Raw genomic sequence first — 57671 nt, 5'->3', positions numbered from 1 at the left:
GGTGCTTGCCGCTGCTCCCGCCGTCGCTGGTACATCCGCAGTCGACGGCGGGTGCCGGCCTTAAAGCTGCACCGGCCATTGCGGGGGAGGTCAGATCTCCCGCTCAAGTGACTCTACAACCAAATCTGAAGTCGCTCAATTAAGGCTAAGTGCGGGTGGCCATCATCCTTTCAGGGGCCTTACCGGGCGCTTGCCGGAACCATCTCAACGACGTCCAAGCGCTTATCGACCGGCTCGGCCCGGATCGCGGCTCCATGCATTGGGATCTGGTCTCTTCGGCTGCTCGGATTGTAAGGCTGCAAGGAGCGACCGCCGGCCGGTGTTCTTCACTGTGGTTCCTGATTGCCGGGGTATCCAGGCGCAGCGCAACCGCGACTGGAAACCGACGTTCTCATATCGCCAAGCGAACGGCGCTAGATGTCCCGCTACGGATCAATTGTGCTTGGCACCGAAATTGCTCTGTTGATTAAAACAGCGAGATATCTCTCTAGATGATCGAAAGCGCCCCTAGGATTGTCTGCAATTCGTGCAGAGTGCCCCTCAGCAGCGTCAGTGAGCCTCAAGGGTCCGACCTCTTATCTTGCCCCAATTGCCGGATTTCCGACACATACGACAACGTCATGCTTGAACTTGGCCAACGCACGGCGGACGCACTTTTGCGCGCGATCTACCGACCTGTTCCCTCGAGGATCTATCGTTTCGCCCTTCTCTTTTCAGAAGGGGGACACCACCCCAAGCCGACAAGGTCGCCCCTGATGAGCACGACTAGTGACGAGGACCGCCGTATGCGAATGCGGGTCAGGCGGAGGAAGGATGGTCCGTCCCGTGCCTAAAGAGGCCAACGGAAACGCGCGCTGTGCTTCATATAAGACCAGAAAGATGGAGTAGGTGGGCAACTCGCATGCCGAGGCCCACTGTGAATTCGCCATCGTTGGCAGCAAAGTCCCAACCGAAGAATGCCGCCCAGCCAAAAAGCAGAATGGAGAAGCGCATTAAACGACGCTAAATTAGACATGTTGAATAAAGGTTAAGGGCTTCATATGCGACGGTTAGCCCTGAGCCTTTCCCCCCGACCGGGCACTACCATGTTGACCCAGAAATGCCAGTGAAGCCGGTCGCTTTTCCGCCAGGCAATCCATCCCGGCGCCCTTTTGACACTCAACAAACCAGCGGGGCGCCGAGCCATTACCCAGCGGCGCTTTGAGGGGAACGGCGCCTAATATTCATCATAGCGCGCTCGCTGGAGTTTGAATACAGCCTTTTGGACAATGCCCCGCGGTTGAAAAAATGCCGGCCGGATGCCCGTCACCAAAAAATCCGGGCTTTCTTAAATCCGAACTCTATTCGCTACGGCTGGCCTGCCTCTTAGGTCTGACCCTGGCAAGCGATTGTCGCCTACGAGACGGTCTTCGGACGATAGTTTGGGCGGTATGAAAGGACCCGTGGCGCCGATCTCGCCTAGCCAATCCTCGTAGCCAGTGTTCATTTTGGACACCAGTTCATCGGGATCATGTATCCCGGACTGGAACAGGCTCTTGAGGCGCCGGCCGAAGTGTTCCCATGCCGGATGGCCTTCTGGAATTCCTGCCTCTGTGCAATAGTCGTTGAGAACCTTTGTCAGCATTGCAGGTTGCTCAGAATCGAGATGATCGTCGGATGACATCGCTTTATCCCTCGTAGGGGCGAAAGCGTGATCGACTCTTCCAAGCGCCAGGCGCCCGTTCAAATTGGCCAGCGACGTTCCTTCAGTACGCTTTAGTCAGCGATTAGCGAGTCAAATCGGGCGTGGAGCAAAGCTTGGGAAATATCTTTCAGCCGACGGAACGTTTGTGCTCGCCCGGTGTTATCACCCTGATCCCCGCATAGGGATCATAAAGGGCCTTGCCCCTCCTGGCCCTAGTTTGAGTCCGCTGTCTCCCCGGCAGCGGACCCGACGCATTTCAGTGATCGTCGGCATCCTGTTCCATAGCCTTACGAGTCAGTAAGTCGTCGGTCCGCGCAAAGCCAGATAACCATCACCGTCGGCAGCGAACGGCACTTTGCTGCCCGGCGGGCCTCCACCTGCCGAAAATCAAAGGCCCGCTGCCCGCTCTCAGTCGCTGGCGGCGGGCTTTTCGCCCAAGGGGGCATTGGTGGTGACTAAGCAGCAGAGCATCGTCCAGCCGCTTCTCTCGCCTAGCAGCGAGCATTACCGAGCGCTGCAGCGCACCCACGAAGCGCTGTTGAAGACGGTGAAGGACGTCACCGGCAAAGGATGCGCCGTTCATTCAATGGTTCGGGACAGGGCCTGTGCGGCCTCCCAAGGGTGGTAGCGCCATCCCATGACCATGAAATATCCGTTCGTCGAGGACACGCTCGGCAAGAAGCTGCAGATCGGGTCGGGGCTTTCCGTCGACTGCACGACGTGCCGCCGGCATGCCGACCTCGATATCCAAGCGCTGGTGACCGTCTCGGCGAAGATTACGGCTGCCTACGATGGGATTTGATCCGGGTCCTATTCTGCCAGCCCTGCCGTGACGCTGGGCGCCCTGACCGAAACATCTCGTTCACCAGCCACCCGAAGACACCAGGGCAGCGACGCTCAGATTAAGCGGCCCGGCATCTCCGCACGGCGGGGGGCCAGCAGACTGTCGGGCCTGACCGGCGCGGGTTGGGGAGCGTGCCGGCTGGTGAAAATATACGCTTTCGCTAATATGTTCGGGACCTATCCGTAAGAACGATGGAAGCAGCAAAAGGTGGAGCACAAACCGGTAAAGATCTAAACGGAAGGCCAAAGCGATGGCGAAGGGGTTCGACGACAAAGGGAGGGAGCACAAATGGCCGCCTATCTTATCGCGGATGTAGACATAAAAGACGCTGCCGCGTTCGAGGAATACCGGCGGGATGTTCCGGCCACCGAGGCGCGCTACGGCGGGCGATACTTAGGTCGTGGCGGTGCGACCAAGGTTCTGGAAGGTGACTGGGAGCCACACCGTTTGGTTATTATCGAATTCCCCGATATGGCGTCATTGATGGGCTGGTACAATTCGCCGGAGTACGCCCGCCTGATCGAGATTCGAAAACGTTGCGCCAACACCAGGATCATTGCGCTGGAAGGGATCACAACACCCATTGTCTGACGGTGCCGCGAAGCGGGCCTTTAGGGCCAGTAAACGAGGGACTTCAGTCTTAATTGCGCGATATCTAATATACGATAAACTTATAAGCGCGGGGGGCTTTTCCCGCCAAGGTGGCCGGTGCGGCTTCGCTTCCCCAGCATCCCCTGCGCCGGCCATTCGCGTCGATAATAGGGAATTGTCAGATTGGATGCTGCACGCGTTAGCTTCGAGGCCAGGCGACGGGCAGATACGGTTGCGCCGCCGCCAAGATTTGATCCTATCAGGGGAAGTGTGGCGGCGGCGGCGATAGCCGGCAGCGTCGTTGCGGTCTTCTATTGGCTTGCAGGCGGCAATCACATCGCGGGTCCGATCGGCCTAATCACGATTTTTGCGTTTGCGCTGCAGTATCTTCATCTCCGGAGAAAGGAGCTGAAGAACAGTGAGGCCTTTGATACCTATTACATCAGATTGTTGGAACTTGAGAGGGCAAGAGAGAAAAGCTTGGCTGCCGTCAAACCAAGCACCGCTCCCGGTAAGCCCTCATCGCGCCTGGCGCCGCTGCCCCTACATCCTGATCGAGACATACGACAACAGGTAAATGATCGCGATGGAAGCCGTAGCGAGTACGACCCATACTCCTAAGCTGCTCATGCTTCCTCGCTTCCCGCCGGCGCACTCGTTGGGCAGGGTGTTGGGGTGGTGGACGCCGTCCCAGACGGAAAAGGTCCTCAAGCACAAGCTAATATAATTGAGATGCAGACGCCTATGGTGTGATCGCGGAACCCATGGCCTAAGCGCTCCCGTCGGTCTCGCCTTCCTCGTCGATCATCCGGACCCGCAATGAAGGCTGATGCCTGATGCCAATGAATGTTTCGCAGAGGTGGATCTTCCCGCGCTTTATCGAAATCCCGATCGGGATTTTCCGAGTCTTTGGTTGAAGGGCAGCTTTGACAGTCCAGGCCACATCCGTTGCCGAGCCAAACGTCTGCCCACCCACTTCTCACACCCAAAAGCGGCCCGGCCGCTTCCGGCTCAAAATAGGACGCTTGTTGCCTAACGCCTTGATCGTGCTGCAGACTGCCTCCCCGTCAGGGCGCTACGGCATTGTCAGGTTCGCAAGGCGGCTGGCCTTTGAAGTCACGAGCAAGGCACCCATACTTGTCGAACGTCTGCCCGGTTTCCCTCGCAGCTTTGGCCATCCCGCAACCCGAAATAGCCAGGCAGGAGAGCAGAGCAGTCGCGGTTCTCTTAACGAGCATCGATTCATGTCTGTCTAGGGGTGAGTTTAGAGCAAGGATTCCCGTCCGGAAAAGCACGCGGCTGCAATATGACTTCTCTGACATCTGACATTCCCCATGGCGCACCTTCGCCCGCACAAGCAGGTGCCGACTTCAGTCGTCTATTGGGAGCTTTTGTATCCCGCGTCGCCATTTTCATCAAACCTCGGAGTTTCTCCAAGGGACGGGCTAGGTGTGAGCTTTCAGGCACCAAGGCCCGCGGCGATCTCGGCCTCAAGCACGTTTGTGCCGGTATTCACTGGCGCTCGGAGCGACCAACGCAGCCGCCGCAACGTGGCGGGTTTTTTTGCATTTTAGACGAAACTAATATTATGGCGTCACGTTTGTATACCGGCCAGCTTGTGCCCCTCTCCGGCCTCTCTAGAGAAGCCCGTCATCTGCCCGCAAGGTGGCGTGGCTGCGTTGGCCGAAGTTAATTTCCGGCCAAACGCTCCTCCCGAGGTGACAACTGGATTCTCGAGGTCAAGTTCGACGGCTACCGCTCGAAGATCTATCAGCGCGTGAAGGATTCCCATTTTCAGAAGTTGCTGGCACATGTTAGCGCCAGAGCCCTATACTGCGACTCCGAGCGACCGAGCCTTGGCTGTTTGGAAATTAGACGTCCGCGAATGATCGCCGCCTTTGTTAAAGGTCTAAACTAGTGTCTCCAGCAGAACGCAAACGGCGAGAGCGTGTTTATACTGGGGACAATGCGACTTGGTTTTGGAGGGTTTCTCGGCCGATAGTATTGCGAGGCTTGGCGCTGGTTCACGACGGCATAATGGGTGCTGCCGCGATGTTGCTTTCGCTCGTGTTGAGGCTTGATTTCGATATTGTCGTTCAAAACCTGACGTATTTCCTTGGTGCAGCGGCTCTATTCGGGGTCATTGTCAGCGGCGTCGGTTTCTTGTTTGGACTGAACCGTGGTATTTGGCGCTATGCGTCGCTGACGGATCTCCTAGCAATCACCTATGCTGCTAGCGCGTCCGTCGCTAGCTTCACAGTGGCCCAATTCCTGCTGGATCGACTGGGCTCGATTCCCCGTTCTTCGATCTTGATCGCCTGGGCCTTCCTGATCGTGCTGCTAGCCGGGCCGCGTGCCGCGTATCGGCTCTATCGCAATCGCCACGACACCGGTCGCTTGTTCGATCGCGGCACCTGCAAGTTCGTGCTGCTGGTTGGAGCCACCGACAACGCCGACGCCTTCCTGAGGACCACCAAGGAGAGAGATAATGCGTCATTCAATATCCTCGCGATAATCGACGAACGGGGGCGCAGGACCGGACGTTCTATTCGCGGGGTTCCAGTGTTGGGTCCGCTGGAAAGACTGCCGCAGATCCTCAATCGATTTGAGGCCCAGGGGCGCCGACCCGAAGCGCTCATCCTGACGCGTTCGCGCGAGGACTATCAACAGCACGCCAGCATCGAGGCGTTGGTTGAGATTGCGACACAGCAGAAAGTCGAAATCCTGAAGCTTCCGAACCTTCTCGACATGCAAAGCATCGATGCTGAAATTGAGCCGCGTCCGATCAAGTTAGAAGATCTCTTGCATCGGCCGCCCGTTAGACTTGATGCGCTCAAGATCGCCTCAATGATCGAGGGCAGGACCGTAATGATCACCGGCGCGGGCGGTTCGATTGGATCCGAGCTGGCACGGCAGGTCGCGGCCCTGAACCCACGTGGCCTCATTCTCGTGGACGCCAGCGAGCACCTTCTCTACTCTATCAAGACTGAACTCGCTGGCACCCGCCCGAGCCTCAAGTTGCATGCTGCCCTCTGCAACGTGCGCGAAAAGGACGCCGTCGACAGAATCGTTGCCGGCCATAGGCCCGACGTGCTCTTCCACGCAGCAGCACTCAAGCATGTGCCGATCGTTGAGGCTCAGCCGCTTGAAGGCCTTTTCACCAACGCGATCGGGACGCGTAATGTCGCTGAGGCCGCGCTTCGTGCCAACGTCTCCACGATGATTATGGTGTCGACCGACAAGGCTGTGAATCCCTCTAGCGTTATGGGCGCGACCAAGCGGATGGCGGAGATGTTCTGCCAGGCGATGGATCTGGACTCGGCGGTCAACGGCACACGTTTCGTCACCGTTCGGTTCGGCAACGTCCTGGGCTCGGCCGGATCCGTGGTCCCACTGTTCGAGAAGCAGATCAGGGCCGGCGGCCCTGTGACAGTTACCCATCCGGAAATGGAACGCTTTTTCATGACAATTTCGGAAGCCTGCCTCCTCGTCCTGCAGGCGGCGGCCCATAGCCGCGAGCGGCAGCAGGAGCGCGGCCGAATTTACGTTCTCGACATGGGCTCGCCGGTGAAGATCGTGGATCTTGCTCGAAATCTCATCCGTCTCTCGGGGCACCGCCCGGACACCGACATTCAGATAGTCTACACCGGGCTTCGGCCTGGGGAAAAGCTTTGCGAGGAACTCTTCGACAACAAGGAAACCTTGAGCGGGACCGGTGCGTCGGGGATCCTGGCCGCATCTCCACGGTCGATCGAGGGAGCGCTGATCGTGCGCATCTTCGACGAAATGAAGCGCAGGATCGACGCCCAAGATTTGCCCGGCGCCCTACGGCTTCTGAAATCGACCGTCGGGGAATTTAATCCGGGGAGCGAGATTCACCTGCTGATGAGCGGGGAGGACTCGGGCAAGCACTGATCCTCATCGCGGTGCCACCGCCACAAGCTAAAAGCGTATTGCCATCCTGACTTTGTGCAAAGCGTCCCTACCATGTTCGCGTCCATGTCGCCTGGACGCAGGCCTAATCCGTCCAAGCTGCCGGCCGGCCGCCAAGGCACCGGCGCCACAATATTGCCCGGTTCCGGCCATAATCGATTAATACCGTGATAAACAATTCCTGCGCACAAAGGATCGGGGTTCACGGTGTCATTGGTATTGTCGAGTGAGTGCTTTGCTCCTCTGGCGGTTAGATGGCGGCGTCTTTCATCGAGACTGTAGGGGACATCTGAAAAAATGCAGGCTGTGACGCACCCGCGTCTTCGTCGCGCTGCTACAGTCGCGTTGTTGGCGGTGTCGGCTGCCTTACTGGCGGCTTGTGCATCGCCTGAACCCAAAGCGATGGTCTACAAAAAGACTCGCTCCAAGGAATATTTCTCCGAATCCGAATACGGCGTGAAGGCAAGCCCGCGTGTGGCCTTCCGGGGCGGGCGGCTGCAGCGTGGCGGCGGCCGGGACCAGCTCGGCAAGCCCTATCAGGTCCGGGGCAGGTGGTATTACCCGAAGGAAGACAAGCACTACGCCAAGGTCGGTCTGGCCTCCTGGTATGGCGATGCCTTCCACGGCCGGCTTACCGCCAATGGCGAAGTCTACGACATGACACACCTGACGGCGGCGCATCCGACCATGCCGTTGCCTAGCTATGCCCGTGTCACCAATCTCAAGACCGGCAGCTCGGTCATCGTTCGCGTCAACGATCGCGGCCCCTATCATGAAGGCCGCATCATCGATGTGTCGGAGCGCGCCGCCCAAATGCTTGATTATGCCAATATCGGCACCGCTCAGGTGAAGGTCGAGTATGTCGGCCGCGCACCGCTCGACGGCGATGACGACCAGTATCTGATGGCCTCCTACCATCCCGGCAACAGGGCGCCGGATCCGTCGGATGGACTGCCGACCGGCGTCATGGTCGCCATGAACGGACCGTCGCCGAGTCTTCCCGTTGGTGCCGCCGCCGTACCGTTTCCTGGCCAGTTGACCGATTCGGGGCCGGCCCAGGCGGTCATGCCGGCGCAGTCGCCGGCCTATGGCGACCTGGCATTGCCGGATTTCGGCCCGATCGTGCCGGAGCGCCCGGAGATCAACCTGCCGCCGCAATCGCCGTTTGCCGTGGCCTCGCTCTCCTATGCGGACGAGCGCGTAGAGCGCGCCTCCAACGCCTTCGCAGCGCTGGGCGGCGAGGGCATGTCACCGGCCGACCTGCTTCAATCGTGGAAGCGTCAGTCGCCGTCGGCCGGTTCGCCCACCGACTATGTTGCGGCAGGTTCGTTCGAGGATGCGGCGGAGGCCAAGCGCGTTGCCGCCCAGCTTGCCGCATTCGGCAAGATCGAGATCCAGCGTTCAGAACTCGACGGCGAGGATTGGTATTCGGTCAATCTTTATCCCGACGGCCACCGCAATCTGGATGATTTGCTGCAGGCAGCCTGGTCGCATGGCGCGCCGGATGCGCTGGCTGTGCGCAACTGAGCGCAAGCAAGGTCGGATCTCCACTGCGCGGTTGATCCGCCACGGAAAAAGCCTGATACTTTTCGCGGGCTTGCCGGACGTGCCGGCCAACGGGTCGAATTTCATGCAATTTCGCTTGCTCCAGCCTTTCGCCGGGCTTCTGTTTTTTTGCCTGCTATTGCTTTCCCTGGCTCCAGCCAGTGCGCAGCTTTTCGAGACCAAGGCCGCGCAGGTCTTCATGATCGACGCCGAAACCGGGACGGTGCTGTTTTCGAAAGATGCCGACAAGCCGATACCGCCGGCTTCGATGGCCAAGCTGATGACCATGGAAGTGGTTTTCAACGCCATAAAGTCCGGACGCCTGAAGCTCGACGACACGTTCGTGGTCAGCGAAAACGCCTGGCGCAACGGTGGTGCGCCTTCGGGAACTTCGACGATGTTTGCCAAGCTCAAATCGTCGATCCGGCTCGAGGATCTCATTCAGGGCGTAACGGTTCAGGCGGCCAATGACGGCTGTATTGTCATTGCAGAAGGCATGGCCGGTTCGGAGGACAATTTTGCTGCGCAGATGACCGAGCGCGCGCGCCAGATCGGGCTCAAGACATCGACGTTCGTCAATTCGACCGGCCTGCCGGCGGACGGCCAACAGACGACGGTGCGGGAGTTGGCGCTGCTGGCCGTGCATCTGTGGCGCGATTATCCGGATTTCTATCGCTACTACGGCCAGAAGGATTTTACCTGGAACAAGATCTCGCAGCGGAACCGCAATCCGCTTCTGGCAATGGACATCGGCGCCGACGGCCTGGCGGTCGGCGCGAGCGAGACGTCAGGCTTCGGCATCGTCGGTTCGGTCAACCACAACGGCACGCGGGTGATCGCGGCGATGAGCGGACTGGCCAGCGACAAGGAGCGTGCCGAAGAGGCGCGAAAACTGCTCGACTGGGGTGTTCGCTCTTTCGAGAAGACTGAAATCTTCGCCAAGGACGAGGTGGTCGGCGAAGCCCAGGTTTTTGGCGGCGCGAAATCCGGGGTGACGCTGAAGGCCAAGGGTCCGATCGCCATCTTCCTGCCGATCACCAATCGCGACAAGCTGACGGCCAAGATCGTCTACACAGGCCCGGTTGCCGCTCCGGTGGAGGAAGGGCAGCCGGTGGGCGCGCTGCGCGTCTGGATCGGCGACACGCTCAGCCAGGAAACGCCGCTTTTTGCCGCCGAGTCGATTGGCGTCGGCACGTTGCCGCAGCGCGCGCTCGATGCCGTCAAGGAACTGGCGATCGGCTGGCTGCGCTAGAGCGATTCATCGTTTCACGGAAACGCAGAACCGCTCTATCTCTTGGCTTTGACGCAATTCCCTAGGGAAAGTGCTGCGCTTTTCCCGGGAAAACCGTTTCACACTTTTCCTGGAATTGCGCTAGCGCCGTCGGCATAGACGTTTGCCCCGACGCGGACTATCTAGAGCGCTATAACCACCCGCAAGCATGGCAAAGGCTTTTTCGATTGGCGCGCGGATTTTTCATCACCTTCGAAGGCGGCGAAGGAGCAGGCAAGTCGACGCAGATCGAGCGGCTGGCCAGGAAGATGCGCGCCAAGGGATATGATGTCCTCCCCACTCGTGAACCTGGCGGCTCGCCTGGCGCCGAAGCTGTCAGGCATGTGCTGCTTTCGGGCGCGGCCGAACCCTTCGGGCCGAAAATGGAGGCGCTGCTGTTCGCCGCCGCGCGCTCCGACCATGTCGAGCAGGTCATCCGTCCGGCGGTCGAGCGTGGCTCCATCGTGCTTTGCGACCGCTTCCTGGATTCCTCCCGGGTCTACCAGGGCGTGACCGGCGGTATCGACCCGGCGTTCATGGATGCGCTGGAGCAGGTCGCCATCAACGGCATGATGCCGGACATGACGCTGATCTTCGACATCGATCCGGCGGAGGGCCTCAGGCGCGCGACGTTGCGGCGCGGCACCGAAGCAATCGCCGACCGCTTCGAAAAGGAGAGGCTGGCGATCCATCAGGCCCGCCGCGAGGCGTTTCTGGCAATCGCGGCTGCCGAGCCGCAACGCTGCATCGTCGTTAACGCCGCCGCCGATCCCGATACGGTCGAGAATGTCGTCACCGCCACCGTGTTCGCGGCGCTGGAGGCAAGAACGCCTTCGCGCAACAGGCAGGCGACGCCGGCATGATCTTCGAGCGCATCGCACCCGAGCAGCACGACACGCTCGACGGGGTGCCCGAGCCATCCGAAACACCGCGTCTGGTTGGACACCGGCAGGCCGCCGGGATGCTCACCGCCGCCTATCGTGCGGGAAAGCTGCCGCATGCGCTGATCTTCTCCGGGCCGGTCGGCATCGGCAAGGCGACGCTTGCCTTCCATCTTGCGCATCATCTCTTGAAGCACCCGGACTTCGCGCAGGCGCCGGAAAGCCTTGCCGTTCCCGATCCGGCCTCGTCGCTGTTTCGCCAGATCGCCACCGGCGCGCATCCTTGCGTGCTGCATCTGACCCGTCCGCCCAACGACAAGACCAAGAGCTTCAAGACCGTCGTCACCGTCGACGAGATCCGAAAAGTCAGCCGCTTCCTGTCGCTGACCTCGCATGACGGCAGCTACCGGGTTGTGATCGTGGACCCGGCCGACGACATGAACACCAATGCCGCCAATGCTTTGCTGAAGAATCTGGAAGAACCGCCGGCGCGAACGCTGTTCATCCTGATCGTCCATGCGCCGGGCAGCCTGCTGCCGACGATCCGGTCGCGCTGCCAGGTGGTGCGATTGACGCCGCTCGATGCCGACGACCTGATGGCGGTGCTGGAAACGACCGAACCGCCACCGCCGGACGATCCTGCCGCGCGCGCGGCGCTGGCCGAGCGGGCAGGGGGCAGCGCGCGCAGTGCGATCCTGTTGACGCAGTATGGCGGGCTGGAGATCGCCTCAACGCTCGACGCCCTGGTGGCGGCAAGAAAGAACGATGTCGGCGGCGCGTTTCGCCTTGCCGAGGCTGTCGCCGGCCGCGACCAGGCAATCCAGTTCGACATCTTCAACCGCCGGGCGCTGGAGCTGTTGTCGGATGCGGCAAGCCAGGCAGCGCTGGCGGGTGACCTCACACGGGCCAAAACACTGTCGGACACTTGGCATGAGGCGCTCGACGCTATATCTGAGACGGACACCTACAATCTCGACAAGAAGCAGCACGCCTTGACCATGATCGACCGCCTGAATTCTGCAATGCGAATGTGACGGTTTTTCCATGTATGCCGTGCCCCAAATCCGGGGCCACTTTTGGGCGGCATGCATTGGCCCCGGGATGGCAATCGCCGCCCCGATGCGATATCCACCGCCACGCCTTTCCATTCAGACATTCATGACGGTTCATTCATGTCACGCGACAAGTTCTACATCACGACGGCGATTTCCTATCCGAACGGCAAACCGCATATCGGCCATGCCTACGAACTGATCGCAACCGATGCGCTTGCCCGCTTCCAGCGGCTCGACGGCAAGCAAGTCTTTTTCCTCACCGGAACCGACGAACACGGCATCAAGATGCTGCAGACCGCCAAGCGCGAAGGCATTTCGCCGCGCGAACTGGCCGATCGCAACTCGGCTGAGTTCAAGCGCATGGCGGAGGCGCTCAACGCCTCCAATGACGATTTCATCCGCACCACCGAAGAGCGGCATTACGCGTCGTCGCAGGCGATCTGGAAGGCAATGGCCGCCAATGGCGACATCTACAAGGGCGGCTATGCCGGGTGGTACTCGGTGCGCGACGAAGCCTACTACGGCGAGGAGGAGACGGAGGTCCGCCCAGACAATGTCCGGTACGGGCCACAGGGAACGCCCGTCGAATGGGTCGAAGAAGAGAGCTATTTCTTCCGCCTCTCGGCCTATCAGGACAAGCTCGTCGCGCTCTATGAAAACCAGCCCGACTTCATCGGCCCGGCTGAGCGCCGCAACGAGGTAATGAGCTTCGTCAAATCGGGACTGAAGGACCTGTCGATCTCGCGCACCACCTTCGACTGGGGCGTGCCGGTGCCGGGCGACGAGAAGAACGTGATGTATGTGTGGGTCGACGCCTTGACCAATTACATCACAGGTGTCGGCTATCCCAATGAAAATGCTGACGATTGGCATTTCTGGCCTGCGGATGCGCACATCATCGGCAAGGACATCGTCCGCTTTCATGCGGTGTATTGGCCGGCCTTCCTGATGTCTGCCGGCATCCCCCTGCCGAAACGTGTCTTCGGCCACGGCTTCCTGTTCAACCGCGGCGAGAAGATGTCGAAATCGGTCGGCAACGTCATAGACCCGTTCACCATGATCGAGCACTACGGTCTGGACCAGGTGCGCTACTTCTTCCTGCGCGAGGTGCCGTTCGGCCAGGACGGCAGCTACAGCCATGAAGCAATCGTCAACCGCACCAACGCCGATCTTGCCAATGGCCTTGGCAATCTGGCGCAGCGCTCGCTGTCGATGATCGCCAAGAACTGCGGCGGCGTGGTGCCGCAACGCGGCACCCTGGCGGATGAGGACAAGGCGATCCTCGATCAGGCAAGTGCCGTGCTCGCCGTGGCACGCAAGACCATGGCCGAGCAAGGCATCCATCTGGCGCTGGCGGCGATCTTCGGCGTGGTGGCGGAAGCCGATCGTTATTTCGCGGGCCAGGCGCCGTGGGCGCTGAAGAAGAGCGATCCGGCGCGCATGGAAACCGTGCTGTGGACGACTGCCGAACTCGTCCGGCGCGTGGCGCTGTTGTGCCAACCCTTCATTCCGGGATCGGCCAACAAACTCCTCGACCTGCTGGCGGTGCCGGCGGACAGCCGCGATTTCGTGCATGTCGCGGCAGACCACGCGCTTGTGTCGGGGGTTGCCTTGCCCGCGCCGGAAGGGGTGTTCCCGCGTTACGTTGAACAGCCGGATGCGAACGCCTGATGCTCGTCGACAGCCATTGCCATCTGGATTTTCCAGACTTCGCCGAGGAGCGGGCGGCTATTGTCGCCCGCGCCAAGGCGGCCGGTATCAGCCGCATGGTGACGATCTCGACGCGCGTGAAGCGGTTTCAGCAAATCCTTGAAATCGCTGAAACCTTCGAAGAAGTGTATTGTTCGGTCGGCACCCACCCGCACAACGCCGCGGAGGAACTTGACGTCACCGCCGCAGACCTTGTGCGCCTGTCAGCCCATCCGAAGGTAGTGGCGATTGGCGAGGCAGGGCTCGATTACTTCTACGACAAGGCGCCGCGCGATGCCCAGGCGCAGGGCTTTCGCGCTCACATCGCCGCCGCTCGGGAAACCGGGCTGCCGCTGGTCATCCATTCGCGCGATGCCGATGACGACATGGCAGCCATCCTTGAGGACGAAACGGGGAAGGGCACCTTCCCCTTCATCCTGCATTGTTTTTCGTCCGGACGCCTGCTGGCCGAAATTGGCGTCGCGCTCGGTGGCTATGTGTCGTTCTCGGGTATCCTGACCTTCAAGAATTCGACCGAGTTGCGCGCCATTGCCGCCGATGTGCCGCATGACCGGCTGCTGGTCGAAACCGACGCGCCCTATTTGGCGCCCGTGCCGTTTCGCGGCAAGCGCAACGAACCAGCCTATGTCGCGCACACGGCCAAGGTGCTGGCTGAAGTGATCGGCGTCAGCGAGGCTGACATCGCTGATCTGACGACGAACAATTTCTTCCGTCTGTTCGGCAAGATGCCGCGACCTCCCGAGCAACCTGCTTGGCCCGAGCAAAGCGCCTGAACGATGACCGACCGGCTGCGCCTTACCATTCTCGGCTGCGGCTCGTCGCCAGGTACGCCGCGCATCACCGGCGACTGGGGCAATTGCGACCCAGATAACCCGAAGAACGGGCGCACGCGCGCGGCCGCACTCGTCGAGCGGATTGCTGCGGATGGCGGCCGCACCAGCGTCGTCATCGACACTGGACCGGATTTCCGCCAGCAGATGCTTATGGCGTCCGTCAGGCGCATCGATGCGGTCGTCTACACGCACCCGCATGCCGACCACATCCACGGCATCGACGACCTGCGTGGTTTCGTCCTCGATCAGCGCCAGCTGATCGATATCCATGCCGACCAGCCGACGATGCTGCGCCTGCGGCAGGCCTTCGGCTATTGTTTCGAGACGCCGGCGGGCAGTTCCTATCCGCCGATCGTCGACGCTCATATCATCCATCACGCCAAGCCGGTCGTCATCGAAGGTGAGGGGGGTGCCCTCACCCTCGAGCCGCTGCCGCAGGTGCATGGCGACATCATATCGCTCGGTTTCCGCATTGGCACGCTCGCCTATTGCCCTGATATCAGTGACTTTCCGGAGGCCACTGTCGAACGGCTGCGCGACCTCGACGTGCTGATCATCGACGCGCTGCAGTACCGGACGCACCCCAGCCATCTGTCGCTTGGCGAAGCACTGGAATGGATCGAGCGGCTGGCGCCACGGCACTCCGTGCTGACGCATATGCATGTGCCGCTCGACTACGCCACGGTGATGGCCGACACGCCAGCCAACGTCGAGCCAGCCTATGACGGCATGGTGATAGATATCCCATATGATTGATAGCGATGAGGCCAATCCTTCATCGCTGGCCGCACTGGAATTTCGACAATGAATGACGCATGGTCAAATCGTCTGGTCAACGCGGATTTCAGCCGCCGTGCATGCCGGATCGACTTGCCGCGATAGACACGACGCAATCGAAGAGATCTTGAGGTCGCGGGTTGGCGTGACCGCCATAGCGTTGTGGGCATCATCTATTTGCTGCAGCCAGATGGGCGCCAAACGGCTGATAATGCGGAAAAATCTCCGCCTGCCGTCATACGCTTCAGTTCCATAATCTATCTTATGCGACTTTCTGATGTGCGGTAATGCCACCCGGCTAGAGCAATTGGCCGCAGCGCAAATGAGAACGCCACCGGCCAACTGACCAGTCACCGACTGGCGATGCACACCGCCTGCGCTATTCAAGCATGACCACGGCCTCCACCTCGAACAGCATGGGGTCAATTGCAAGCTTGGGAACGGGAACCAGAGTCTGCGCCGGCAGCGCCTCGCCGAACATTGCCTTGACGTTCTCGGTCAGCACCTCAAGCTTTGACATATCGTGATCGACCACGAAGACCGTCAGCTTGGCGACCTGATCCGGTTTCGCGCCGATCCCGTCCAACGTGGTACGCAAATTTGCGTAGGCCTGCTTAACCTGGACGGCGAAGTCGGGCGACAGCGCTCCCGCGCTGTCCTGGCCGCCCTGCCCGGAGATATAGGCGACCCTGCCTTCACGGGGTGTGATCACCGCTGTGCTGTAGCCATTCGGCGACGGGTCGTAGAGGTTTTGGGGATTGACGATGGTCAGCTTGCGATCGTTCTCATTGGCTGTAGCCGCCGTGGGAACTGCGATGGTCATGATGATTAGCCCTCCAGTAAGCAGACGCTTGATTGCGCGTGACATGATTTTCTCTCGGCTCCGCGGACTGCGAGCGACCTACCCTCGCGGCCGGCATGATTGAACTTTAGCCACATCGCCCATACGATGACTCGTGCGGTGTACGAGTCATCTTATGGTACGTCGTACGAGTCAATCGTTCAAGATCGACATTCGTCGCGTTGCCGGTCAAAATCGATGTCCTGAATAGTGAGGATAGATGGATGGCAGCCAAGCGTAGCGGCGCCCGGAGCAAACGGTCTCAACGGATCGATGTCTCGCTTCAGCCGGTGCAGGAGGCAAGCAGTGAACCGCCTCTCACGCGGGAACGTATCGTGGCGACCGCGGTAGAACTGCTGGACGCCCAAGGCGTCGACGGATTGACGATGCGTCGGCTGGCCGATCGCCTCGGCTCGGGCGTGATGAGCCTATATTGGCACGTCGACAACAAAGAGGATGTCTTTGATCTGGCGCTCGACTCGGTGCTCGAATATCGCGAACCGCCGCAAATGGCTGAGTCTCAAGACTGGCGCGGAGAAGTCGTCCATATGCTCGAAGACTGGCGCACCGGCATGCTGCGCCATCCCTGGTCGGCATCGTTGTTACCGCGCAGGGCGCTCGGCCCGGGCATCCTCAGCCGCCTGGAGCTGCTGAGCAAGACCTTGTCCAGCGCCGGCGTGGCGGACGCAAATCTGAACGTCGCGATATGGTCACTCTGGAACTATGTGATGGGCGCCACAATCACCCGGACGAGCTTTGACCTCTCGGACGACAACAGGGCCGCCGCGCAGCAGCGCCTTGCGCATCTCAGCGGACGCTACCCGACAATCGAACGCTCTCGTCTGCTGTTGGATGACGATTGGCTCGGCGCTTTCAGGAAAGGCCTCGACTTCCTGCTCGATGGCCTCGCTCCACGATAAAGTTCCGCCGGCCGACATTTATTCCTCGCCTTCCTTGGCCTTGGCTTCCGCAATCTGTTTGCGTACCACCGCATCCCTGGCGGCAGCCGCACTTGCCCCATGGTCCTCATTGCCGGCTGCGACCTGCACTGTGGGCGAGGCAAACTCGATCCCGTTTGCCGCGAACGCTTCGCGGATCATGACATAGGCCCGGCGACGGATCGTGAATTGGTGTCCCGGCTTGGTCGTCATCGCGAAACTGAGGTTGATGCCATAATCGCCGAAAGCCTCGACGCCCTTCATCTTCAAGGTCTCGATGATCTGCGGACCGAATTCCTCATCTGCCAGCAGCTCGGCGCCGACCCCCTTGACCAGTTTTTTGACCTTGGCAATGTCCGTGTCGTAGTTGACCGAAATGAAGAACTTATCGATCACCCAGTCCCGGCTCATGTTCTGGACGGCGCCCAACGAGCCGAATGGAACTGTGAAGATCGGGCCGCGGTGATGGCGCAGCTTGACCGAGCGAATGCTGAAGGACTCGACCGTGCCCTTGTAGGTGCCGCTCTGGATATACTCTCCGACGCGAAACGCATCGTCGGTCATGTAGAACACACCACTGATGACGTCCTTCACCAGCGACTGCGATCCGAAGCCGATGGCAACGCCGAAGATGCCCGCGCCCGCGATCAATGGACCAATCTCGACGCCAAGGCCGGAGAGAACCATCATGATCGCAATGGCGGCAATGAGTGCGGCGAGAAAATTCTTCAGGATCGGCAGCAGCGTTAAAAGCCGCCCGCTGCGGGCAAGCGCTGCCTCATCGCCGCCCTCGGTGCGGGCACGATCGATGCGACCGCCAATGAGACCCTTCACAAGTTGCCAGATGAGATCAGCGGCGAGCAGCACCACGATGCCACTCAATACCCCTCGGATGATGCGGTCTATACTCTCGTCACCCATCATTCCGCTGGCACGCAAACGCACGACGGTCGCGAGCCAGGCAACGGCGAGCCCGATAATGATCGCCCTCGCCCCACGCTCAACGAGCACTTCGAAGATGGCATTGTTCGACTTCGTCGTCTCGTCGGAGCTGGCGAAAAACGACTTGGTGATTGAACTGGCGGATCTCAGGATTGGTGGGAGGATCAAGCCATAGATGCCAATCCACAAAAGCGTGCTCATGCCCACGACCCACAAGAGCCAGAGCATGCAAAGGAAGAATGTCAGCAGCCATTCCTTGAGGCGATAGACCTTGGAAGCCCCGACCGCCGCCGGCCGACGCCATACGGATTCGATCGACACCGCGAGGAGACCGAGACCGAGTATGTAGACGATGAGATTCCTGACGTTCGGCGTGAAGTGGAGGATGTTCATCTCGCCTGCGAGCGCCCATCCAAGGAAGAATACGCCAGCAAACAACGCGACGCGGCGGCGCCAGAAAGCAGCGGTGACATCGTCCATCGGAATGAGCCGGACCTTCGGCTGGTCTCCAAGGTTCAAATTGCCGTCCGCCGTGCCGAGAATAACTGACGTGATCCGCATGATCACGCGCCAGGCGATGACAGCGATCAGCAAAGGCAGCACCAGCGCAGAAAGCAGTGGTGGCCAGGTAAACGCCAGGAAGGCGCCGACACTGGCCATTGCGAACACGACGAGCGGCGCGATGGCGACGAACAACGTTCGGGCGATCACATGATGTCGGGCGGGTACGCCCGATTCGGGGCTTTGAGCTGGGTTGCGGTGGTGAGCCCTGCCGACGATACGGCGGAAGATGAACTCGGCACCTAACCCAAGCGCCACAAAGGCCGCGAACAGGACGAGGATCGCTCCCGGCCCTCGCCCGTGAATCTCGGTCATTATCGTCGAGCTTGCGCCGGAAATCTCGTCAGGGACTTCAGGAACCGCATTGCCAATGCCCCGCAAATGCTCGCGAATGGCGTTGGACCAGACCATGAAGTCAGTGGCGGAAGCGCCCATTGGCATTGCCGAATCGGCCGCGGGTGCCGCGCCCTTCTCGGCGATCCACGCCTTGACTTCGGGATCGTTCAGCAATTTCAGCAACTGCTCGACTTTTTCAGGTGGAGGAGGTGGCGCCGAGGTCGCCTGCGCCCGGGCGATCGCAGTGAATGCGATCAGGGACGCCATCAGCATTGCAAACAACACGCCGGTTCTGCCAGCCCGGAAAACCATCACACTCATCTGCTGACCCCCGATGGACTCACTTTCACTATGCCCACAACATACTGCCTCACGAACAAAATAGTGTAGGCGATGCAATACGCCCGAACAGGGCCGGAATTGTCTGGCGAAGCGGAGTGCCAAGGGATTTCGGCCATCAATCGCCAGTCCCCGCTCAGGTAAGGCAATTTCGCGTTTCAGCTGGGGTGGCGCGTTTCGCTCCACAGAGCTTCGCCAAACTGATACATCCGCATTCGACAAAATTTCAGCCAGACCATCATCAAGACCAAATGACCGCATCTCCCTTTCTCGACTTTCCCGAACGCCTCGCCGATGGCCGCATCCCCAGTACGGTGATCTTCGGAGCCGGTCACGGCAGCACTTATCCCGGCAAGGACAGCAGCGGCTATGCCTTGGCCGCCGATGCCATCCGCGCCGCGAGCCAGGGCGATGCCGCGCTCGTCGAGCACTGGGATTTCGATCTCGGCGGCCCGCTGTTCGACGGCAAGCCGGGCTGCTGCATCGACGCCGGCGATATCCCGACCACCATGCATGACAATGCCGGCAACCGGACCCGGATCGAGTCGAAGACGCGCGAGGTCCTGGCATTGCCGGCCGTACCGATCCTGCTGGGCGGCGACTGTTCCGTGACCTTTCCCTTCCTCGCCGGCTTTGCGGATCACGGACCGGTCTGGATCCTGCAGATCGACGCCCATATCGATTGGCGCGACGAGGTGTCTGGCGAGCGACACGGCTATTCGAGTCCGATGCGTCGCGCGAGCGAGATGCCGCATGTCGCCGGCATGGTGCAGGTCGGCCTTCGCAGCGTCGGCAGCGCAGGCATAACCGAGATCGAAGCGGCGCGGCGCTATGGCAGCCGCTTCGTGACCGCCCGCGAGATTCACGCACAGGGCGTCGAAGCCGCGCTGCGGCATATTCCGGAAGGATCGCGGGTTGTTGTCACGCTCGACTGCGACGCCCTCGATCCCAGCATCATGCCGGGTGTGGCGGCGCGTACGCCCGGCGGCCTCACCTACACGCAGGCGTTCGACCTGATCGCGGGCCTCGGCAGGCGGGCCAGGATCGCAGGATTCGATCTTGTCGAATTCTATCCTCCGGGCGATATCGACAGCCTGTCGGCCCTGACCGCGGCGCGCCTTCTCGTCAATGTGATCGGCACCATCGTCCGGCAGGTTTGAAAGCCGGCTTCCTCTCGTAGCATGACGGCCCAGTAAGGTTGCCTCCGCTGCCGAGAGGATACCCAGACTTGGCCTCACCCTCGGACCGGCGGCAATTCAGGCGAATCCATTGGGCTTCCCAAAGGGAAGTCCTTCCTATCGACCACATCCGCCCGGTCTTCCCCAGAGTTGCTATAGGTTCCGGCCGCGTGCGGCTACATCCGCTGGGGCCTCATCCGCCAGATAGCCGAGATCCTTTTGTTCCGGCAGTGACAGGCCGGCAAGTGCCCTGCGCTGCCTGAAATCCTGATATCGGCGTCGAAACCTTGCGAAGACACGCGCGACATGCCCGGCGAGCAAAACGGAAAAACGGGAGGTCGGCTGGAAGGTCCTGAGGCTGCTGGAGGTCATTTCATTCTCCCTCGTTCGAATTCGTGAGGGCAGTGTCCTACCGGCGCGCTTTGTCGATGTTCATCTAGGCGTTAAACCGGAGGAGAAACCACTACCGAAGCCGCTAAATCGTCGTTAAGTCGGCGCGGGGAAGTGATATTCTACCCGAGGCTGCTACAGGGGGGTCGGGGTGCACATCGGATTGCTTGGCGGTATCGAGGTTGTTTCTTCAGGCGGGCAATCGCTGAACTTCGCGACGCGCAAGACGTCGTTGCTGTTTGCCGCGCTCGTTCTGGCCGGGCCCAAGGGCCTTCGCCGCGAGAGGGTGGCGGCGATGCTATGGGCCGACAGCGGCGAGCAGCAGGCGCGGAACAGCCTGCGCCAAGCGTTGGTCGACATCAGGCGGCTGTTTCCGCCCACCGGCGACGAGGCCATACGTGTCGAAGGCAATGCCCACACCATATGGCTGGCGGCAAATGCCGACGAGGCCGACATCTGGATGTTCGACCGGAATATCCTGGCCAGTGACGGCGCCAGCCTAGCGACAGCGGCGAACCTCTACCGGGGCGACTTGCTCGACGGTCTGTCGTTTCCTGGCGAGATCGACGAATGGCTTGCGCCGCTTCGGGCGAACTATGCCCGCAAGGCGCTGGACCTCGCCGAGCGGCTGAGCCTTCTGCCGGAGACGGACGCCAGCGAGGAAATGGCTTGCGAAAGGCTGGCGGAGCGGCTGGTGGCGCTCGATCCATGCGCCGAGCAGGCCCACCGGGCGCTTATCCGCATCTTCCGCCGTCGCGGCAAGACCAACGACGCCTTCCGCCAGTTCCTGGCCTGCGAGGTGGCGCTGAAGCGCGAGCTCGGCGTCGCCCCTGAAGAGGCGACGCAGGCGCTGGTCGAGCGTATCGAGGCGCCTGAGGCAAAGCATCGGCACGAGCACGCGTCCAGCAGCTCCGGCCCGCCGGAAGCCGGGGCGCCTCGGCGGGAAACGGTGGCGGAACCGGCGCGCGCCGTCGTTTCCATACCGGAAAAGCCGTCGATCGCGGTGCTACCGTTCCAGAACATGAGCGGCGACGCCGAGCAGGACTATTTCACCGACGGCGTGGTCGAGGAGATCACTACGGCGCTGTCTCATGTGAGCTGGCTGTTCGTGATCGCGCGGAATTCCGCTTTCGCCTATAAGGGCCAGGCTGTTGATATAAAGCGCGCGGCGCGCGAGCTGGGAGTGCGCTACGTGGTTGAGGGCAGCGTGCGCAAGGCGGGTAGCCGGCTCCGCGTTGCGGGCCAGCTGATCGAGGCAGCAACGGGCGCGAGCCTGTGGGCCGACCGTTTCGAGGGCGACGTCGCCGACGTGTTCGAACTGCAGGACCTCGTCGCCTCCAGCGTCATAGGTGCGATTTCGCCCAGGCTCGAACAGGCCGAGATAGCGCGGGCCAAGCGCAAGCCGACCGAGAGTCTCGACGCCTACGACAATTACCTACGCGGCGTGGCGAGCCTTTACCGCTGGACGAGAGCGGGACTGGAGGAGGCGCTGCCGCATTTCTACAAGGCCATTGAGCTCGACCCTGACTTTGCCGCCGCACAGGGCGCTGCCGCTTGGTGCTACTTCTGGCGAATGGCGAACGGCTGGATGACGGACCGGCAGAAGGAGACCGCAGAAGTTTCCCGGCTGGTCGGCAACGTCACCATAGCAGGCCAAGACGACGCGGTAGCGCTGGCTTTCAGCGGCCTCGCACTGGGCTATGTCATCGGCGACTACGAGGCCGGTTCGGCACTGACCGACCGGGCGCTCGTGCTTAACCCCAACTGCGCCGCCGCATGGAGCGCCAGCGGCTGCCTAAAAGCCTGCCATGACGACCCGGACATCGCGATCGAGCATCTGTCGCGGGCAAGGCGGCTGAGCCCGCTCGATCCGCTGACTTTCTTCATGCAGTGCTTCACGGCCTTCGCCCATTTCGTGGCCGGACGCTATGATGCCGCCTGGCCGATCGCGGAGGCGGCATCCCGCGCGCAGCCCTATTATCTCACCGGTCTACGCGTGGCCGCAGCCAGCAACGCCATGGCCGGCAGGCTGGATGCCGCGAGCAAGCACATCGCGCTGTCACTGCAGCTCGATCCCGAATTGACCCTCTCCAACCTCAGGCACCGGGTGGGGCAGATCAGGCCGGCCTATTTCGTCAGATATGTCGAGGCACTGCGGCTAGCCGGCCTGCCCGATTGAGCCGGGCGGCGTGAGCCCGCTCCCTGACCGCCCCGCGCCTTCTCGTCAATGTGATCGAAACCATCACCCGGCGGGTTTGAACGCCGGCTTCCTCTCGTAGCATGACGGCCCGACAAGGTTCCCTCCGCTGCCGAGAGGATACCCAGACTCGGCCTCACCCTCGGACCGGCGGCAATTCAGGCGCGTCCAATCCCTTGAAGGGATCGCGCCAGGCCTCGATCTCTTCAAGCCTACGACACCAGCGGCCGACAGAGGGATAGTCATCGAGCGGCAGTTTGGCGGCCTCGTTAAACGGCAGGAAGGTCGCCATGCGGAAGTCGGCGTAGGAAACCGAATTTCCGACCAGCCATTCCCGTGCGAAAAGTTCTGTTTCGAGTATTGCAGCGGCCGTGCGGAAATGCGTCAGCCCCTCCTCCATACGCTGGTGATCAATCGGGCCTATGCCGTACCGCTGTTTGGTGCCACGTTCGAAATGCACCGTGTCGCAAGCGAATGCGAAGTGCTCCTTGCCCCAACTCAACCACCGGATCATCTCGGGCTCGTCATCGCCGGTGCGCCAGAAATCCGAACGCACGTCGCGCGACAGCCGGCAGGCTATGGCGTCTGCCTCCCAGAGGCTTTTTCCGCCGTCGTCCACAAGTATGGGCAATGAGAGATTGGGGTTTAGCAGGCGATATTTCTCTGCCTGTCCAGGAGCGAATGGCGAGGCAAATTCAAATTCGACCTTCGCGTCGAGATAGCGGGCCACCGCGACGGCGAGCCGAGGATTGGGATTGCGGCTGAAGTAAAGCTTCACTGGACACCTCCGGTGTGGCTAGCCAACGCTATTGCCTCAGCTGTCAATGACGGGCGTCACAACAGCCGGATTTGATAGCTCAGCACCCGCTTGGCGGCCGGCGCGATCAGCATCAGGCCCGGCTTGTCGACAAAATCGCCGTCGAAGCCCACCGGACTTGCGATGCCGTGCCAGGGCTCGATGCACAGGAACGGCGCGCCGCCCGGCTTTGACCAGACGCCCAATTCCTGAAATCCCTGCCAGGCCATCTCGATCGCCGGACCACGCTCGCCGGCATAACGCACGCTGGTGCTGGCGGGCTGGTCGAGAATGACCGCGTCCTCGTCGAACAGCCGCTCGGAGAGCGCGAGGATGTTGCCTTCGACGGGCGTCGGCTGCGGCGTCTTCAGCAGCAGGCCGTCCTTCAGGCGACGGACCGGAGCAGGCTCGGCAGCAGCGAAAGTCAGCAGGTAATCCGTCTTGGCCAGATCCGGCAGTAACGGCCAATTGAATGCCGGATGCGCCCCGATGGACGCCGGCATCGGCTCTTCGCCGGTGTTGGTTATGTCGAAGGTGACGCCAAGCTGCCGGCGGTCCAGCGTGTAGGTCACGGCGAGGCGAAAGGCGAATGGATAGTGCGTGCGGGTATCGGCGTCGTCGGTGAGAACCAGCGTGCAGGATCGTGGGCCGCTCTGGGCCCAGGCAAACGGCTTGTCGCGCGCGAACCCGTGCTGCGTCATCGGGTAGGTTTGGCCGCGATGGCGCAGCTGATCTCCGTTCAGCCGGCCGACGATCGGAAACAGCACCGGCGAATGCCGCCGCCACTCCGGCCCGGCCTGCCACAGGAACTCAAATCCCTTGTTGTCTTGCAGCGAAACCAGTTCGGCGCCCTGCGCAACGATGGTCGCCGAGATGCCGTCGCCCTGAAGCGTTTGGCTGTCTTGTGCCACATATCCTCGCGCGGTCGATATTGAAGGGTGGTGCGGTGGCAGACTAGCAAAAGCTCTTGGGGACTCAAGGTGTAGCCGGTCCTGCCAGAACGAATTGTGGCCGGAGGATCTCCCTCCGGCCACCTCCCCGCATCAGGGGCGATAGTCCTCGCCCCTGCCCACAGCGGACAGTCGTTACTCGCGTTCGCCGGTGAAGTTCAGCAACAGCTGGAAGATGTTGATGAAGTTCAGATAGAGCGAGAAAGCGCCGAACACGGCCAGCTTCTGGCGCGATTCCGCGTCGAAATTCTCGGCATACTGCTCCTTGATCGTCTGCGTGTCCCAGGCGGTCAGGCCGATGAACACGGCGATGCCGATCACCGAGATGGCAAACTGCAGCGCGGTCGAGCCGAGGAAGATGTTGACGATGCTGGCGATCACCACGCCGATCAGGCCCATGATCAGGAACGACGAGAACTGGGTCAGGTCACGCCTGGTCGTGTAGCCGTAGAGGCTGGTGGCACCGAACATGGTGGCGGCGATGAAGAAGGTGCGCGCGATGCTGGTTCCGGTGAAGACCAGGAACACCGAAGCCAGCGACAGGCCCATGACCGCGCAGAAGGCCCAGAACATCGCCTGGGCGCTGGCCGCCGACATGGTCTGCATCTTGAACGAGAACAGCATGACGAAGGCGAGCGGCGCCAGCATCACCACCCATTTCAACGGGCTGGAGAAGATCGGCACGTAGAGCGCCGGCGTCGATGAGATCATGAAGGCGACCAGGCCGGTGACCACGAGGCCAACGCCCATATAGTTGTAGACGCGCAGCATATGCTGGCGCAGGCCCTCGTCGTGGACAGCTCCGGTTTGGGCACCGGCGCCGACGCGGTATCCCAGATTGGGGGTGTTCATATGAATTCTCCTTTGTGTATCGGTCAGCAAAGAGTGGGTCGGTCAGTAAAGCGTTTTGGCGAGCGTCTCGGCGGCGCGGTCGAGGTCGTGGACCTCGCTTCGTCCGACCACCGCATAGGCGACCTCGCCGATCTGGAAATAGGCCGAAGAAATGTCGCCCGAGGGCGCGACGGTCGGCTTGACGACGTCAAAGGTGCCCGGCCGGATCGCAAACAGCGAGACCAGGCCCATCTCATTCGTCTCGACAGCCATCTCGACGCTCGGACCGAAGCGCGACGGATAGATCTGCACGTCGCGCACCTTCCAGCCCTTGGGCAGCGAGGGCATGACGATGGCAGTCGCGGCGCGGATCTCGCCGGCATTGTAGTTGGGCGCCTCGGGCTGCGAAGGCATGGTCTCGCGCACCAGCGTCGTTCTATGAGCCCGCACCGCCTCGTCGACATAGGCGGGCGGCTGCGGCGAGGCGACGACCTTGGTCACCGACATCGGCCCGATGATGCCGTTCGCAAGCCAGCCGGCGGCGACGAAGGCGGCCACTGCCGCCGCGCGCTGCAGCACACCGAAGATGCGGCCGCGGAAAAGCCCCCTCTCCAACCGCCGCGCGGCGTCGGCGGTCGCCGGCCGCGCCATGCCCCCGGACCCGGCAAGCGCCACGCGCAGTTCGTCGCGGGTCCGCAGATCCGACATCACGCGCGCCGCCGCCTCCGGACGGGTGGACAAAAACGCCTCGACCTCGATGCGGCGGGCGACATCGAGCTGGTCGTCGACATAGGCGTCGAGGTCGGTATCGGCCACGGGATCGACAGTTCCAGTCATGACGGTCCTCCAACGATCCTGAGGTGGTTTTTCGTCTTCGAGGGCGCCGCGTCCTCCATCTTGCGCAGTGCGGCGCGCGCCCTGCCGATGCGCGACATCAGCGTTCCCAGCGGCACGCCACTGGCATCGGCCGCCTGTTGATAGGAAAGCCCTTCGATGGCAACGAGATGCAGGGCCGAGCGCTGTTCTTGCGGCAGGCTGAAGAAGGCTTCGCGAACCTGGGCCAGGCGCACGGAATGTTCCTGCGGCGCCGGTGTGCTGCCATCGGCAAGATATCCGGCCTGTTCGAGGCGAGCGGCTTCGGATTTGCGGGAGCGCATTTTGTCGATGAATGTATTGTGCACGATCGACAACAGCCATGCGCGCAAATTGCCGCTGGAGCGGAAAGTGGCGCGCCGTTCATAGGCCCGCACCAGCGCGTCATGCACGAGATCCTCGGCGTCCGTGCTGTCACGCGTCAGCGAGCGCGCGTAGCGGCGCAGCGAACCGAGCTGTCCTATGATGTCAAAGCGCGGCATCGACCGTTTCATGTCCTGTTTACGGAGCATGTGGGGATTTTAATCCCAGCCGCGCCATTTTTTCGCGGATCGCTGGAGGACATCGTTCGCAACCGCCCTCGCCTCGCCGGCAAAACCGGGCAGTCCCGCGATACCGGTGCAGGGTGCTGCAAAGCAGGTGGCACTCGGCCGAGTGAACGATCAGGGCCTTTCGCCGCGCCGCAGCTTGCCTTCAATCGCGGCAATCACGGGCAGCAGATCGGCGACGCCCTTGACGACGAAATGCGCGCCGGCGGCCGTGAGCTTGGCCGATGCCTCGGCCCGTTTCATCCTGAACACATCCGCAGCCATAGCCTGCGTCTCCGCCAGCGTGTGACCAAAGACATTGCCGGTCACCGCCACGCCGACGGTCCAGGCGCCCGCATTGATCCCCTCGCCGATACCGACCTCGGTGTCATCGACCTTGACACACAGCCACGGCGGATAGACGCCGAGTTCGGTCAGCGCTTTCCAGAGCATGAACGGCGTCGGCCTGCCGTCGGGCGTATCGCCGGTGCAGACCAGGCAATCCGGCGAAAAGCCCTGCGCGGCGGCAACCGGCAGTATCTCCGCCATGATGTCGCGCGTGTAGCCGGTTGTCGTGCCGATCTTGAGGCCGCGCTTCCGCAGCGCCTTGACCACGTCGACAACACCGGGAATGACATCCGAGAACCGCGCCGCCACAGCCCGGTTCCTCGGCACGAATACGCCATAGATGGCGTCGATGTCGGCATTCGTCGGCGCATGACCGTGCTGCTCCGTCCAGGCGGCGGCGATCCTGGGCTGTGCCAGCAGTGCTGCGATGTGCGGGCGCTTAGCCATTCCCATTGGCCCCCTCGCCTCGTCGACGCTGATCGCCACGCCGAATTCGGCGAAGGCCTCGACAAAGACACCCATCGGCGCCAGCGAACCGTGATCGACAACGGTGCCGGCCCAGTCGAGGACGACGGCGCGAAGCAAACCGTGGGTGGGCATCATGCGATCTTCCTGGCGTCCGCCGTGGTTGAACCGAAAAGCTCGTCCACAACCTCTTCGCCGATCGCGAACGAGGTGCTGGCGCCGGTGCCGCTGGTGATCATGACCAGCCGCACGCCCTCCCGCGGCGCGTCGGCGAACATTGTCTGGCCGGTTGCTGAGGCATAGATGCCGGTCCAGCGTTCCAGCACGGGCGGCGGCGGGCCACCAAAGACGGCGCTGAACTCCTCAAGGATGAGGTCGTCGACACGCCCCGAGGCGAACGGATCTGGCGTTGTCGCATAGTGGTGTGAATCGCCCACCACGAGCGTGCCATCGGCACTCTGGACGACGATTAGATGCACGCCGTTGTCGAGCGCGTCGCCTTGCTCGACTTCCAGCCGGCTTCGCAAAGCGGCGGCTTCTGGCAAAGCGGCGTAACCGCTGTAACGCGCCAGCCCAAGATCCGACATCACCGCTGCCGGCAACCGGAAGCCGGGATCGGCAAGGCGCATCATCTGCAATTTGCAGCGCGTGACGCCGTATCGCGCGATGCGATCGGGGTACAGCGTGGCCAGGTCGTCGCCCGGGCAGACGATCACCTTGTCGGCGAAAACCGGACCCCGGCTTGTCTCGATATCGGGCGGCTCGATAGAGCGTACCGCCGTCTCGCGCCGGAATTCGACGCCATGCTTTTCGGCGAGGAAGGTTGCCAGTTGCGGGATGGCCTGGCGCGACTCGACACGCACATCGTGCGGGCTCCACAGGCCGCCGGCAAAATTCCGGCCCGCCAGTTCTGGATGGTCGCGGCGAAGCGCATCGGGTTCGAGCAGCAGGCAACCCTCGCCCATCTCGGTTTGAAGAAACGCCTCGATCACCGAGAGCGCTTCCGGACGGCGCGCGACGACGACCAAGCCGCGCTGGATGACCTTGATGCCGGCGGGCGCGGCCAGTTCCAGCCAGATGTCGCGAGATCGCATCGCACGGCGCCATACCTGGCCGCGTTCCTGACCACTGACCGTAACAAAGCCGAAATTACGCACTGAAGCGCCGTTGGCCTGAGCGTCACGGTCTATAACGACGACGCTGAGACCACGACGGACGGCGGCGAGCGCATGGGCGAGACCGACAATGCCGGCGCCAACGATGGCGAGGTCGAATTTTTCTTGCCGGCGCATCGTTATCTCACACCATCATTCTCAGGCTTCGTGCTGGAAAGGCTATTCAGACTACGCCGATGTGACAGTAGCGTGTAGGTCCTGATGGCCTTGTCGTCTCGGACAACGTCCATGCACAGCCACGCCGAGGCGGCAGGAAAAGCTCTGGCGAAATACGTTCGATTTGCGTATCACTCCGCCGCGTCAACGGAACCTTTGCCAATGTTCGAAGATCTGCAGCCCGCCCCCGCCGACAAGATCCTTGCCCTGATCGGCCTCTATCGCGCCGATCCGCGTCCCGACAAGGTCGATCTCGGTGTCGGCGTCTACAAGGATCGCGATGGCAAGACGCCGGTCATGCGCGCCGTGCGCGAGGCCGAAAAGCGCCTGCTGCAGGGCCAGGACACCAAGACCTATCTCGGCCTGGCCGGCGATGTCGGCTTCAACGCGGTGATGGCCAAGCTTGCCTTCGGTCCAGGCGCCGACATGACGCGCATCCGCGCCGCACAGGCGCCCGGCGGCTCCGGCGCACTGCGGCTGGTGGCGGAATTGCTGAAGCGGACACGTTCGGACGCGACGGTCTGGCTTTCGGACCCGACCTGGCCGAACCACATGCCGGTGATGCGCGCCGCTGGCCTGCAGATCCGCGAATACCCCTATTTCGATGCGGCTTCGGGTGCCGTTCGCTTCGACGACATGCTGGCAGCGCTGCGGACGGCAAACAGCGGTGACGTGGTGCTGCTGCATGGCTGCTGCCACAACCCGACTGGCGCCAACCTCGACAGCGCGCAATGGCCTGCCGTTGTCGATCTGGTGGTCGAGCGCGGCCTGCTGCCGTTTGTCGACATCGCCTATCAGGGCTTTGGCGATGGCCTTGAGGCCGATGCTCTCGGCTTGCGCCTGCTGGCCGCGAAGGTTCCGGAAATGGTCGTCGCGTCGAGTTGCTCGAAGAACTTCGCAGTCTACCGCGACCGCGTCGGCGCGGCGATGATCCTGGCCAAGGACGGCGCCCAAGCCGATCTGGCGATGGGTCAAATGCTATCGGCGGCGCGCGCCATGTATTCGATGCCGCCGGATCACGGTGCTGCCGCTGTGCGCATCGTGCTGGAAGACGCCGCGTTGCGCGGGGACTGGGAGGCCGAACTCGAGGAGATGCGGCTGCGTATGCTCAGGCTTCGGGTCCAGTTCGCCGACGCACTGCGCCGGCAGTCCAATTCCGACCGTTTCGATTTCGTTGCCAGCCACCGGGGCATGTTCTCCCGCCTTGGCCTCACGGAAGCGCAGGTCGAGCGGCTGCGTGCCGAGCACGGCATCTACATGGTCGGTGACAGCCGCATCAACGTCGCCGGTCTGCCCGAGGGCGGGATGGACGAACTCGCCAAGGCGATCGTTTCCGTTCTTGATTGACAGGCCGGGTACCCAGCAACTGTGGACAAGACTCCCTCGCCGGCTGACAACGTTGGCCGCGCGAGTGGCCGCGCGGTAGCATCGGTCGTATGACGCCATCGAAAGACATTTCGCGCCTGATCGAGATCATGGCGGCGCTGCGAGCGCCGAAAACCGGTTGTCCATGGGACATCGAGCAGGATTTCTCGACCATCGCGCCCTATACGATCGAGGAGGCCTACGAGGTGGCGGATGCCATCGCGCGCGGTGACCTCGACGATCTGCGCGACGAACTCGGCGACCTTCTGCTGCAGGTCGTCTACCACGCGCAAATGGCCGAGGAGGCCGGTGAATTCGCCTTCGGCGATGTGGTCCGGGCCATCACGACGAAGATGATCCGTCGCCATCCGCATGTCTTCGGCGACGAGGAGGCCCGCAGCGCCGGCATGGCCAAGGGCATGTGGGAAAAGATCAAGGCCGAGGAAAAGGCGGAAAAACGAGGCGCCCGCCTCGCCCGCGGTCTCGACCCCGAGGACAATGGCAAGGGGTTTCTGGACAGTGTTCCGGTCAACCTGCCCGCGCTGACGCGAGCGCTGAAACTGCAGGAGAAGGCCGCCCGCGTCGGCTTCGACTGGAGCGAGGCAGCGCCTATCCTCGACAAGATCGAGGAAGAGATTGGCGAGTTGCGCGAGGCGCTGGCCAATGGCGACACCGCGTCGATCAAGGACGAGTTCGGCGACATGCTGTTTGCCGTCGTCAATCTCGGCAGGCACCTCAAGCTCGATTCAGAAGCCGCGCTGAGCGGCACCAATGAGAAGTTCCGCTCACGCTTCCACTATGTCGAGCAGGCTTTGGAAAAGTCGGGTAACACGCTGGACAAAGCGAGCCTGGCCGAGATGGAAGCGCTCTGGCAGGAAGCAAAAACCGTGAAGTAAGCGACGTTACCCTTTGGTTTTAGCGCGTAATCTGCTTTCGATCTCTTCGCGCGCGCTTTGCGTCGCCTTGAGCGAGATGGTGGCGCTGCCGTTGTCATTGTCGGTTCGCGAAACGACGTCGCCATTGCGGTAAAGCCAGTCGACAAGACCGAACTGTGCCGGCTCGATCGTCACCGTCAGGTCTTCGAGTTCGCCCGCCATGCGCGTTTCGATGATCGCCTTCAGCGCATCGATGCCCTCGCCGGTCACCGCCGACACCGCGACCGGCGGCGCCTTACTGGCGTCGGCGCCATCGGCAAGCAGCCGGTTCCTGTTGCCTTCGTCGAGCCTGTCGATCTTGTTCCACACTTCGATGACCCGCTTGGCGTCGCCGGCATCGACACCGAGATCGGCGAGGATGCGTTCGACATCCTCGGCCTGCGCGGCTGTATCGGGATCGGAAATGTCGCGCAGGTGGATGACGAGGTCGGCCTCGACCACCTCTTCCAGGGTGGCGCGGAAAGCGGCGATGAGATGCGTCGGCAGGTCCGAGATGAAACCGACCGTGTCCGAAAGGATGATCGGCGTGCCATGCGGCAGGCGCACGCGGCGCAGCGTTGGGTCAAGGGTGGCGAACAGCATGTCCTGAGCCAGCACGCCGGCTCCGGTCAGCCGGTTGAACAAGGTCGACTTGCCGGCATTGGTGTAGCCGACGATCGCCACCACCGGAAACGGCACCTTCTTGCGCTTGGCGCGGTGCAGGTCACGGGTGCGGCGCACGGTTTCCAGTTCGTGCTTCAGCTTGATGATCTTGTCCTGAAGCACGCGCCGATCCGATTCGATCTGCGTTTCACCGGGACCACCGAGGAAGCCGGCACCGCCGCGCTGGCGCTCGAGGTGGGTCCAGCTGCGCACAAGACGGCCCTTCTGGTAATTGAGATGGGCAAGCTCGACCTGCAGCGTGCCTTCCTTGGTGCGCGCACGCTCGCCAAAAATCTCAAGGATCAGGCCGGTGCGGTCCAGCACCTTGGCATTCAGTTCCTTTTCGAGATTGCGCTGCTGCACCGGCGTCAGCGGATGGTCGACGATGACCACTTCCGCATGACCCTCTTTGACGATTTCGGCGAACTCGGCGACTTTGCCGCTGCCGAGCAACGTCGCCGGGCGCGGATCGTTGACGGTCACCACCGCCGTGTGGATCAGGTCAAGGCTGATGGCGCGGGCAAGGCCGACGGCCTCGTCGTGACGAGCGTCAGCCGAACGCGTCAGCCGCGGACGGTTGGTATCGTCGTCACCGCGCGGCTGGCGCGTAAGCACCGGCACGATGACAACGGCCCGGGTCGGGCCCTTGGCTTCCGTCCCGGGATGATGTGCTGGTTTTCCGCGAACTGGTGCGTCCGCGTCTTTCTCACGTGCCAATCAGGCGCCCTGGCTTTCCTCGCCATCGAACATCTGAACCGGCTGGCTCGGCATGATCGTGGAAATGGCGTGCTTGTAGACGAGCTGGGAATGACCGTCGCGGCGCAGCAGGACACAGAAATTGTCGAACGAAGTGACCACGCCGGTCAGCTTCACGCCGTTGATAAGGAAGATGGTGAGCGGGTTCTTGCTCTTGCGAACTGAATTCAGGAACAGGTCCTGAAGGTTTTGCGATCGTTCCGCCATTGTTCTTGTCTTTCGCCGATCCCCTTCGGTTTGCAAGCCAATGCGCCAAATTAACGGGCACATGTCAAGCGCGCAAACACCCTCTTGTCGTCAGTAACGACAAGCAGAACGAGATAAATTGATGTTCATTCCACCTGTGCGGTTATCAGGCTGGACTTTTTTCCGCAATGTCAAAAAAGGCCTTACGCAAGGAAAGTGTTACTGAGCCGGGGTGTCCATTGGCAACCGGATCGCCGTCGATGGCCACCACCGGCATGGCAATTGTGGTCGCGGAACTGATGAACGCCTCACGCGCTGCCTTGGCCTCGGCGACGGAAAAACCACGTTCCTCGATCTTCAAGCCAAGGCTGGCCGCCACCTCGAACATGGTCGTGCGGGTGATGCCGCGCAGGATGCCATGCTCGGCCGGCCTGGTGACCAGAACGCCATCCGTGGTGACGATCCAGGCGTTCGACGAGCCGCCTTCCTTGACCATGCCGTCGCTGTCGACGAACCATGCCTCCTGCGCACCGGCTTCCTTGGCCTTCTGCTTGGCCAGCACGTTAGGCAGCAGTCCGACGCTCTTGATATCGACCCGGTCCCAGCGATTCTCCGGCACGGTGATGACCGCAATGCCGGTTTCAGCCCGCTTTGCTCCGGCGGCAGGATCGGCTTTCCTGGCTGTGACCACCAGGGACGGCCTGGTGTCCGCCGACGGGAAGACAAAGTCGCGGCTGGCGACGCCACGCGTGACCTGGACATAGACCAGGCCATTGGCGACATGATTGCGGTTGACCACCTCGCGCAGGATGAGCGGCAGGACACCGCGCGTCACCGGCCAGGCAATCGACAGTTCGGTCAGCGAGCGGTTCAAACGGGCCAGATGGCGCGGCATATCGACGATGAAGCCACGCGCCACCTCGCAGACCTCGTACACGCCATCGGCGAACTGATAGCCGCGGTCCTCGATATGCACGGAAGCGTCCGCATGAGCGACGTAGCGCCCGTTGACATAGGCAATGCGCGGCATTGGCGACCCCTGGATAATTCTCGGGCTTTCTTATGCGATTCCGCCGCTGCCGTAACCGGCAAATGGTTGGCCCAAGCGCGGCCGATCGGACGTCGCGCCTGTCAGACGCCCAGCGACTTCAGCTTGCGGTGCAAAGCGGAGCGCTCCATGCCGATGAACTCGGCGGTTTTCGAGATGTTGCCGCCAAAGCGGTTGATCTGGGCGATCAGATAGTCCTTCTCGAACTGTTCGCGCGCCTCGCGCAGCGGCAGCGCCATGATGTGCTGGTCGGATTGATTCGGCGTGCGCGGCATGACATCGCCGATTTCGGACGGCAACAGGTCGGCGGTGATCGGCGCATCGACGTCATCGCCGCGCGCCAGGATCATCAGACGCTCGACATTGTTGCGCAGCTGGCGGACGTTGCCCGGCCAGTTGTGCGCCTGCAGCACGGCCAGCGCGTCATCGCCGATGCGGCGCGGCTTGATGCCGGCCTGGCGGGCGATCTGCTTCATGAAATTGTCGACGAGGTAGGGAATGTCCTCGCGCCGCTCGGCCAGTCCCGGCACCATGACCGGAACCACCGCCAGGCGATGGTAAAGATCCTCGCGGAAACGGCCGTCGGCAATCATCGCTTCGAGGTTCTGCGAGGTCGAGGAAATGATGCGGACGTCGACCTTGACCCGCTTGGTGCCGCCTACGCGCTCGAACTGCTGCTCGACCAGCACGCGCAGGATCTTGTTCTGCGTCTCGCGCGGCATGTCGGCCACTTCGTCGATGTAGAGGATGCCGCGATGCGCCTCCTCAAGCGCGCCGACCTTGCGCTCGACACCGTTCGATTCGGTGCCGAACAGCTCGATCTCCATGCGCTCGGGCGTGATGTTAGCGGCGCTCAGCGTGACGAATGGCGCGCCCTTGCGTGCCGACAGCGTGTGGATGGCGCGCGCGGCCAGTTCCTTGCCCGAGCCTGAGGGGCCGATGATCATGACACGGCTGTTGGTCGGCGCGACGCGCTCGATGGTTTGGCGCAGCTGGCTCATCGCCGACGACATGCCGATCAGATCGAAGGTTTCGCCGCTGCGCAGCTTGAGGTCGGAAACCTCGCGCCGCAATTTCGAGGTTTCGAGCGCACGCTCGGCAATGAGGATCAGCCTGTCGGCCTTGAACGGCTTTTCGATGAAGTCATAGGCCCCGCGACGAATGGCGGAGACTGCCGTTTCGATGTTGCCGTGACCGGAGATCATCACCACCGGCAAGGTCGGGTGCATCGTTTTGATCTCGTCGAGCAGCGCCAGGCCGTCCAGACGCGAGCCCTGCAGCCAGATGTCGAGGAAAATCAGCCGCGGCGCCCGGTCGGCGATCGCCGCCAATGCGCTGTCGGCATCGAATGCCGTGCGGGTTTCGTGACCTTCGTCGCTCAGGATGCCTGCGACGAGTTCACGGATGTCTTCCTCGTCATCGACGATGAGAATATCAGACGCCATTACCGACCTTTTCAGTTTCTCGTTCGTTTTCCGACCTGCTTTCGCCACGCGGAAGCGCGACCGCCACAGGCGGCAGGATGATGCTGATCATCGCGCCGCGCCCGCCGTGGAAATCCGCGGGCGCATCATGAAGTTCCAGCCTGCCGCCATGGTCCTCCACGATCTTCTTGACGATAGCGAGACCGAGCCCGGTGCCCTTCTCGCGTGTGGTCATATAGGGCTCGAGCAGCCGTTGGCGATTCTCGCGCGGCAGCCCCTTGCCATTGTCGATGACGTCGATGCGAATCGCGCCATTCTGGCGGCCGGCTTGAATCCGAATTATGCCGTGCGAACCATCCTTCTGTTCCAGCCCATCGATTGCTTCGGCGGCGTTCTTGATCACATTGCCGAAAGCCTGCGCCATCAGCCGGCTGTCGAACGTGCCCTTGAGCGGCTCGCTGCCGAATACCCGTTCGAAGGTGATGTCGGCGCGGCTGACCTCGACCAGGAACGAGGCCTCGCGCAGCGATTCGCGCAGGTCGATGGCCTTCATTTCGGGCTTCGGCATGCGGGCGAACGCCGAGAACTCGTCGACCATGCGGCCGATGTCCTCGACCTGCCGGATGATGGTGTCGGTGCACTGGTCGAAAACCTCGCGGTCCTCGGTGATGACCTTGCCGTAGCGGCGCTTGATGCGCTCGGCCGACAGCTGGATCGGCGTCAGCGGGTTCTTGATCTCATGCGCGATGCGCCGCGCCACGTCGGCCCAGGCGGAGGAGCGTTGCGCCTGAACCAGATCGGTGATGTCGTCGACCGTCACGACATAGGATTTTTCCTCCGCGCCGTCGTCGCCGGCCTCGATGGTGATCTGCACGTTGAAGGTTCGCTCGGCACCGGCACGGTAGAAGGTCACCTGCTCGCGATAGACGGGTTTGCCGGACTTGCGACCGATCTCGAAGACGCGGCCGACATGCGGCAGCACGGCGGAGAGGTTCTGTCCAAGTGCAGCGTTGGCGGATATCGCCAGCATCGCCTCGGCCGAGCGGTTGACGATGGTGACGATGCCATAGGGGTCGACACCAATGACGCCGGCGGTGACACCGGCAAGCACCGCTTCGGAGAAACGGCGCCGTTCGTCGATCAGGTCCTTGGCGGACAGGATCTCGTTGCGCTGTGATTTCAGTTCGAGAAGCATCTTGTTGAACGTGTCGCCGAGCGAGGCGACATCGCCGTCCGATGGCCTGACGGGAACCGCGACGTCGAGATTGCCGGTCGCCACCTCGTCGGCGGCGCCGATAAGCTGGCGAATCGGCCGCACCAGGCGATCGGCAACGGCAATGCCGGTCCAGATCGCGGACAGGATGATGATCAGCGTCAGCGACAGATAGGGCAGCGCGAAGGCCACCTGCGACGTGCGCCTGTTATCTTCCAGCCCGCGATATTCGTCGGTGTTGGATCTGACGATCTGCCGCGCCTTGATCACTTCGGGATCGACGAGGCGAATGGTGTAGAGATAGAGCCCATCGATCTCGCGCAGCTTGACGATGGCGCCCATGATGTTGCGCGTTTTCGGCTCTATCAGCACCGGCTTGCCGTCGGAGGCGCTGGCCACGGCGCCTTCCGGCGGCTCGGGCATGGCGAAATCGGTGTCGGTCTTGGCGCTCATGACGAACGAGCCGTCGGGTTTGATCAGCGCTGCATGGGCCAGCGACCGGCCCACGGCTTCCTTGTTCATCAGGTCGAGAAAGCCAGTCCGATCAAGGCCATAGAGCGTCCTTGACGCGTCGAGATCATAGGCCATCGACAGCGTCGTGCCCTGGAGGTTGCGGGCGTTTTCCTGGACATAGGCATCGGCGATCGACAATGACGAATTGACGATCGTCTTGGTGCGGATTTCGAACCAGCGGTCGAGGCCGATGTCGAGCGTGATCGAGGCGATGATCGCCACCATGATGGCGGGAATTGCGGCGACCAGGGCAAACATTGCGACGATGCGCACATGCAGCCGCGAGGCCGCCTTGCCGTGCCGGCGAGCCATCAGGATGCGGTGTACTTCGCGTCCGACCAGCGCGATGAGGAACAGGACGAATATGGCATTGAGGGCGATCAATGCGAGCGTCGTCGACTCGTTGGGCGTAATCGGCGTGGCGCCGACGAGGATGGTGAACGAGATCGCCGCCGTCACCAGCGCGCCGCCGACCGCGACCACACCGGGCAGCGCAAGCAGCCTGCGCCCGTCGCGTGCGCCGGGTTCGCTGAAAAGCGGTTGGTTGAGTGTCGGTGCCTGCGGAGCCATGTCGCCGTCTAGAGCCATCATTGCGTCGGATGTATGCAACGCATTGTGGCGATTATGCAACAAGTGTGACCGAGACGGAAATCTTTCGCGAGATGGTCCCCTGAAAAGAGCCCGGGCTCGGATCAGGGCTCAGGGCTGTCGCGATGATTTGTAGACGTTGACGCCGAGGTCGCGAATCTTCTTGCGCAGCGTGTTGCGGTTCAAGCCCAGCAGTTCGGCGGCCTTGATCTGGTTGCCGCGGGTTGCCGTCATCGAGGCCAGGACCAGCGGATACTCGACCTCGGACAGAATGCGCTGGTAGAGACCGGCAGGCGGCAAATCGCCGGCAAACGAGGCGAAATAACGCTGCAGGAAATGCTCGACCGCCTGGCCGATGGACAGGTCGTCGGGAATGAGGTTGCCGCCGCCCGGCACCACCGGGCGCTCGCCGGTCTTGAGCTCGGCTTCGATGATCTCGGCCGAAATCTCATCCTGCGAATAGAGCGCGGCGAGCCTGCGGACGAGGTTTTCCAGTTCGCGCACATTGCCCGGCCAGGGGTAGCGCTTCATCAGTTCGATGCCGCCCGACGAAATGCGCTTGGTCTGCAGGCCTTCCATCTCGCCGAGCTTGAAAAAGTGCCGCACGAGGTCGGGCACGTCCTCGGAGCGCTCGCGCAGCGCCGGCAGCCTGAGCGGCACGACGTTGAGGCGATAGAAAAGATCCTCGCGGAAAAGCCCCTGGTTGATCAGCGTGCGCAGATCCTTGTTGGTGGCGGCGACGATGCGCACGTCGGTCTTGATCGGCGTGCGTCCGCCAACGGTCGTGTACTCACCCTGCTGCAGGACGCGCAGCAGGCGCGTCTGCGCTTCCATCGGCATGTCGCCGATCTCGTCGAGGAACAGCGTGCCGCCTTCGGCCTGTTCGAAGCGACCGGTGGAGCGGTTCTGGGCGCCGGTGAAGGCGCCCTTCTCGTGGCCGAACAGTTCCGACTCGATCAGGTCACGCGGGATCGCCGCCATGTTGATGGCGACGAACGGGCCGCCGCGGCGGCGGCCATACTCATGCAGCGCACGCGCCACCAACTCCTTGCCGGTGCCGGATTCGCCAGAAATCATCACCGTCAGGTCGGTCTGCATCATGCGCGCCAGCATGCGGTAGATGTCCTGCATGGCCGCCGAGCGGCCGACCAGCGGCATCGCGTCAGGTTGCTCTTCCGGCCGCGCATCGATCTTCGGCCGCCGCGGCTCGGAAAGCGCCCGGTTGACGATGTTGAGCAGTTCGGTCAAGTCGAATGGCTTCGGCAGATATTCATAAGCGCCGGTTTCGGATGCACGGATCGCCGTCATGAAGGTGTTCTGGGCGCTCATGACGATAACGGGCAGCTCCGGCCGCGCCTTCTTGATGCGCGGCAGCATGTCGAAGGCGTTCTCGTCCGGCATCACCACATCGGTGATGACCAGATCGCCCTCGCCCGCCGCCACCCAGCGCCACAATGTCGAAGCGTTGGAAGTGACGCGCACCTCGTGACCGACGCGCGAAAGCGCCTGGTTGAGGACGGTGCGGATCGCCGCATCGTCGTCGGCGACGAGAATATTGCCGCGAACGGTCATTTGCGGTCTCCTTCACCGTCTTCATCGGCGCCGTATGGCACCTCTTTCCAGGCCGGCATCAGAATGCGGAATGTGGTCCCGCGCGGCGTCGATTCGCATTCGATGATGCCGCCATGCTCGCCGACGATCTTGGCGACCAGCGCCAGCCCCAGCCCCGAGCCGTTCGGCTTGGTGGTGATAAAGGGATCGAACAGGATCGGCAGGATATCTTCCGAGACGCCGGAGCCATTGTCGCGCACGCAGAATTCCAGCGGCAGCGATACGCGATCCTGCGTGCCCGGAACGGAAACACGGATGCCCGGCCGGAAGGCGGTCGACAGCACGATCTCGCCCTGCGGGTCACTGCCGATTGCCTCGGCGGCGTTCTTGACCAGGTTGAGGAACACCTGGATGAGCTGGTCGCGGTTGGCAAACACCGGAGGCAACGAAGGATCATAATCCTCCATTATCTTGATTCTCTTGGCAAAACCGTTCTTGGCAATCGCCTTCACATGGTCGAGAACGACGTGGATGTTGACGGGGTAGCGATCGATCGGCCGCTCGTCGGAAAACACCTCCATGCGGTCGACCAGCGACACGATGCGGTCGGTCTCGTCGGTAATCAGCCGCGTCAGCGCGCGGTCCTCGTCGGAAGCCGACAGTTCGAGCAGCTGGGCAGCACCGCGGATGCCGGAGAGCGGGTTCTTGATCTCGTGGGCAAGCATCGCCGCCAGGCCGGTCACCGAGCGCGCAGCGCCGCGGTGCGTCATCTGCCGGTCGATCTTGTCGGCCATTGACCTTTCTTGGAACATCACCACGACGGAGCCTGGAAATTCCGGCACCGGCGCGACATAGAGATCGACGACCTTCTCGATGCCCAGGCGCGGCGACGACACGTCGACCCGGTATTCGTTGACTGGAGCGAGGCGGTCGCGCACCTGATCGACCAGCGACAGCAGCGGGCTGCCGAAGGGAATGAGTTTCGACAGCGTGTTGCGGGCGAGCATGGTCGCGCTTGAGCGGAAAAAGTCCTCGGCATCGGCATTGGCGTAGGTGATGAACCCTTGCTCGCTGATCATGATCACCGGGCGCCGGATGGTGTTGAGCACGATCTGGGCGGCATCCGCCATTTCAACACCCTGGCCAACGGCGGCGATCATGCGGCGCTCCGCAGGTTCAGCGGTTGCGGATCGCGCGAAAACACATCGCGCAGCAAGGCGATGACGCGGGCAGGCTCGAATGCCGTCAATATGGCCTTTCGACTGTCGTCAGCGACATCGCCGGCATGACGGTCGAGATACCAGCCAAGATGCTTGCGCGCCTGGCGCAGGCCACTTTCGACGCCATAGAGCGCCAGCATGTCCTCGTAGTGGGCCACGACATAGTCGGCCAGCGCCATCCGGTTCTGCGGCACCTTGGCCGCTGCCTCGCCCGTCGCGGCCGCCGCGATGCTGCCAGCGATCCAAGGCGCACCGTAATGCGCGCGGCCGATCATCACGGCATTGGCACCTGACTGGTCGAGAATGGCAGCCGCTTCCGCCGGCGAAGAAACATCTCCATTGGCGACGACCGGGATCGACACGGCTTCCTTGACCCGGGCGATGGCGCGCCAGTCGGCCTTGCCCTGGTAGAACTGGCAGCGCGTGCGGCCGTGCACCGTCACCATCCTGACACCGGCCTGTTCGGCGCGGCGCGCCAGCATCGGGGCGTTGAGTGCGCCTTCGTCCCAGCCCAACCGCATCTTGACCGTGACCGGCACCTTGACCGCGCCGACCACGGCGTCGATCAGCGACAGCGCGTGGTCGAGATCCAGCATCAATGCCGAGCCGGCATAACCACCGGTGACCTTCTTGGCCGGGCAGCCCATGTTGATGTCGATGATGTCGGCGCCCTCGCCAGCGGCGATCCGCGCGCCTTCCGCCATGTGCGCCGCCTCGCGGCCGGCAAGCTGCACCATGTGAACCGGCAGGCCGGAATGACGAATGCGCAGGTCGCAACCGGCCCTGCCCTTGGCAAGCTCGCCGCTGGCCACCATTTCGGATACGACAAGACCGGCGCCATGGGCATGGGCGCGCTGCCGGAACGGCTCATCGGTGATGCCCGACATCGGCGCCAGGAACACGCGATTGCGAATTTGCACGCCGCCGACGTCGAGTGGCGCGGCCAATTTGGTCACATCAGGCATGCACAAAAACCAAGCATATTAGTTCGCTGCACATTCTCTAGCCAGAACCGGCGCAATGTGCAACGCGGAATGACGTCACATTAAGGCGCAATTGGGAAAAATGCTGGCCTTCTGAATTGGCGCCAGACGCCCCTTGGAAGGCGCAAAGGACGCCTTCGAAGTTCATATTTGGCGCACGATCTTTTCCGAAAACCGATTACACTTTTCGGGATCGTGCGCTAAGCCAATCTGCATGACTGACGCAAGTGAAAATTCGAGTGACGATGGCAAGGTCGCCGTGGTGATCGTCGCCGCCGGCCGCGGCGCTCGCGCCGGGCAGGCCAACGGACCCAAGCAGTATCAAAGTATTGGCGGCCACGCCGTCATCGCCCACACGATTGAGATTTTCCTGGCCCACCCGCGGACCAGCGAAGTTGTTGTCGCCATTCATGCCGACGACCACGAGTTGTTCCAGCAGGCGGCAGGCGCCAACGCCGAGCGGGTCATCGCCATCATGGGCGGGGCGACCAGGCAGGCGTCGGTGCGGCTCGGTCTGCTCGCACTGAGAGGCCACGCGCCGGGCCGGGTTCTGATCCACGACGCCGTCCGCCCGTTCGTCGATGCGGAGTTGATCGACCGGACCATCGACGCCATCGGCGAGCGCGAGGGCGCGCTGCCCGCCCTGCCCGTCGCCGATACGCTGAAGCGCGAGTCGGCCGCTGGCGTCGTGGGAGAAACCGTTTCCCGCAACGGACTTCACGCCGCGCAGACGCCACAGGGCTTTCCGTTCTGGCCCATTCTTGCCGCGCACGAGAAAGCCCATCACCTGGGAAAAATGGACTTCACCGACGACGCCGCGATCGCTGAATGGGCGCATATTCCGGTAAAGATCGTTCCGGGTTCACCGGACAATGTCAAACTCACCTGGGCACGGGATATTGCAATGGCGGACCAACGGCTTTCCGGCGAACGTGCGCGCTTCCCCGACATCAGAACCGGCAATGGCTACGACGTCCACGCCTTCGAACCTGGCGACCATGTCACCCTGTGCGGCGTCGCCATCCCGCATGACAAGAAACTTTCGGGCCACTCCGACGCCGATGTCGGCCTGCATGCCTTGACCGATGCGCTGCTGGCGACCTGTGGCGCCGGCGACATCGGCACGCATTTCCCGCCGTCCGATCCGCAGTGGAAAGGCGCTGCATCTCGTATCTTCGTCGAACATGCGGCAAAGTTGGTGCGCGAGCGCGGCGGCCGCATCGCCAACGCCGACATCACGCTGATCTGCGAGGCGCCGCGCGTCGGCCCGCATCGCGAGGCGATGACGGCAGCCCTGTCACAGATGCTGGCAATTTCCCCTGATCGCATCTCGATCAAGGCGACAACCAACGAAAAGCTCGGCTTTGTCGGCCGCGAGGAAGGCATAGCGGCCATCGCCACCGCCAGCGTGGTGTTTCCCGGCGAGGTGCCGGAATGACCAACGACGAGCTGGCAAACGCGCTACTTCAGGCCTGCCAGCAGCGCGGCATCATGCTGGCAACGGCGGAAAGCTGCACCGGCGGCATGATCATCGCAGCGCTCACCGACATCGCCGGCTCGTCCGCCGTCGTCGATCGCGGCTTCATCACCTATTCGAACGAAGCCAAGATGGACATGCTCGGTGTTTCCCCCGCCACGCTTGAAGATCATGGCGCTGTTTCACGCGAGACGGCGATTGAAATGGCAAAGGGCGCGCTGGCCCATTCGCGCGCCAAGCTGACGCTCGCGGTCACCGGCATCGCCGGGCCCGGCGGCGGATCGGTGGAAAAGCCTGTCGGCCTGGTCTGGTTCGGGGTCGGGCTGGACGGCGAGACGGTGGCTGCCGAGCACAGGCTGTTTGCCGACAAGGGGCGCGATTTTATCCGCCGTGAAACAGTTGGGCATGCGCTGGAACTGGGACTGCGTGCGCTCGGCCAGACTTAAGGCGCGATGCGCTTTAAGTCTTTGTATTTATGCCTGTCGTAGTTCCGCTGCGCACTTTTGGGCGACATGCATCAGGCCGACGATGCAACACCGTAGATGACGTCGGCGCGCTTCTCGAAAGCCTCGGCGAACATGCGGAAGGCTCGATCGAACATGGTGCCCATCACCGCGCCCAGAATGCGGCTCTTAAATTCATAATCGATGAAGAAGCGGACAATACAGCCGCCGCCATCGGGTTCGAAGCGCCAGACATTGCTTAGATATTTGAACGGGCCATCGATGTATTTCACGTCAATGGTGTTCTCGTCGGGTTTCAGCAGCACCTGCGTGGTGAAGGTTTCGCGGATCGCCTTGTAGCCGATGCTCATGTCGGCGACGAGAACGGTGCGTCCGTCACGCTCCTTGCGCGAGCGCACCGTCAGCGCTTCGCAAAGCGGCAGGAACTGCGGATAGGCCTCGATATCGGCAACCAGTGCGAACATCTGTTGCGGCGTATGGGCAACCCGGCGGGTGGCTTCGAATTTCGGCATGAACCGGCCCTAAAGCGCGTTGCGTTGAAACGGATTCATGCGACGCGCTTTGGATTCCTTGTTTTTATGCATGTCGTTCTCCCAAAACCGAGGTCACTTTTGGGTGACATGCATTAGAGCGATTTCTTGAGAAGCGCTTCCCGCGCCGCACGCAACCTAGCGAAATCGTCGCCGGCGTGATGCGACGAACGCGTCAGCGGGCTCGACGCCACCAGCAGAAAACCCTTGGTCCGGCCGATCGTCTCGAAGGATTTGAACTCCTCCGGGGTGACGAAGCGGATCACCGGATGGTGCTTCTTGGACGGCTGCAGATACTGGCCGATGGTCATGAAGTCGACATTGGCCGAGCGCAGATCGTCCATCAATTGCAGGATTTCGTTCCGCTCTTCGCCCAGGCCCACCATGATGCCGGACTTGGTGAAGATCGACGGGTCGAGTTCCTTGACCCGCTGCAACAGTCGGATCGAATGAAAATAGCGGGCGCCTGGACGAACCGTCAGATAGTTCGACGGCACGGTCTCGAGATTGTGGTTGAAGACGTCGGGCTTGGCCGCCACGACGATCTCCAGTGCGCCTTCCTTACGCAGGAAATCGGGCGTCAGGATTTCGATCGTGGTCAACGGCGTGGCCGCCCTGATGGCGCGGATGACCTCGGCAAAATGCTGCGCACCGCCATCGGCGAGATCATCGCGGTCGACCGAGGTGATGACGACATGGGTCAGGCCCATCTGCTTGACCGCGTGCGCGACGCGGGCCGGTTCATCGGGATCGAGTGCGGTCGGGATGCCGGTGGCGACATTGCAGAACGCGCAGGCGCGTGTGCAGATCTCGCCCATGATCATGAAGGTGGCGTGCTTCTTCTCCCAGCATTCGCCGATGTTGGGGCAGCCGGCCTCTTCGCAGACGGTCACCAGCTTGTGCGACTTCACGATCTCGCGGGTCTCGGCATAGCCCTTCGAGACCGGCGCCTTGACGCGGATCCAGTCGGGCTTGCGCAGCACGTCCTGATCGGGCTTGTGCGCCTTTTCCGGATGCCGCAAGCGCGGTGCGTTGGCAATCGTATCGAGGACAGTGACCATCTGGAAACCTGGTTTGTTCGCGACAGCCAGTCCGGCTTTCGCTGTCATAACGTCATCTAAGACTTTTCAACTCAAAGAAAAAGGCCGCCGCAGTGCATGCCGCGGCAGCCCTTTTCGCATAGCAGCTGTTCAACGATATTAACGGCGCACCAGGCGTCCGACCCAGATCAGCAGGCAGGCGCCGATAAAGCCGGTGATCAGATAGGCGGTCCAGCCGATGCCGAAGACACCGATGTTGAGCGCCTGCAGGATGGCGTTCAGCACGATCGCGCCGACGATGCCCAGAACAATGTTCATGAAGATGCCGGTGTTGCTCTTCATGACCATTTCGGCGAGCCAGCCTGCCAGGCCGCCGATAATGATTGCTGCTATCCAGCCGACGCCATTCAAGTGCATATGCCCTCTCCTTGTGTGATGGGTGAAAATGCATCCGCAAACGAACATCCTTGCCGCCGGGTTCCATCGATTACCCGCGGGCCCGATTTATCACGCGTTCAGCGCCCGGCCATAGGCGTCGAGCACGCTTTCCTTCATCATTTCCGAGAGCGTCGGATGTGGGAAGATGGTGTGCATCAGTTCTTCCTCGGTCGTCTCCAGGTTCATCGCCACGACAAAGCCCTGGATCAGTTCGGTCACCTCGGCGCCGACCAAATGCGCGCCGAGCAGCTGACCTGTCTTCTTGTCGAAGATGGTCTTCACGAAGCCCTGGTCCTCGCCAAGCGCAATGGCCTTGCCGTTGGCGGCGAACTGGAACCTTCCGACTCGGATATCCCAGCCTTCGGCCTTGGCCTTGGCCTCCGTCAGGCCGACGGAGGCGACCTGCGGATTGCAGTAGGTGCAGCCCGGAATCTTGAGCTTGTCGGTGGCATGCACGCCGGGAAAGTTGGCAATCTTTTCGACGCACACCACGCCCTCGTGCTCTGCCTTGTGGGCAAGCATCGGCGGGCCGGCGACATCGCCGATGGCATAAATGCCGGGCACATTGGTCTTGCCGTAGCCGTCGATGACAATACAGCCCCGGTCAGTCTTCACGCCCAGCGCCTCAAGCCCGAGGTTTTCGATGTTGCCCTGCACGCCGACGGCCGAGATCATGCGGTCGGCGGTGATCTTCTCGACTTTGCCATCCTTCATCTCGACATGCGCGGTGACCGAGTTCGCGCCCTTCTCGACCTTGGTTACCTTGGCCTCGAGGATGATCTTCATGCCTTGCTTCTCGAACTGCTTTTGCGCGAATTTCGAGACTTCGGCGTCCTCGACCGGCATCACCGCAGGCAGGAGTTCGACAACCGTCACTTCGGCGCCCATGGTGCGGTAGAAGGAGGCGAATTCGATGCCGATGGCGCCTGAACCCATGACCAGCAGCGATTTCGGCATCTCCTTCGGCACCATGGCCTCGAAGTAGGTCCAGATGAGCTTGCCATCCGGCTCGATGCCGGGCAGCGCGCGCGGCCGGGCGCCGGTCGCCAGAATGATGTGCTTGGCGGTGTAGGTGCCCTCGCCCTTGACGCCTTTCGGCACCGGCGGCTGCGGCTCCATTGGCGTCTTGGCCGTCTTGGACACGACGATCTCACCCGGCTTCGAGAGCTTGGCTTCGCCCCAGATCACGTCGACCTTGTTCTTCTTCATTAGGAAGGCAACGCCGCCATTGAGCCGCAGCGAGACTTTTCGCGAACGGTCGACCACGGCAGAAGTGTCGACGCTGACCTTGCCGTCGAGCTTCAGCCCGTAATCCTTCAGGTGATCCGAATAGTGCATGATCTCGGCCGAGCGCAGCAGCGCCTTGGTCGGAATGCAACCCCAGTTGAGGCAGATGCCGCCAAGATGCTCGCGCTCGACGATCGCCGTCTTGAAGCCAAGCTGGGCGGAACGCACCGCTGTGACATAGCCGCCCGGGCCGGAGCCGATGATGATGACGTCGTAGTTCTCAGCCACGATTTTCTCCTTGATTCACGATTCCAGCATGCCGCGCACGAGGGGCGCTAACGCCTCGCCGATGTTGCGCGTGTTTTCGGCATCGAGATGGACGCCGTCGAGCGGTGTACATTTAGCGACGCTCGCGGCATCAAAAAAGCCGCAGCCCATCTCGTTGGCGGCGGTTTGATAAAAGCCGGCGAGCTTGGGCGACTCGATTGCACCCGTTCCCAACATTTCGGCGTAGTCCACCTTGCGGGTTTCCACGATATGCGGCGGCGCAACCAGGATAATCCTGGGGGCGGCACCGCCGAATGGATAGGCGTGCCCCCGCACGATTTCGACGAGGCGTCGCATGCCATAGGACGCTATGACCGCGCTGCCATGAATCGACGGCTTCATGTCGTTGGAGCCAAGCATGATGACGATCAGATCGATCGGCGAATGCGTGCTCAGGATCGTCGGCAATATCCGGGCGCCGTTTCGGTCCGCGCCGGACAAGAAGTCGTCGTAGGCCGTGGTGCGGCCGCCCAGTCCCTCGGCAATGACGTGGAAGCTCGGTCCGAGCGCTCTCGCCAGTGTGGTTGGCCACTGGTCTTCATGTTCATGTCGGCTCAAAGTCTCCGGGTTGTGTCCCCAGGTCAGCGAATCGCCGTAGCACACAACTGTCTTCATGCACCCACACCCACCTGTGCCTTGATCAAACCGCGTCTCACCCGCCAGCTCACGAACAGCCAGTGAAGAATGATCGTCACCAGGCCCGACAGGCCAAAGCCGACCACCATGGGAATGTCCTTCTTCACCACCGCGGCACCGCTGTCGGCGTAGAGGACAAGCGCGACCAGCAGGGCAAGCATCACCGCAAACACGATCAGCAGCCACTTACCCGTCCTGGCCACCGCCGCGACCGGATCCGTCATGAACTGCGCCACGAAGAAGACGAAGGTAACCATGAAGGTCACCAGCACCGAGAACATGAAAACGAGGATGTATTCTTCCTCGGCGCCAGTGGCGATGGCCAACCACTGCGCGACCAGCCCGCCGGCCAAACCGGAAAGAATGAAAGCGAAAAGGCTGGTGAAGAATGTCCGCACCGCCCTTTCCCTTCCTAGACCAGCATGCCCATCGGGTTCTCGATCAGGCGTTTGAAGGCAACCAGCAATTCGGCCCCCAGCGCTCCGTCGACGGCGCGATGGTCGGTCGACAGCGTCACCGACATCACGGTGGCGATCTTGATCTCGCCATTCTTGACCACCGCCCGCTCCTCGCCGGCGCCGACCGCCAGGATCGTCGCATGCGGCGGGTTGATCACCGCGGCAAAGTCCTTGATGCCGAACATGCCGAGGTTCGACACCGCCGTGGTGCCACCCTGATACTCTTCCGGCTTCAGCTTACGGCTGCGCGCCCGGCTGGCCAGGTCCTTCATCTCGTTGGAGATGGTGGACAGCGTCTTTTCGTCCGCCTTGCGGATGATCGGCGTGATCAGGCCACCGGGGATCGACACCGCAACGCCGACATCAGCATGCTTGTGCTTGACCATGGCGCTTTCGGTCCACGATGCATTGGCATCCGGCACCGCCTTCAGCGCCAGCGCCATTGCCTTGATCACCATGTCGTTGACCGACAGCTTGTAGGCCGGCACGTCACCCTTTTCGGTCTTCTTGACTGGGGCTGCCGCATTGATCTGCGTGCGCAATGCCAAGAGCGCGTCGAGTTCGCAGTCGAGTGTCAGGTAGAAATGCGGGATGGTGGTCTTGGCCTCGACCAGGCGGCGCGCGATGGTCTTGCGCATATTGTCATGCGGGACGAGTTCGTAGGAGCCTTGCTCGAACAGTTTCAGCACCTGCTCGTCCGACATCGCCTTCACCGGGGCGGCAGCAGCAGCCGGAGCCGCCGGTGCCCCTGCGGGCGCTGCCTTGGCGGCAGGTTTGATGCCGCCACCGGCAATCGCCGCATCGACATCGGCTTTCACCACGCGGCCATGCGGGCCGGTGCCGGTCACGGCAGACACATCGACCCCGGCTTCCCTGGCGATGCGGCGCGCGAGCGGCGATGCAAAGGTGCGCTCGCCAGCGGCATGGCCGTTGGCGGCCGGAGCCGCTACTGCCTTGGATGCGGGCGCAGGCTCGGCCTTTGGCGCCTCAGCCTTTGGTGCTTCCGCCTTCGGAGCCTCCGTTTTCGGCGCTTCCGCTTTCGCTGGCGCAGCAGGGCCACCGCTGTTCGCGGCGGCGCCGGCGTCTTCGCCTTCGGCAGCGAGCACGGCGATCAGCGCATTGACCTTGACGCCCTCGGTGCCGGCAGGAACGACGAGCTTCGCAACCGTGCCCTCGTCGACAGCCTCGACTTCCATCGTTGCCTTGTCGGTCTCGATCTCAGCAATGACATCGCCGGGCGAAACCTTGTCGCCCTCCTTGACCAGCCACTTTGACAGATTGCCCTCTTCCATCGTGGGCGACAGGGCCGGCATGGTGATGTTGATTGGCATTTTGTCCTCCCGCCCGGTTCAGCGATACGTGACGGCTTTGACCGCCTCGATGACCTCGCCGACATTCGGCAACGCCAGCTTTTCGAGGTTCGCCGCATACGGCATCGGCACGTCTTTGCCGGCAATGGTGATGACCGGGGCGTCAAGGAAATCGAAGGCACGCTGCGACACCTGGTTGGCGATGTGATCGCCGACCGAGCTCTGCGGATATCCCTCTTCCACGACGATCAGCCGGTTGGTCTTCTTGACCGAGGCGACGACCGTGTCGAGGTCGAGCGGGCGGATGGTCCTGAGGTCGATGATCTCGGCGTCGATGCCCATGCCGCGCAACTCGGCTTCAGCCTTGACCGCATAGGTCATGCCGATGCCGAAGGAGACGATGGTGACGTCCTTGCCGGTCTTGTGGATGCGCGCCTTGCCGATCGGCAGCACGAAATCATCCAGCTTCGGCACGTCGAAGGAATGACCGTAGAGGATTTCGTTCTCGAGGAAGATAACCGGGTTAGGATCGCGGATCGCCGCCTTGAGCAGGCCCTTGGCATCGGCAGCGGTGTAGGGCATCACGACCTTGAGGCCGGGAATGTGGCTGTACCAGGCGGCATAGCACTGCGAATGCTGGGCTGCGACGCGAGCGGCGGCGCCGTTCGGTCCACGGAACACGATCGGCGCGCCCATCTGGCCGCCCGACATATAGAGCGTCTTGGCAGCCGAGTTGATGATCTGGTCGATCGCCTGCATGGCGAAGTTGAAGGTCATGAACTCGACGATCGGCTTCAAACCGGCCATCGCCGCGCCGACGCCGACGCCGGCAAAGCCATGCTCGGTGATCGGCGTGTCGACGACGCGCCGCGGCCCGAACTCCTGCAGCAGTCCCTGCGTGATCTTGTAGGCGCCCTGGTATTCGGCAACTTCCTCGCCCATGACGAAGACATCGCCGTCGCGGCGCATTTCCTCGGCCATCGCATCACGCAGCGCTTCGCGCACCGTGGTCGAGACCATTTCCGTCCCGGCCGGAATATCCGGATCGGCGGCGATTTCCGTCCTCGGGGCGGCTGCGACCGGTGCTGAGGCCTCGCTTTTGGCTGCCGCCGGCGCAGGCGCCGCTGTTTCAGCCTTCGGGGGTTCTTCGCCGATGCCTTCGCCGGCCTTGTCGACATCTTCGCCGTCAACCGCGAGTACGGCGATCACTGCATTGACCTTGACGCCTTCGGTGCCGGCAGGAACCACGATCTTGGCAAGCGTGCCTTCATCGACGGCTTCGACTTCCATCGTCGCCTTGTCGGTTTCGATCTCGGCGATGACGTCACCGGCGACGACCTTGTCGCCCTCGTTCTTCAACCACTTGGAAAGATTGCCCTCTTCCATGGTCGGCGAGAGAGCGGGCATGAGAATTTCGATCGGCATGTCCTTGCCCTCCCGTTACAATACGATATCGGTCCAGAGCTCGGACGGATCCGGCTCCGCGTCGTTCTGGGCAAATTCGGCGGCATCCGCGACGACATCGCGAACCTCCTTGTCGACGGTCTTCAGTTCGTCCTCGGTCGCCCATTTCTTCTCGATCAGCCGCGCCTTGACCTGCTCGATCGGGTCATGCTCGGAGCGCATCTTCTGCACTTCTTCCTTGGATCGGTACTTCGCCGGGTCGGACATCGAGTGGCCGCGATAGCGATAGGTCTGCATTTCGAGGATCAGCGGGCCGTTGCCGGCACGGCACCATTCGGTGGCCAGATCGCCCGCAGCCTTGACGGCGCGGACATCCATGCCGTCGACCTGCAGCCCGGGAATCTTGAACGAGGCGCCGCGATGCGAAAAGTCCGTCTCCGCCGACGAGCGCGAGACAGAAGTGCCCATGGCATAGCGGTTGTTCTCGATGATGTAGATAACCGGCAGCTTCCACAGCGAGGCCATGTTGAAGCTTTCATAGACCTGGCCCTGGTTGGCCGCACCATCGCCGAAATAGGTCAGCGACACATTGTTGTTGTCGCGGTAGCGATTGGCGAAGGCCAGACCAGTGCCGAGCGACACCTGCGCGCCGACGATGCCGTGGCCGCCGTAGAAATGCTTCTCCTTGGAGAACATGTGCATGGAGCCGCCCTTGCCCCTGGACAGGCCGCCACGACGTCCGGTCAGCTCAGCCATGACGCCACGCGGTGAAAGCTCCATCGCCAGCATGTGGCCGTGGTCGCGATAGGCGGTGATCATCTGGTCGCCCTGGATCAGCGCCATCTTCATGCCGGTGACGACCGCTTCCTGGCCGATATAGAGGTGGCAGAAACCACCGATGAAGCCCATGCCGTAAAGCTGGCCGGCCTTTTCCTCGAAACGGCGGATAAGCAGCATGTGCCGATAGGCGGCAAGCTCTTCATCCTTGGTGAATTCTGCAGGCTTGGGGGCCGAAAGCCCCATCTTGCCGTCGGATTTGGATTTGGCAGGCGCTTTTCTGGCTGCGGTGGCCATGCATCACTCCCTGTTGGCGTCTCTTTGCGGACATTAGGGCAGGATCAAATCCGCCCTGGGGAGATCAGCTCCTCCCCACCGATTTTGGAGAGGCTAACACGCGCTAGAGCGTTATGCCATGCCGAAATTGCATAGCTCACATGCGTCTAAGCGATTAAAATCATTGAAAATATTGGCTATTAACTGAAAACCGGTTACTTCGCCGAGACCGGCAACATGATGGTGATTTCGTCAGCCTGGGACAGATTGAGCGCCTTGCGCGCCTGCTCGTCGAGCATGTCCTTCTCGATCGACCCTTCATGCATGAGCCGAACGCGCCGTTCGAGCTCCATCCGGCGCGCCTTAATCGCGTCGAGCTGACCTTGCAGCACAACCGTCTGGGCTTCCAGCTGATATTTCGAGTTGATGCCGAATTCGCCGTGGTAGGCATGAAAGCCGAAATAGGCGAGGAACGCCACGCAGAGCGAGGGAATGATCAGCCGGCCGGTGTTTCTCTGCTTGTGCTGACGCGTCCACATATCCAAATCCTCGCGGCCGCGAACTCCTACGGCTCCCCATCTTTTTCGCCCGATTGTGCTTAACGGACGGTTACGGATGACCGGCTGCTCGAGACCCGAAATGAAAAAGGGCGGGAATGCTCCCGCCCTTTCATCGATATCCCATGCCTGGGTGTTTCCGGATCAGCCCTTGACCACCGACTTGCCGGCGTAGCTCGCCTGCTTGCCGAGCTCTTCCTCGATGCGGATCAGCTGGTTGTACTTGGCCATGCGGTCCGAGCGCGACAGCGAGCCGGTCTTGATCTGTCCGCAATTGGTGGCAACGGCGAGATCGGCTATGGTCGAATCCTCGGTTTCGCCCGAGCGGTGCGACATGACGGCGGTGTAGCCGGCCTTGTGCGCGGTTTCGACGGCGTCGAGCGTTTCCGTCAACGAACCGATCTGGTTGACCTTGACCAGGATCGAATTGGCGACGCCCATGCGGATGCCGTCACGCAGCCGTGCCGTGTTGGTGACGAACAGGTCGTCGCCGACCAGCTGGGTCTTCTTCCCGATCAAGTCGGTCAGATACTTCCAGCCTTCCCAGTCGTCCTCGGCAAGGCCGTCCTCGATCGAGATGATCGGATAGTCGGCTGCGAGCTTGGCCAGGTATTTGGCCTGGGCCTTGGGATCGCGGGTCTTCTTCTCGCCCTCGTAGACGTAGTTGCCGTCCTTGAAGAACTCGGTGGCCGCGCAGTCCAGGCCGAGCGCGATCTCTTCGCCGGGCTTGAAGCCGGCTTTCTCGATCGATTCCATGATGAAGTCGAGCGCCACAGGCGCGCTCTTCAGGTTCGGGGCAAAGCCGCCCTCATCGCCGACATTGGTGTTGTGGCCGGCATCCTTCAGCTTCTTGCGCAGCGTGTGGAAGATCTCCGAACCCCAGCGAACACCCTCGCGCAGTGTCGGCGCGCCGATCGGCAGGATCATGAATTCCTGGAAGTCGATCGGGTTGTCGGCATGGGCGCCGCCATTGATGATGTTCATCATCGGCACTGGCAGGACATGCGCCTTGGTGCCGCCGACATAACGGTAGAGCGGCAGGCCGGCGGCATCGGCTGCGGCTTTGGCCACGGCCAGCGAGACGCCGAGGATGGCGTTGGCGCCGAGCCGGCTCTTGTTGGGGGTGCCATCGAGCTCGATCATGGTCTGGTCGATGTGGATCTGATTTTCGGCTTCCATGCCGCCGATAGCCTCGAACAGCTCGCCGTTCACCGCTTCGACAGCCTTGAGCACGCCCTTGCCGAGATAGCGGGCGCCGCCGTCGCGCAGTTCGACGGCCTCGTGGGCACCGGTCGAGGCGCCCGACGGCACCGCAGCGCGGCCCATCGAGCCATCTTCGAGAACGACATCGACCTCGACGGTCGGATTTCCACGGCTGTCCAGGATTTCACGCCCGACAATGTCGATGATGGCGGTCATTGCGATGTCCTCGATTGATCTGAAGAAGGGTCGCGCACGTCTTAGCCAAAGTGCCGCAAAAGGCAATCGGCCCGGTCGCAATTATTGCCGTGGCGTCAGCCTAAAGCGCGTCGCGCCTGAACGGATTCAGGCGCCGCATGCCGTTCTCTCAAAACCGGGGACTACTTTGTGGCGATATGCATCAGGCGATTCACGAAGCGCAAATCGCTGTCATCATAAGTCATGTGCGGCGGATGTACTTCCGGCTATGGTGCGGGTGCGCGGGGCGAAACAGGAGGAGTTTCGCCATGTCCCAGTTGAGTGGTATCGTGAGTCTGTTCCTGATCGCGGCGGCGTTTCTGACGTCGTGCGACAATCAGCAATCGCCACCCAAGGCAGCAGGGCCGCTACCGGCCTTGCATGTCAGCGAATAGGCGCACATCGAATCCAAAAGGCCCCGTCTGAACGGGGCCTTTTGTTTCCGGGCGTCAATGCCAGTAAGGCGTGACCTTGTAATAATCATAGGACGCGTCGCGCGCCGTCTCGCCATCCGCGCCGGCCAGTTCGTTGATCGAATAAGCGGGTGCGGCCTTCAGCTGTTCCTTGGAGAACGGAACGACATAGCCCCCCTTGTCCTCGTCATAGTCGAGGCTGGCCCACGGAATGGCGTGGTACTTCTCGCCGATGCCGAGAAAACCGCCGAAACCTATCACCGCGAACATGATGCCGTTCGAGGTCTTATCGAGCATGATGTCCTCGATGCTGCCGATGCTCCTACCCTCGGTGTTGTAGACGGACGTGCCGATGACGCGCGAAGCGGCAATGGCTTCGGTGTGGCCTGTCTGGGTTGTCATGATGTGCTCCTCATTGTCGTTGATCCATGCTTTGACAATGAGGGGCGCGGGCGAAAGTTCCCGACTTTTTCGGCGGCAGCCGGTTACTCCGCGAGGATGAAGGTGACCTTCATGTTGACGCGATAGGCAGCGATCTTGCCGTCCTCGACGACGATCTTCTGGTCCTGGATCCAGGCGCCTTCGACGTTCTTCAAGGTCTTTGCGGCACGCGCAATCCCCTTCTCGATGGCGTCCTGAAAGCTCTTCTTCGACGATGAGGTGATTTCGGTGACGCGGGCGACAGACATGGCTTCCTCCTGCCAAAACGCTCATTTGCGAGGCGAGCGTACAGCCGGCTTATGTCTTCCACAAGCGCCGGGCCATGGGGCCATTGTCAGTTGCCGACGCTGGAACGTCCGTGGGACGCTTCAGTGACCCTTGGCGATACGATCGAACGCCATCAGTCTTTCCAGCAGTGCCGGCATATCCTTCAGCGGCACCATATTCGGGCCATCGGAAGAGGTCGAATTGTCCGGATCCTGATGGGTCTCGATGAACACGCCGGCCACACCAACGGCGACAGCCGCCCGGGCCAGCGTCTCGACAAAGCGGCGCTCGCCGCCAGAGGAGCCGCCCTGCCCGCCTGGCTGCTGAACCGAATGCGTGGCGTCGAAGATCACCGGCGCTCCGATCTCGGCCATGATAGGCAGAGCGCGCATGTCGGACACCAGCGTGTTGTAGCCGAACGACGCGCCGCGCTCCGTGGTCAAGACATTGGCGTTGCCGGAACCGGTGATCTTGGCAACCACGTTCTTCATGTCCCAGGGAGCCAGGAACTGCCCCTTCTTCACGTTGATCACCTTGCCGGTCCTCGCAGCGGCGACCAGCATGTCGGTCTGGCGCGACAGGAAGGCCGGAATCTGCAGGACATCGACATGCGGCGCGACGATCGCGCACTGCTCCTCGGTGTGGACATCGGTCAGCACCGGCAGCGAAAATTCCTTGCGCAGTTCGTCGAAGACGGGAAGTGCCGCTTCCATGCCCGCACCGCGCGTCGCCGACAGCGAGGTGCGGTTGGCCTTGTCGTAGCTGGTCTTGTAGACGAGGCCTATTCCAAGCTTGCCGGTCAGTTCCTTCAACGCGCCGGCCATGTCGAAGGCATGCTGGCGCGATTCAAACTGGCAAGGACCAGCGATCAGCGACAAGGCCGCGTTGTTGTCGAAGACGACATTGCCGACGGTTACCGACGAATTGGGCGCCAGGGGCTTGCTCATTGGATCTCCCGGAAGATGAAAGCCGCGCCCTGTCCGGATGCCGGCTGCACGACAATATCATTGCCCGCTACATCGTGTTTGACGGAGTTGGCTGCAAGCAGCCTCGAGGTGATATCGGCGCTGGGAACCGAAAAGACCACGGCGGCGAAGCGTAGGTCCGTCGGCGCGCCGGCAGGCAAGCCAAAGCGTGCGGTGAAAGACGTCGGGGCAAGCACACTCAAGGTTGCGTTCGGCAAGTGAAACGCGCCGCCTTGCCCGCTGGCGGCCGGATCGTCCACCGCCAAGGAGATCAGCCGGCGCTGCTCGGCGGGCCGGTCGCTGACCGCCACGATCTCGACAATTCCCGTGGCGCCGTTGGCGTGCGCCTGCAAGGCTGTCCGATCCACGTTCGGCGCGTTGACCCGTTCGCAGGCAAACAGGAAAGCATCCGTAGCGTTGCTATCGGATGCAAAGGCGAGCTTGAACGATGCAATGTCGCTTTTACCCGCCGTGTCGGTGAACGCGCGCGAAAAGCTCAGCATGTCTCCCGCGGAGATGCCGGCTTCGACATAGCGTGCCTGGTCGGCATCTGCGTTGCTGGTCCCCAGGACCACTGCGGAAAACCCCTCGTCACCGTGCCTGTTGCGATAGATACGGTCGCGCGCGACGAAAACATTGCCCTCGGCAATGGCCGCCGTCGCGGCCTGTTCGTCGCCGACCGCGAGCGGCTCGAGATAGGTGCCGTCGGTGAGGAAAACACAACAGTTTTCGGTCCCGAAGGGATGAATGCCGGTCGGGGCAACCACGAAGCCAAGCGCGGTGAGCCGGGCTCGTGCCACATCGAGGTTCTGTGTCGGCAGCACCAGATGATCGAGCGGATGAGTGCCGGCGGCTGTTGTTCGGTTCATGCAGGCGCGATGTGCATCATTCCGCAAACCGGTTCAAGTCTCAATCAGGCACCGGCCACGACATCGGCGGAATAACGCAGCTCGCGCAATGGTTTGACCTTGCTGGTTGTCTGCCCATAGAGCGGGTGCGCCTTGTAGGCGGCCAACGCCGCGTCATCGGCGAACTCGGCATAGACGACCACATCGATCTCGTCCGACAGCGGGTCGACCTTTGTGTTGATGGTCACCTCGAAGAGGCTGGAATGGGGAATGTTGCCGAGCGCCTGCAGGCCGGTGCGAACGGCCTCCACATCCTCTTTGCGCCGCGCGCTGAAGAAAACGATATGCCGGATCAACGCCGCCTCCTCGATCGAAAGCGCGTCGGGCGACGCGCTTCACGTCTTTGTCTTTATGCATGTCGTTGCCCAAGACCGGGGCCACTTTTGGACGACATGCATTAAGTGCCGGGGTCTTTTGTGACGACAGGACGGCCGCGTCAATCGACAAGGATGTCGCGGCAGCGCCTCATGCGGATGGGCGCTAGGTTTTGCCGGTGATGGATCGCACGACGTGCGTGACACCCCTTACCGCCGTGTCGAGATACCGGCCCTGATTGTAGAGGCCGTCCCAGATCAGGAAAAAGGCGATGGCGGCAATGACGATCACATAACGCATGGCTAAAACTATCGCACAAGCACGGTTGCAACCATAGGCGTTTTAGGCGTGTTCGGCCTTTGCTGTTTAAAAGCCGGATCCACGACTGCGAGTGCCTCCACTTGGCACAGCCTGGCTTGCAGCCTGCCTCTTGATGTTCCCCCTCATGACGTGGAAGATTATCGCAGGGATTCACTGGGCAGCGCTGAAGCTCTGGCTAAAGGGCACGCGCTTTCGTTCGATCAACTGCCGGGATCAGGCAATGGCGTTCGAACCCGGCGAATGAACCGCGAGAACCGAGGCTCGGCAATTTGCGCCGACACCGCGGAAGCGCA

54 protein-coding genes are annotated in these 57671 nt (G+C 62.0%); 20 read left to right on the top strand and 34 right to left on the bottom strand.

Annotation, left to right across the window (positions count from 1 at the left end):
* Positions 1–2321 precede the first annotated feature (2321 nt).
* The 11 genes from AC1DYW_RS18105 to AC1DYW_RS18055 all read left to right on the top strand — a co-directional run bounded on the left by AC1DYW_RS18105 (position 2322) and on the right by AC1DYW_RS18055 (position 15102).
* Positions 2322–2486, top strand: coding sequence for a hypothetical protein (locus tag AC1DYW_RS18105; RefSeq protein ID WP_477227134.1), 165 nt, complete (start codon positions 2322–2324; stop codon positions 2484–2486).
* Between the two features lie 330 nt (positions 2487–2816).
* Positions 2817–3119: a DUF1330 domain-containing protein gene (locus AC1DYW_RS18100; RefSeq protein WP_095091592.1), complete on the top strand. Its 303-nt coding sequence runs from the start codon at positions 2817–2819 to the stop codon at positions 3117–3119.
* Between the two features lie 183 nt (positions 3120–3302).
* A complete protein-coding gene (locus AC1DYW_RS18095; RefSeq protein ID WP_477227133.1) occupies positions 3303–3740 on the top strand; it encodes a hypothetical protein in 438 nt (145 codons plus the stop codon).
* 1416 nt (positions 3741–5156) lie between these two features.
* The gene (locus AC1DYW_RS18090) at positions 5157–7034 is read left to right on the top strand and encodes a polysaccharide biosynthesis protein (RefSeq protein WP_477227132.1); all 1878 of its coding nucleotides are present in this window, start codon (positions 5157–5159) and stop codon (positions 7032–7034) included.
* A 315-nt stretch (positions 7035–7349) separates the two neighbouring features.
* Entirely contained in the window at positions 7350–8579 is a 1230-nt protein-coding gene (locus AC1DYW_RS18085) for a septal ring lytic transglycosylase RlpA family protein (protein ID WP_457153014.1), read from the top strand.
* Positions 8580–8682: 103 nt separating this feature from the next.
* On the top strand, positions 8683–9849 hold the full coding sequence (locus AC1DYW_RS18080; protein ID WP_477227131.1) for a D-alanyl-D-alanine carboxypeptidase family protein: 1167 nt from the start codon (positions 8683–8685) through the stop codon (positions 9847–9849).
* A 206-nt stretch (positions 9850–10055) separates the two neighbouring features.
* Positions 10056–10730 carry a dTMP kinase gene (gene tmk / locus AC1DYW_RS18075; RefSeq protein ID WP_477227130.1) on the top strand — a complete coding sequence of 225 codons (675 nt, stop codon included), beginning with the start codon at positions 10056–10058 and terminating at the stop codon, positions 10728–10730.
* Complete coding sequence (locus AC1DYW_RS18070) at positions 10727–11782, top strand: DNA polymerase III subunit delta' (protein WP_477227129.1); 1056 nt, start codon at positions 10727–10729, stop codon at positions 11780–11782. The genes tmk and AC1DYW_RS18070 overlap by 4 nt, the downstream gene beginning before the upstream one ends.
* 138 nt (positions 11783–11920) lie before the next feature.
* Entirely contained in the window at positions 11921–13474 is a 1554-nt protein-coding gene (gene metG, locus AC1DYW_RS18065) for a methionine--tRNA ligase (protein WP_477227128.1), read from the top strand.
* Positions 13474–14286, top strand: coding sequence for a TatD family hydrolase (locus AC1DYW_RS18060; protein ID WP_477227127.1), 813 nt, complete (start codon positions 13474–13476; stop codon positions 14284–14286). The genes metG and AC1DYW_RS18060 overlap by 1 nt, the downstream gene beginning before the upstream one ends.
* Positions 14287–14289: 3 nt before the next feature.
* On the top strand, positions 14290–15102 hold the full coding sequence (locus tag AC1DYW_RS18055) for an MBL fold metallo-hydrolase (RefSeq protein WP_477227126.1): 813 nt from the start codon (positions 14290–14292) through the stop codon (positions 15100–15102).
* A gap of 400 nt (positions 15103–15502) precedes the next feature.
* Here the strand turns inward: AC1DYW_RS18055 and AC1DYW_RS18050 are convergent, their stop codons facing one another.
* Positions 15503–15991 carry a RidA family protein gene (locus tag AC1DYW_RS18050; protein ID WP_477227125.1) on the bottom strand — a complete coding sequence of 163 codons (489 nt, stop codon included), beginning with the start codon at positions 15989–15991 and terminating at the stop codon, positions 15503–15505.
* Positions 15992–16188: 197 nt separating this feature from the next.
* Between AC1DYW_RS18050 and AC1DYW_RS18045 the strand changes: the two genes are divergently transcribed.
* Positions 16189–16884, top strand: coding sequence for a TetR/AcrR family transcriptional regulator (locus AC1DYW_RS18045; RefSeq protein WP_477227124.1), 696 nt, complete (start codon positions 16189–16191; stop codon positions 16882–16884).
* 18 nt (positions 16885–16902) lie between these two features.
* On the opposite strand, the gene AC1DYW_RS18040 is transcribed toward AC1DYW_RS18045, so the two are convergent.
* Positions 16903–19341: a mechanosensitive ion channel family protein gene (locus AC1DYW_RS18040; protein ID WP_477227123.1), complete on the bottom strand. Its 2439-nt coding sequence runs from the start codon at positions 19339–19341 to the stop codon at positions 16903–16905.
* On the opposite strand from AC1DYW_RS18040, the gene AC1DYW_RS18035 reads away from it, so the two are divergent.
* Together AC1DYW_RS18035 and AC1DYW_RS18030 are read left to right on the top strand one after the other, a co-directional pair.
* Complete coding sequence (locus AC1DYW_RS18035; RefSeq protein WP_477227122.1) at positions 19332–20240, top strand: agmatinase; 909 nt, start codon at positions 19332–19334, stop codon at positions 20238–20240. The two genes, AC1DYW_RS18040 and AC1DYW_RS18035, sit on opposite strands and share 10 nt — an antisense overlap.
* A gap of 559 nt (positions 20241–20799) precedes the next feature.
* Positions 20800–22827 carry a BTAD domain-containing putative transcriptional regulator gene (locus tag AC1DYW_RS18030; protein ID WP_477227121.1) on the top strand — a complete coding sequence of 676 codons (2028 nt, stop codon included), beginning with the start codon at positions 20800–20802 and terminating at the stop codon, positions 22825–22827.
* Positions 22828–22981: 154 nt separating this feature from the next.
* Here the strand turns inward: AC1DYW_RS18030 and AC1DYW_RS18025 are convergent, their stop codons facing one another.
* The 7 genes from AC1DYW_RS18025 to AC1DYW_RS17995 form a co-directional block, all read right to left on the bottom strand.
* On the bottom strand, positions 22982–23623 hold the full coding sequence (locus AC1DYW_RS18025) for a glutathione S-transferase family protein (protein WP_477227120.1): 642 nt from the start codon (positions 23621–23623) through the stop codon (positions 22982–22984).
* Positions 23624–23679: 56 nt separating this feature from the next.
* A complete protein-coding gene (locus tag AC1DYW_RS18020; protein WP_477227119.1) occupies positions 23680–24552 on the bottom strand; it encodes an aldose 1-epimerase family protein in 873 nt (290 codons plus the stop codon).
* A 174-nt stretch (positions 24553–24726) separates the two neighbouring features.
* On the bottom strand, positions 24727–25443 hold the full coding sequence (locus AC1DYW_RS18015; RefSeq protein ID WP_477227118.1) for a Bax inhibitor-1/YccA family protein: 717 nt from the start codon (positions 25441–25443) through the stop codon (positions 24727–24729).
* A gap of 42 nt (positions 25444–25485) precedes the next feature.
* Positions 25486–26259 carry an anti-sigma factor family protein gene (locus tag AC1DYW_RS18010; protein WP_477227117.1) on the bottom strand — a complete coding sequence of 258 codons (774 nt, stop codon included), beginning with the start codon at positions 26257–26259 and terminating at the stop codon, positions 25486–25488.
* Complete coding sequence (locus AC1DYW_RS18005; RefSeq protein ID WP_477227541.1) at positions 26256–26789, bottom strand: sigma-70 family RNA polymerase sigma factor; 534 nt, start codon at positions 26787–26789, stop codon at positions 26256–26258. The genes AC1DYW_RS18010 and AC1DYW_RS18005 overlap by 4 nt, the downstream gene beginning before the upstream one ends.
* 168 nt (positions 26790–26957) lie before the next feature.
* On the bottom strand, positions 26958–27773 hold the full coding sequence (gene phnX, locus AC1DYW_RS18000; protein ID WP_477227116.1) for a phosphonoacetaldehyde hydrolase: 816 nt from the start codon (positions 27771–27773) through the stop codon (positions 26958–26960).
* On the bottom strand, positions 27770–28927 hold the full coding sequence (locus AC1DYW_RS17995) for a TIGR03364 family FAD-dependent oxidoreductase (RefSeq protein ID WP_477227115.1): 1158 nt from the start codon (positions 28925–28927) through the stop codon (positions 27770–27772). Before AC1DYW_RS17995 ends, phnX begins: the two co-directional genes overlap by 4 nt.
* Before the next feature lie 201 nt (positions 28928–29128).
* Between AC1DYW_RS17995 and AC1DYW_RS17990 the strand changes: the two genes are divergently transcribed.
* Together AC1DYW_RS17990 and mazG are read left to right on the top strand one after the other, a co-directional pair.
* On the top strand, positions 29129–30313 hold the full coding sequence (locus tag AC1DYW_RS17990) for an amino acid aminotransferase (protein WP_477227114.1): 1185 nt from the start codon (positions 29129–29131) through the stop codon (positions 30311–30313).
* 89 nt (positions 30314–30402) lie between these two features.
* On the top strand, positions 30403–31227 hold the full coding sequence (mazG, locus tag AC1DYW_RS17985) for a nucleoside triphosphate pyrophosphohydrolase (protein ID WP_477227113.1): 825 nt from the start codon (positions 30403–30405) through the stop codon (positions 31225–31227).
* 6 nt (positions 31228–31233) lie between these two features.
* Here mazG and hflX read toward each other — a convergent pair whose 3' ends face one another.
* The 8 genes from hflX to dusB form a co-directional block, all read right to left on the bottom strand.
* Positions 31234–32625 (bottom strand): GTPase HflX, encoded by a 1392-nt coding sequence (gene hflX, locus AC1DYW_RS17980; protein ID WP_477227112.1) that lies wholly within the window; start codon positions 32623–32625, stop codon positions 31234–31236.
* A complete protein-coding gene (hfq, locus tag AC1DYW_RS17975) occupies positions 32626–32871 on the bottom strand; it encodes an RNA chaperone Hfq (protein WP_006202172.1) in 246 nt (81 codons plus the stop codon).
* Between the two features lie 145 nt (positions 32872–33016).
* The gene (locus tag AC1DYW_RS17970) at positions 33017–33880 is read right to left on the bottom strand and encodes a D-amino-acid transaminase (RefSeq protein ID WP_457152298.1); all 864 of its coding nucleotides are present in this window, start codon (positions 33878–33880) and stop codon (positions 33017–33019) included.
* Positions 33881–33981: 101 nt separating this feature from the next.
* Positions 33982–35343, bottom strand: coding sequence for a nitrogen assimilation response regulator NtrX (gene ntrX, locus AC1DYW_RS17965; protein WP_095091615.1), 1362 nt, complete (start codon positions 35341–35343; stop codon positions 33982–33984).
* On the bottom strand, positions 35333–37618 hold the full coding sequence (locus AC1DYW_RS17960) for a sensor histidine kinase NtrY-like (protein ID WP_477227111.1): 2286 nt from the start codon (positions 37616–37618) through the stop codon (positions 35333–35335). Before AC1DYW_RS17960 ends, ntrX begins: the two co-directional genes overlap by 11 nt.
* Before the next feature lie 129 nt (positions 37619–37747).
* On the bottom strand, positions 37748–39208 hold the full coding sequence (ntrC, locus tag AC1DYW_RS17955) for a nitrogen regulation protein NR(I) (RefSeq protein ID WP_095091616.1): 1461 nt from the start codon (positions 39206–39208) through the stop codon (positions 37748–37750).
* The gene (locus tag AC1DYW_RS17950) at positions 39205–40347 is read right to left on the bottom strand and encodes a two-component system sensor histidine kinase NtrB (protein WP_457153211.1); all 1143 of its coding nucleotides are present in this window, start codon (positions 40345–40347) and stop codon (positions 39205–39207) included. Before AC1DYW_RS17950 ends, ntrC begins: the two co-directional genes overlap by 4 nt.
* Positions 40344–41372, bottom strand: a complete 1029-nt coding sequence (dusB, locus tag AC1DYW_RS17945; RefSeq protein ID WP_457153212.1) for a tRNA dihydrouridine synthase DusB — start codon at positions 41370–41372, stop codon at positions 40344–40346. Before dusB ends, AC1DYW_RS17950 begins: the two co-directional genes overlap by 4 nt.
* A 232-nt stretch (positions 41373–41604) precedes the next feature.
* On the opposite strand from dusB, the gene AC1DYW_RS17940 reads away from it, so the two are divergent.
* Both AC1DYW_RS17940 and AC1DYW_RS17935 read left to right on the top strand, forming a co-directional pair.
* Positions 41605–42828, top strand: a complete 1224-nt coding sequence (locus tag AC1DYW_RS17940) for a bifunctional 2-C-methyl-D-erythritol 4-phosphate cytidylyltransferase/2-C-methyl-D-erythritol 2,4-cyclodiphosphate synthase (RefSeq protein WP_457153213.1) — start codon at positions 41605–41607, stop codon at positions 42826–42828.
* Complete coding sequence (locus AC1DYW_RS17935; RefSeq protein WP_457153214.1) at positions 42825–43313, top strand: CinA family protein; 489 nt, start codon at positions 42825–42827, stop codon at positions 43311–43313. The genes AC1DYW_RS17940 and AC1DYW_RS17935 overlap by 4 nt, the downstream gene beginning before the upstream one ends.
* 71 nt (positions 43314–43384) lie before the next feature.
* On the opposite strand, the gene AC1DYW_RS17930 is transcribed toward AC1DYW_RS17935, so the two are convergent.
* From AC1DYW_RS17930 to eno, 11 genes are all read right to left on the bottom strand, one after another.
* The gene (locus tag AC1DYW_RS17930; protein ID WP_095091621.1) at positions 43385–43843 is read right to left on the bottom strand and encodes a type II toxin-antitoxin system RatA family toxin; all 459 of its coding nucleotides are present in this window, start codon (positions 43841–43843) and stop codon (positions 43385–43387) included.
* A 113-nt stretch (positions 43844–43956) separates the two neighbouring features.
* Positions 43957–44922, bottom strand: coding sequence for a lipoyl synthase (gene lipA / locus AC1DYW_RS17925; protein ID WP_379025166.1), 966 nt, complete (start codon positions 44920–44922; stop codon positions 43957–43959).
* Positions 44923–45060: 138 nt separating this feature from the next.
* A complete protein-coding gene (locus tag AC1DYW_RS17920; protein WP_379025117.1) occupies positions 45061–45318 on the bottom strand; it encodes a GlsB/YeaQ/YmgE family stress response membrane protein in 258 nt (85 codons plus the stop codon).
* Positions 45319–45408: 90 nt separating this feature from the next.
* Entirely contained in the window at positions 45409–46854 is a 1446-nt protein-coding gene (gene lpdA / locus AC1DYW_RS17915) for a dihydrolipoyl dehydrogenase (RefSeq protein ID WP_095091623.1), read from the bottom strand.
* A 15-nt stretch (positions 46855–46869) separates the two neighbouring features.
* Positions 46870–47508 (bottom strand): SGNH/GDSL hydrolase family protein, encoded by a 639-nt coding sequence (locus AC1DYW_RS17910; RefSeq protein WP_477227110.1) that lies wholly within the window; start codon positions 47506–47508, stop codon positions 46870–46872.
* Positions 47505–47927, bottom strand: coding sequence for a hypothetical protein (locus tag AC1DYW_RS17905; protein WP_457155043.1), 423 nt, complete (start codon positions 47925–47927; stop codon positions 47505–47507). The genes AC1DYW_RS17910 and AC1DYW_RS17905 overlap by 4 nt, the downstream gene beginning before the upstream one ends.
* 14 nt (positions 47928–47941) lie before the next feature.
* Entirely contained in the window at positions 47942–49318 is a 1377-nt protein-coding gene (locus AC1DYW_RS17900; protein ID WP_477227109.1) for a pyruvate dehydrogenase complex dihydrolipoamide acetyltransferase, read from the bottom strand.
* A gap of 18 nt (positions 49319–49336) precedes the next feature.
* Positions 49337–50722: a pyruvate dehydrogenase complex E1 component subunit beta gene (locus AC1DYW_RS17895; RefSeq protein WP_457155030.1), complete on the bottom strand. Its 1386-nt coding sequence runs from the start codon at positions 50720–50722 to the stop codon at positions 49337–49339.
* A 15-nt stretch (positions 50723–50737) separates the two neighbouring features.
* Positions 50738–51775, bottom strand: a complete 1038-nt coding sequence (gene pdhA, locus AC1DYW_RS17890; RefSeq protein WP_477227108.1) for a pyruvate dehydrogenase (acetyl-transferring) E1 component subunit alpha — start codon at positions 51773–51775, stop codon at positions 50738–50740.
* Positions 51776–51969: 194 nt separating this feature from the next.
* Positions 51970–52293 carry an FtsB family cell division protein gene (locus tag AC1DYW_RS17885; protein ID WP_477227107.1) on the bottom strand — a complete coding sequence of 108 codons (324 nt, stop codon included), beginning with the start codon at positions 52291–52293 and terminating at the stop codon, positions 51970–51972.
* Between the two features lie 162 nt (positions 52294–52455).
* Positions 52456–53730, bottom strand: coding sequence for a phosphopyruvate hydratase (gene eno / locus AC1DYW_RS17880; RefSeq protein ID WP_184874324.1), 1275 nt, complete (start codon positions 53728–53730; stop codon positions 52456–52458).
* A gap of 287 nt (positions 53731–54017) precedes the next feature.
* Between eno and AC1DYW_RS17875 the strand changes: the two genes are divergently transcribed.
* Positions 54018–54143 (top strand): hypothetical protein, encoded by a 126-nt coding sequence (locus AC1DYW_RS17875; protein ID WP_095091814.1) that lies wholly within the window; start codon positions 54018–54020, stop codon positions 54141–54143.
* Positions 54144–54197: 54 nt separating this feature from the next.
* On the opposite strand, the gene AC1DYW_RS17870 is transcribed toward AC1DYW_RS17875, so the two are convergent.
* The 6 genes from AC1DYW_RS17870 to AC1DYW_RS17845 all read right to left on the bottom strand — a co-directional run bounded on the left by AC1DYW_RS17870 (position 54198) and on the right by AC1DYW_RS17845 (position 57357).
* Positions 54198–54563 (bottom strand): PRC-barrel domain-containing protein, encoded by a 366-nt coding sequence (locus tag AC1DYW_RS17870; protein ID WP_095091630.1) that lies wholly within the window; start codon positions 54561–54563, stop codon positions 54198–54200.
* A gap of 83 nt (positions 54564–54646) precedes the next feature.
* Positions 54647–54850 (bottom strand): dodecin family protein, encoded by a 204-nt coding sequence (locus AC1DYW_RS17865; RefSeq protein WP_019858016.1) that lies wholly within the window; start codon positions 54848–54850, stop codon positions 54647–54649.
* 120 nt (positions 54851–54970) lie between these two features.
* Positions 54971–55816: a 3-deoxy-8-phosphooctulonate synthase gene (gene kdsA, locus AC1DYW_RS17860; protein WP_457153995.1), complete on the bottom strand. Its 846-nt coding sequence runs from the start codon at positions 55814–55816 to the stop codon at positions 54971–54973.
* On the bottom strand, positions 55813–56703 hold the full coding sequence (locus AC1DYW_RS17855; RefSeq protein WP_477227106.1) for a VOC family protein: 891 nt from the start codon (positions 56701–56703) through the stop codon (positions 55813–55815). The genes kdsA and AC1DYW_RS17855 overlap by 4 nt, the downstream gene beginning before the upstream one ends.
* Before the next feature lie 44 nt (positions 56704–56747).
* Positions 56748–57038, bottom strand: a complete 291-nt coding sequence (locus tag AC1DYW_RS17850; RefSeq protein WP_457153997.1) for a Dabb family protein — start codon at positions 57036–57038, stop codon at positions 56748–56750.
* A 184-nt stretch (positions 57039–57222) separates the two neighbouring features.
* Positions 57223–57357, bottom strand: a complete 135-nt coding sequence (locus AC1DYW_RS17845) for a hypothetical protein (protein ID WP_457153998.1) — start codon at positions 57355–57357, stop codon at positions 57223–57225.
* Positions 57358–57448: 91 nt separating this feature from the next.
* On the opposite strand from AC1DYW_RS17845, the gene AC1DYW_RS17840 reads away from it, so the two are divergent.
* On the top strand, positions 57449–57622 hold the full coding sequence (locus AC1DYW_RS17840) for a DUF1365 family protein (RefSeq protein WP_457153999.1): 174 nt from the start codon (positions 57449–57451) through the stop codon (positions 57620–57622).
* Positions 57623–57671 lie beyond the last annotated feature (49 nt).

The organism is Mesorhizobium sp. P2_D5 (assembly GCF_056404355.1).
The sequence above is the reverse complement of the archived record's forward strand: the minus strand, read 5'-3'. Positions and strand labels throughout refer to the sequence as shown.

Bases quoted from the DNA above. Each gene is read 5' to 3' on its own strand.
- lipA (WP_379025166.1), bottom strand. From the start codon at position 44,922: ATGGTCACTGTCCTCGATACGATTGCCAACGCACCGCGCTTGCGGCAT.
- ntrC (WP_095091616.1), bottom strand. From the start codon at position 39,208: ATGACCGTTCGCGGCAATATTCTCGTCGCCGACGACGATGCGGCGATC.
- kdsA (WP_457153995.1), bottom strand. From the start codon at position 55,816: ATGAGCAAGCCCCTGGCGCCCAATTCGTCGGTAACCGTCGGCAATGTC.
- phnX (WP_477227116.1), bottom strand. From the start codon at position 27,773: ATGATGCCCACCCACGGTTTGCTTCGCGCCGTCGTCCTCGACTGGGCC.
- AC1DYW_RS17855 (WP_477227106.1), bottom strand. From the start codon at position 56,703: ATGAACCGAACAACAGCCGCCGGCACTCATCCGCTCGATCATCTGGTG.
- AC1DYW_RS17935 (WP_457153214.1), top strand. From the start codon at position 42,825: ATGACCAACGACGAGCTGGCAAACGCGCTACTTCAGGCCTGCCAGCAG.
- AC1DYW_RS18080 (WP_477227131.1), top strand. From the start codon at position 8,683: ATGCAATTTCGCTTGCTCCAGCCTTTCGCCGGGCTTCTGTTTTTTTGC.
- AC1DYW_RS17870 (WP_095091630.1), bottom strand. From the start codon at position 54,563: ATGACAACCCAGACAGGCCACACCGAAGCCATTGCCGCTTCGCGCGTC.
- AC1DYW_RS17920 (WP_379025117.1), bottom strand. From the start codon at position 45,318: ATGCACTTGAATGGCGTCGGCTGGATAGCAGCAATCATTATCGGCGGC.
- AC1DYW_RS17995 (WP_477227115.1), bottom strand. From the start codon at position 28,927: ATGCGCCGGCAAGAAAAATTCGACCTCGCCATCGTTGGCGCCGGCATT.
- AC1DYW_RS18010 (WP_477227117.1), bottom strand. From the start codon at position 26,259: ATGACTGGAACTGTCGATCCCGTGGCCGATACCGACCTCGACGCCTAT.
- AC1DYW_RS17845 (WP_457153998.1), bottom strand. From the start codon at position 57,357: ATGCGTTATGTGATCGTCATTGCCGCCATCGCCTTTTTCCTGATCTGG.
- ntrX (WP_095091615.1), bottom strand. From the start codon at position 35,343: ATGGCGTCTGATATTCTCATCGTCGATGACGAGGAAGACATCCGTGAA.
- AC1DYW_RS17910 (WP_477227110.1), bottom strand. From the start codon at position 47,508: ATGAAGACAGTTGTGTGCTACGGCGATTCGCTGACCTGGGGACACAAC.
- AC1DYW_RS18035 (WP_477227122.1), top strand. From the start codon at position 19,332: ATGACCGCATCTCCCTTTCTCGACTTTCCCGAACGCCTCGCCGATGGC.
- AC1DYW_RS18015 (WP_477227118.1), bottom strand. From the start codon at position 25,443: ATGAACACCCCCAATCTGGGATACCGCGTCGGCGCCGGTGCCCAAACC.
- AC1DYW_RS18040 (WP_477227123.1), bottom strand. From the start codon at position 19,341: ATGCGGTCATTTGGTCTTGATGATGGTCTGGCTGAAATTTTGTCGAAT.
- AC1DYW_RS17885 (WP_477227107.1), bottom strand. From the start codon at position 52,293: ATGTGGACGCGTCAGCACAAGCAGAGAAACACCGGCCGGCTGATCATT.
- AC1DYW_RS18070 (WP_477227129.1), top strand. From the start codon at position 10,727: ATGATCTTCGAGCGCATCGCACCCGAGCAGCACGACACGCTCGACGGG.
- AC1DYW_RS18060 (WP_477227127.1), top strand. From the start codon at position 13,474: ATGCTCGTCGACAGCCATTGCCATCTGGATTTTCCAGACTTCGCCGAG.
- AC1DYW_RS18090 (WP_477227132.1), top strand. From the start codon at position 5,157: ATGGGTGCTGCCGCGATGTTGCTTTCGCTCGTGTTGAGGCTTGATTTC.
- AC1DYW_RS18050 (WP_477227125.1), bottom strand. From the start codon at position 15,991: ATGTCACGCGCAATCAAGCGTCTGCTTACTGGAGGGCTAATCATCATG.
- AC1DYW_RS18085 (WP_457153014.1), top strand. From the start codon at position 7,350: ATGCAGGCTGTGACGCACCCGCGTCTTCGTCGCGCTGCTACAGTCGCG.
- AC1DYW_RS17990 (WP_477227114.1), top strand. From the start codon at position 29,129: ATGTTCGAAGATCTGCAGCCCGCCCCCGCCGACAAGATCCTTGCCCTG.
- AC1DYW_RS18055 (WP_477227126.1), top strand. From the start codon at position 14,290: ATGACCGACCGGCTGCGCCTTACCATTCTCGGCTGCGGCTCGTCGCCA.
- AC1DYW_RS17875 (WP_095091814.1), top strand. From the start codon at position 54,018: ATGTCCCAGTTGAGTGGTATCGTGAGTCTGTTCCTGATCGCGGCGGCG.
- AC1DYW_RS18005 (WP_477227541.1), bottom strand. From the start codon at position 26,789: ATGAAACGGTCGATGCCGCGCTTTGACATCATAGGACAGCTCGGTTCG.
- hfq (WP_006202172.1), bottom strand. From the start codon at position 32,871: ATGGCGGAACGATCGCAAAACCTTCAGGACCTGTTCCTGAATTCAGTT.
- AC1DYW_RS18105 (WP_477227134.1), top strand. From the start codon at position 2,322: ATGACCATGAAATATCCGTTCGTCGAGGACACGCTCGGCAAGAAGCTG.
- AC1DYW_RS17950 (WP_457153211.1), bottom strand. From the start codon at position 40,347: ATGATCGCCGCCGTTGGCCAGGGTGTTGAAATGGCGGATGCCGCCCAG.
- dusB (WP_457153212.1), bottom strand. From the start codon at position 41,372: ATGCCTGATGTGACCAAATTGGCCGCGCCACTCGACGTCGGCGGCGTG.
- AC1DYW_RS18045 (WP_477227124.1), top strand. From the start codon at position 16,189: ATGGCAGCCAAGCGTAGCGGCGCCCGGAGCAAACGGTCTCAACGGATC.
- AC1DYW_RS17865 (WP_019858016.1), bottom strand. From the start codon at position 54,850: ATGTCTGTCGCCCGCGTCACCGAAATCACCTCATCGTCGAAGAAGAGC.
- mazG (WP_477227113.1), top strand. From the start codon at position 30,403: ATGACGCCATCGAAAGACATTTCGCGCCTGATCGAGATCATGGCGGCG.
- AC1DYW_RS17900 (WP_477227109.1), bottom strand. From the start codon at position 49,318: ATGCCAATCAACATCACCATGCCGGCCCTGTCGCCCACGATGGAAGAG.
- metG (WP_477227128.1), top strand. From the start codon at position 11,921: ATGTCACGCGACAAGTTCTACATCACGACGGCGATTTCCTATCCGAAC.
- AC1DYW_RS17940 (WP_457153213.1), top strand. From the start codon at position 41,605: ATGACTGACGCAAGTGAAAATTCGAGTGACGATGGCAAGGTCGCCGTG.
- AC1DYW_RS18100 (WP_095091592.1), top strand. From the start codon at position 2,817: ATGGCCGCCTATCTTATCGCGGATGTAGACATAAAAGACGCTGCCGCG.
- AC1DYW_RS17930 (WP_095091621.1), bottom strand. From the start codon at position 43,843: ATGCCGAAATTCGAAGCCACCCGCCGGGTTGCCCATACGCCGCAACAG.
- AC1DYW_RS17895 (WP_457155030.1), bottom strand. From the start codon at position 50,722: ATGCCGATCGAAATTCTCATGCCCGCTCTCTCGCCGACCATGGAAGAG.
- pdhA (WP_477227108.1), bottom strand. From the start codon at position 51,775: ATGGCCACCGCAGCCAGAAAAGCGCCTGCCAAATCCAAATCCGACGGC.
- eno (WP_184874324.1), bottom strand. From the start codon at position 53,730: ATGACCGCCATCATCGACATTGTCGGGCGTGAAATCCTGGACAGCCGT.
- AC1DYW_RS17960 (WP_477227111.1), bottom strand. From the start codon at position 37,618: ATGGCTCCGCAGGCACCGACACTCAACCAACCGCTTTTCAGCGAACCC.
- AC1DYW_RS17970 (WP_457152298.1), bottom strand. From the start codon at position 33,880: ATGCCGCGCATTGCCTATGTCAACGGGCGCTACGTCGCTCATGCGGAC.